This window comes from Methyloversatilis sp. XJ19-49 (assembly GCF_024580145.1).
Taxonomy (GTDB): domain Bacteria; phylum Pseudomonadota; class Gammaproteobacteria; order Burkholderiales; family Rhodocyclaceae; genus Methyloversatilis.
Window position 1 is genome coordinate 54,996 of record NZ_JANINI010000014.1, and the last position, 55,527, is coordinate 110,522.

At 65.3% G+C, this 55,527-nt stretch carries 58 protein-coding genes (2 of these 58 running past the window's edge); 32 read left to right on the plus strand and 26 right to left on the minus strand.

All coding sequences use genetic code 11. The annotated features are described in order from the left end of the window. Positions 1 to 61, minus strand: partial view of a ribosome biogenesis factor YjgA gene (yjgA, locus tag NMQ16_RS15950; protein WP_257081878.1) — the start only. Its footprint begins 521 nt before the window's first position; 61 of the gene's 582 nt are visible here — the first part of the coding sequence; it begins with the start codon at positions 59 to 61; its stop codon lies off the left edge, out of view. Between the two features lie 124 nt (positions 62 to 185). Between yjgA and pmbA the strand changes: the two genes are divergently transcribed. The 4 genes from pmbA to NMQ16_RS15970 are packed head-to-tail and all read left to right on the plus strand — an operon-like array spanning position 186 to position 5,322. Then, entirely contained in the window at positions 186 to 1,526 is a 1,341-nt protein-coding gene (pmbA, locus tag NMQ16_RS15955; RefSeq protein ID WP_257081879.1) for a metalloprotease PmbA, read from the plus strand. After that, positions 1,523 to 2,605, plus strand: a complete 1,083-nt coding sequence (locus tag NMQ16_RS15960; RefSeq protein ID WP_257081880.1) for a TRAP transporter substrate-binding protein — start codon at positions 1,523 to 1,525, stop codon at positions 2,603 to 2,605. The genes pmbA and NMQ16_RS15960 overlap by 4 nt, the downstream gene beginning before the upstream one ends. A 58-nt stretch (positions 2,606 to 2,663) precedes the next feature. Beyond that, positions 2,664 to 4,241, plus strand: a complete 1,578-nt coding sequence (locus NMQ16_RS15965; protein ID WP_257081881.1) for an MBOAT family protein — start codon at positions 2,664 to 2,666, stop codon at positions 4,239 to 4,241. Positions 4,242 to 4,248: 7 nt separating this feature from the next. Further along, positions 4,249 to 5,322, plus strand: coding sequence for a hypothetical protein (locus NMQ16_RS15970; RefSeq protein ID WP_257081882.1), 1,074 nt, complete (start codon positions 4,249 to 4,251; stop codon positions 5,320 to 5,322). A gap of 193 nt (positions 5,323 to 5,515) precedes the next feature. Here the strand turns inward: NMQ16_RS15970 and NMQ16_RS15975 are convergent, their stop codons facing one another. Next, positions 5,516 to 6,136 carry a hypothetical protein gene (locus NMQ16_RS15975; RefSeq protein ID WP_257081883.1) on the minus strand — a complete coding sequence of 207 codons (621 nt, stop codon included), beginning with the start codon at positions 6,134 to 6,136 and terminating at the stop codon, positions 5,516 to 5,518. Positions 6,137 to 6,387: 251 nt separating this feature from the next. Next, the gene (gene metK / locus NMQ16_RS15980) at positions 6,388 to 7,551 is read right to left on the minus strand and encodes a methionine adenosyltransferase (protein ID WP_257081885.1); all 1,164 of its coding nucleotides are present in this window, start codon (positions 7,549 to 7,551) and stop codon (positions 6,388 to 6,390) included. Positions 7,552 to 7,721: 170 nt separating this feature from the next. On the opposite strand from metK, the gene NMQ16_RS15985 reads away from it, so the two are divergent. From NMQ16_RS15985 to NMQ16_RS16045, 13 genes are all read left to right on the plus strand, one after another. Next, entirely contained in the window at positions 7,722 to 8,603 is an 882-nt protein-coding gene (locus NMQ16_RS15985) for a lysophospholipid acyltransferase family protein (RefSeq protein WP_257081886.1), read from the plus strand. A gap of 9 nt (positions 8,604 to 8,612) precedes the next feature. Then, on the plus strand, positions 8,613 to 9,041 hold the full coding sequence (locus tag NMQ16_RS15990; RefSeq protein WP_257081887.1) for a CoA-binding protein: 429 nt from the start codon (positions 8,613 to 8,615) through the stop codon (positions 9,039 to 9,041). A gap of 10 nt (positions 9,042 to 9,051) precedes the next feature. After that, positions 9,052 to 9,885: a diaminopimelate epimerase gene (dapF, locus tag NMQ16_RS15995; RefSeq protein WP_257081888.1), complete on the plus strand. Its 834-nt coding sequence runs from the start codon at positions 9,052 to 9,054 to the stop codon at positions 9,883 to 9,885. A 7-nt stretch (positions 9,886 to 9,892) separates the two neighbouring features. After that, positions 9,893 to 10,543 (plus strand): DUF484 family protein, encoded by a 651-nt coding sequence (locus NMQ16_RS16000; protein ID WP_257081889.1) that lies wholly within the window; start codon positions 9,893 to 9,895, stop codon positions 10,541 to 10,543. Between the two features lie 362 nt (positions 10,544 to 10,905). Next, a complete protein-coding gene (locus NMQ16_RS16005) occupies positions 10,906 to 12,132 on the plus strand; it encodes a class I SAM-dependent rRNA methyltransferase (RefSeq protein ID WP_257081891.1) in 1,227 nt (408 codons plus the stop codon). Between the two features lie 69 nt (positions 12,133 to 12,201). After that, positions 12,202 to 12,639, plus strand: a complete 438-nt coding sequence (gene dksA / locus NMQ16_RS16010) for an RNA polymerase-binding protein DksA (RefSeq protein ID WP_069038554.1) — start codon at positions 12,202 to 12,204, stop codon at positions 12,637 to 12,639. A 15-nt stretch (positions 12,640 to 12,654) separates the two neighbouring features. Further along, a complete protein-coding gene (locus tag NMQ16_RS16015; RefSeq protein WP_257081893.1) occupies positions 12,655 to 12,984 on the plus strand; it encodes a hypothetical protein in 330 nt (109 codons plus the stop codon). Positions 12,985 to 13,075: 91 nt separating this feature from the next. After that, positions 13,076 to 15,091 carry a TonB-dependent receptor gene (locus tag NMQ16_RS16020; RefSeq protein WP_257081895.1) on the plus strand — a complete coding sequence of 672 codons (2,016 nt, stop codon included), beginning with the start codon at positions 13,076 to 13,078 and terminating at the stop codon, positions 15,089 to 15,091. A 149-nt stretch (positions 15,092 to 15,240) separates the two neighbouring features. Continuing rightward, positions 15,241 to 16,473 carry an anti-sigma-factor gene (locus NMQ16_RS16025; protein ID WP_257081896.1) on the plus strand — a complete coding sequence of 411 codons (1,233 nt, stop codon included), beginning with the start codon at positions 15,241 to 15,243 and terminating at the stop codon, positions 16,471 to 16,473. A gap of 66 nt (positions 16,474 to 16,539) precedes the next feature. After that, complete coding sequence (gene hslV, locus NMQ16_RS16030) at positions 16,540 to 17,079, plus strand: ATP-dependent protease subunit HslV (protein ID WP_257081897.1); 540 nt, start codon at positions 16,540 to 16,542, stop codon at positions 17,077 to 17,079. Between the two features lie 26 nt (positions 17,080 to 17,105). Continuing rightward, on the plus strand, positions 17,106 to 18,428 hold the full coding sequence (gene hslU, locus NMQ16_RS16035) for an ATP-dependent protease ATPase subunit HslU (protein WP_257081898.1): 1,323 nt from the start codon (positions 17,106 to 17,108) through the stop codon (positions 18,426 to 18,428). Between the two features lie 80 nt (positions 18,429 to 18,508). Beyond that, entirely contained in the window at positions 18,509 to 18,988 is a 480-nt protein-coding gene (locus tag NMQ16_RS16040) for a disulfide bond formation protein B (protein ID WP_257081899.1), read from the plus strand. A 109-nt stretch (positions 18,989 to 19,097) separates the two neighbouring features. Next, positions 19,098 to 20,420 (plus strand): NAD(P)/FAD-dependent oxidoreductase, encoded by a 1,323-nt coding sequence (locus tag NMQ16_RS16045; protein WP_257081900.1) that lies wholly within the window; start codon positions 19,098 to 19,100, stop codon positions 20,418 to 20,420. 53 nt (positions 20,421 to 20,473) lie between these two features. On the opposite strand, the gene NMQ16_RS16050 is transcribed toward NMQ16_RS16045, so the two are convergent. The 5 genes from NMQ16_RS16050 to gpmA form a co-directional block, all read right to left on the minus strand. Then, positions 20,474 to 21,226 carry a molybdopterin-synthase adenylyltransferase MoeB gene (locus NMQ16_RS16050; RefSeq protein ID WP_257081901.1) on the minus strand — a complete coding sequence of 251 codons (753 nt, stop codon included), beginning with the start codon at positions 21,224 to 21,226 and terminating at the stop codon, positions 20,474 to 20,476. 27 nt (positions 21,227 to 21,253) lie between these two features. After that, positions 21,254 to 21,715, minus strand: coding sequence for a hypothetical protein (locus tag NMQ16_RS16055; protein WP_257081902.1), 462 nt, complete (start codon positions 21,713 to 21,715; stop codon positions 21,254 to 21,256). A gap of 86 nt (positions 21,716 to 21,801) precedes the next feature. Beyond that, positions 21,802 to 23,190, minus strand: a complete 1,389-nt coding sequence (locus NMQ16_RS16060) for a S41 family peptidase (RefSeq protein ID WP_257081903.1) — start codon at positions 23,188 to 23,190, stop codon at positions 21,802 to 21,804. A gap of 33 nt (positions 23,191 to 23,223) precedes the next feature. Further along, complete coding sequence (locus NMQ16_RS16065; RefSeq protein WP_257081904.1) at positions 23,224 to 24,450, minus strand: peptidoglycan DD-metalloendopeptidase family protein; 1,227 nt, start codon at positions 24,448 to 24,450, stop codon at positions 23,224 to 23,226. After that, a complete protein-coding gene (gene gpmA, locus NMQ16_RS16070; RefSeq protein WP_257081905.1) occupies positions 24,447 to 25,265 on the minus strand; it encodes a 2,3-diphosphoglycerate-dependent phosphoglycerate mutase in 819 nt (272 codons plus the stop codon). Before gpmA ends, NMQ16_RS16065 begins: the two co-directional genes overlap by 4 nt. 266 nt (positions 25,266 to 25,531) lie before the next feature. Between gpmA and NMQ16_RS16075 the strand changes: the two genes are divergently transcribed. From NMQ16_RS16075 to NMQ16_RS16095, 5 genes are read left to right on the plus strand one after another with little or no spacing between them, the layout of a single operon-like run. Next, on the plus strand, positions 25,532 to 25,942 hold the full coding sequence (locus NMQ16_RS16075; RefSeq protein WP_257081906.1) for a rhodanese-like domain-containing protein: 411 nt from the start codon (positions 25,532 to 25,534) through the stop codon (positions 25,940 to 25,942). Positions 25,943 to 25,946: 4 nt separating this feature from the next. Next, entirely contained in the window at positions 25,947 to 26,204 is a 258-nt protein-coding gene (gene grxC, locus NMQ16_RS16080) for a glutaredoxin 3 (RefSeq protein ID WP_069038542.1), read from the plus strand. Positions 26,205 to 26,245: 41 nt separating this feature from the next. Further along, the gene (gene secB, locus NMQ16_RS16085) at positions 26,246 to 26,725 is read left to right on the plus strand and encodes a protein-export chaperone SecB (RefSeq protein ID WP_257081907.1); all 480 of its coding nucleotides are present in this window, start codon (positions 26,246 to 26,248) and stop codon (positions 26,723 to 26,725) included. Beyond that, complete coding sequence (locus NMQ16_RS16090; RefSeq protein ID WP_257081908.1) at positions 26,725 to 27,171, plus strand: SH3 domain-containing protein; 447 nt, start codon at positions 26,725 to 26,727, stop codon at positions 27,169 to 27,171. The genes secB and NMQ16_RS16090 overlap by 1 nt, the downstream gene beginning before the upstream one ends. A gap of 16 nt (positions 27,172 to 27,187) precedes the next feature. Continuing rightward, on the plus strand, positions 27,188 to 28,180 hold the full coding sequence (locus NMQ16_RS16095) for an NAD(P)H-dependent glycerol-3-phosphate dehydrogenase (protein WP_257081909.1): 993 nt from the start codon (positions 27,188 to 27,190) through the stop codon (positions 28,178 to 28,180). Between the two features lie 6 nt (positions 28,181 to 28,186). On the opposite strand, the gene NMQ16_RS16100 is transcribed toward NMQ16_RS16095, so the two are convergent. Beyond that, positions 28,187 to 28,669 (minus strand): tRNA (cytidine(34)-2'-O)-methyltransferase, encoded by a 483-nt coding sequence (locus tag NMQ16_RS16100; protein ID WP_257081910.1) that lies wholly within the window; start codon positions 28,667 to 28,669, stop codon positions 28,187 to 28,189. A 55-nt stretch (positions 28,670 to 28,724) separates the two neighbouring features. Next, positions 28,725 to 29,432: a ComF family protein gene (locus tag NMQ16_RS16105; RefSeq protein WP_257081911.1), complete on the minus strand. Its 708-nt coding sequence runs from the start codon at positions 29,430 to 29,432 to the stop codon at positions 28,725 to 28,727. Positions 29,433 to 29,503: 71 nt separating this feature from the next. On the opposite strand from NMQ16_RS16105, the gene bioB reads away from it, so the two are divergent. From bioB to NMQ16_RS16140, 7 genes are all read left to right on the plus strand, one after another. Further along, positions 29,504 to 30,484: a biotin synthase BioB gene (gene bioB, locus NMQ16_RS16110; RefSeq protein WP_257081912.1), complete on the plus strand. Its 981-nt coding sequence runs from the start codon at positions 29,504 to 29,506 to the stop codon at positions 30,482 to 30,484. A 17-nt stretch (positions 30,485 to 30,501) separates the two neighbouring features. After that, a complete protein-coding gene (locus NMQ16_RS16115) occupies positions 30,502 to 31,404 on the plus strand; it encodes a methyltransferase domain-containing protein (RefSeq protein ID WP_257081959.1) in 903 nt (300 codons plus the stop codon). Further along, the gene (locus tag NMQ16_RS16120) at positions 31,401 to 31,574 is read left to right on the plus strand and encodes a hypothetical protein (RefSeq protein WP_257081913.1); all 174 of its coding nucleotides are present in this window, start codon (positions 31,401 to 31,403) and stop codon (positions 31,572 to 31,574) included. The genes NMQ16_RS16115 and NMQ16_RS16120 overlap by 4 nt, the downstream gene beginning before the upstream one ends. Before the next feature lie 2 nt (positions 31,575 to 31,576). After that, a complete protein-coding gene (locus NMQ16_RS16125; protein WP_257081914.1) occupies positions 31,577 to 32,776 on the plus strand; it encodes a nitrate/nitrite transporter in 1,200 nt (399 codons plus the stop codon). A 126-nt stretch (positions 32,777 to 32,902) separates the two neighbouring features. After that, positions 32,903 to 34,849 carry a bifunctional UDP-sugar hydrolase/5'-nucleotidase gene (locus NMQ16_RS16130; protein WP_257081915.1) on the plus strand — a complete coding sequence of 649 codons (1,947 nt, stop codon included), beginning with the start codon at positions 32,903 to 32,905 and terminating at the stop codon, positions 34,847 to 34,849. Positions 34,850 to 35,085: 236 nt separating this feature from the next. Further along, the gene (locus tag NMQ16_RS16135; RefSeq protein WP_257081916.1) at positions 35,086 to 38,115 is read left to right on the plus strand and encodes an ExeM/NucH family extracellular endonuclease; all 3,030 of its coding nucleotides are present in this window, start codon (positions 35,086 to 35,088) and stop codon (positions 38,113 to 38,115) included. Positions 38,116 to 38,140: 25 nt separating this feature from the next. After that, positions 38,141 to 38,869, plus strand: coding sequence for a PEP-CTERM sorting domain-containing protein (locus NMQ16_RS16140; protein ID WP_257081917.1), 729 nt, complete (start codon positions 38,141 to 38,143; stop codon positions 38,867 to 38,869). 9 nt (positions 38,870 to 38,878) lie between these two features. On the opposite strand, the gene NMQ16_RS16145 is transcribed toward NMQ16_RS16140, so the two are convergent. Together NMQ16_RS16145 and msrP are read right to left on the minus strand one after the other, a co-directional pair. Then, a complete protein-coding gene (locus NMQ16_RS16145; protein WP_257081918.1) occupies positions 38,879 to 39,439 on the minus strand; it encodes a sulfite oxidase heme-binding subunit YedZ in 561 nt (186 codons plus the stop codon). A 112-nt stretch (positions 39,440 to 39,551) separates the two neighbouring features. Beyond that, complete coding sequence (msrP, locus tag NMQ16_RS16150) at positions 39,552 to 40,505, minus strand: protein-methionine-sulfoxide reductase catalytic subunit MsrP (RefSeq protein WP_257081919.1); 954 nt, start codon at positions 40,503 to 40,505, stop codon at positions 39,552 to 39,554. 140 nt (positions 40,506 to 40,645) lie between these two features. On the opposite strand from msrP, the gene NMQ16_RS16155 reads away from it, so the two are divergent. Then, positions 40,646 to 41,458 carry a ferritin-like domain-containing protein gene (locus NMQ16_RS16155; protein ID WP_257081920.1) on the plus strand — a complete coding sequence of 271 codons (813 nt, stop codon included), beginning with the start codon at positions 40,646 to 40,648 and terminating at the stop codon, positions 41,456 to 41,458. On the opposite strand, the gene NMQ16_RS16160 is transcribed toward NMQ16_RS16155, so the two are convergent. Beyond that, entirely contained in the window at positions 41,437 to 42,087 is a 651-nt protein-coding gene (locus NMQ16_RS16160) for a cytochrome c4 (RefSeq protein ID WP_257081921.1), read from the minus strand. The two genes, NMQ16_RS16155 and NMQ16_RS16160, sit on opposite strands and share 22 nt — an antisense overlap. A 145-nt stretch (positions 42,088 to 42,232) precedes the next feature. On the opposite strand from NMQ16_RS16160, the gene yihA reads away from it, so the two are divergent. After that, complete coding sequence (gene yihA / locus NMQ16_RS16165) at positions 42,233 to 42,862, plus strand: ribosome biogenesis GTP-binding protein YihA/YsxC (protein WP_257081923.1); 630 nt, start codon at positions 42,233 to 42,235, stop codon at positions 42,860 to 42,862. 287 nt (positions 42,863 to 43,149) lie between these two features. Further along, a complete protein-coding gene (hemB, locus tag NMQ16_RS16170; RefSeq protein ID WP_257081925.1) occupies positions 43,150 to 44,160 on the plus strand; it encodes a porphobilinogen synthase in 1,011 nt (336 codons plus the stop codon). Here the strand turns inward: hemB and NMQ16_RS16175 are convergent. The 13 genes from NMQ16_RS16175 to NMQ16_RS16235 all read right to left on the minus strand — a co-directional run. Then, positions 44,147 to 44,815, minus strand: coding sequence for a pyrimidine 5'-nucleotidase (locus tag NMQ16_RS16175; RefSeq protein WP_257081927.1), 669 nt, complete (start codon positions 44,813 to 44,815; stop codon positions 44,147 to 44,149). The genes hemB and NMQ16_RS16175 overlap by 14 nt on opposite strands. Beyond that, entirely contained in the window at positions 44,812 to 45,714 is a 903-nt protein-coding gene (gene argB / locus NMQ16_RS16180) for an acetylglutamate kinase (RefSeq protein WP_069038525.1), read from the minus strand. The genes NMQ16_RS16175 and argB overlap by 4 nt, the downstream gene beginning before the upstream one ends. 110 nt (positions 45,715 to 45,824) lie before the next feature. Continuing rightward, positions 45,825 to 46,247 (minus strand): Hsp20/alpha crystallin family protein, encoded by a 423-nt coding sequence (locus NMQ16_RS16185; RefSeq protein ID WP_257081928.1) that lies wholly within the window; start codon positions 46,245 to 46,247, stop codon positions 45,825 to 45,827. Between the two features lie 71 nt (positions 46,248 to 46,318). Continuing rightward, on the minus strand, positions 46,319 to 46,768 hold the full coding sequence (nudB, locus tag NMQ16_RS16190) for a dihydroneopterin triphosphate diphosphatase (protein WP_257081929.1): 450 nt from the start codon (positions 46,766 to 46,768) through the stop codon (positions 46,319 to 46,321). Next, the gene (locus NMQ16_RS16195) at positions 46,765 to 47,220 is read right to left on the minus strand and encodes a barstar family protein (RefSeq protein WP_257081930.1); all 456 of its coding nucleotides are present in this window, start codon (positions 47,218 to 47,220) and stop codon (positions 46,765 to 46,767) included. Before NMQ16_RS16195 ends, nudB begins: the two co-directional genes overlap by 4 nt. Before the next feature lie 2 nt (positions 47,221 to 47,222). Continuing rightward, the gene (locus NMQ16_RS16200) at positions 47,223 to 47,612 is read right to left on the minus strand and encodes a ribonuclease domain-containing protein (RefSeq protein WP_257081931.1); all 390 of its coding nucleotides are present in this window, start codon (positions 47,610 to 47,612) and stop codon (positions 47,223 to 47,225) included. Positions 47,613 to 47,620: 8 nt separating this feature from the next. Further along, on the minus strand, positions 47,621 to 49,414 hold the full coding sequence (gene aspS / locus NMQ16_RS16205) for an aspartate--tRNA ligase (protein WP_257081933.1): 1,794 nt from the start codon (positions 49,412 to 49,414) through the stop codon (positions 47,621 to 47,623). A gap of 44 nt (positions 49,415 to 49,458) precedes the next feature. Further along, entirely contained in the window at positions 49,459 to 50,088 is a 630-nt protein-coding gene (locus NMQ16_RS16210) for a DUF502 domain-containing protein (protein WP_257081934.1), read from the minus strand. After that, complete coding sequence (locus tag NMQ16_RS16215) at positions 50,088 to 50,408, minus strand: FmdB family zinc ribbon protein (protein WP_257081935.1); 321 nt, start codon at positions 50,406 to 50,408, stop codon at positions 50,088 to 50,090. Before NMQ16_RS16215 ends, NMQ16_RS16210 begins: the two co-directional genes overlap by 1 nt. A gap of 121 nt (positions 50,409 to 50,529) precedes the next feature. Then, positions 50,530 to 51,384: an A24 family peptidase gene (locus NMQ16_RS16220; protein WP_257081936.1), complete on the minus strand. Its 855-nt coding sequence runs from the start codon at positions 51,382 to 51,384 to the stop codon at positions 50,530 to 50,532. An 18-nt stretch (positions 51,385 to 51,402) separates the two neighbouring features. Beyond that, positions 51,403 to 52,635 carry a type II secretion system F family protein gene (locus NMQ16_RS16225; protein ID WP_257081937.1) on the minus strand — a complete coding sequence of 411 codons (1,233 nt, stop codon included), beginning with the start codon at positions 52,633 to 52,635 and terminating at the stop codon, positions 51,403 to 51,405. 59 nt (positions 52,636 to 52,694) lie between these two features. Further along, the gene (gene pilB, locus NMQ16_RS16230) at positions 52,695 to 54,410 is read right to left on the minus strand and encodes a type IV-A pilus assembly ATPase PilB (RefSeq protein WP_257081938.1); all 1,716 of its coding nucleotides are present in this window, start codon (positions 54,408 to 54,410) and stop codon (positions 52,695 to 52,697) included. Positions 54,411 to 54,511: 101 nt separating this feature from the next. Continuing rightward, positions 54,512 to 55,527: the 3' portion of an HlyC/CorC family transporter gene (locus NMQ16_RS16235; RefSeq protein ID WP_257081939.1), read on the minus strand. The gene runs 262 nt beyond the window's last position; only the last 1,016 of its 1,278 coding nucleotides appear in the window; its start codon lies off the right edge, out of view; the stop codon is at positions 54,512 to 54,514.

Sequence of the window (55,527 nt, forward strand, 5' to 3'; positions counted from 1 at the left end):
GGCCGTCGTACTGCGGCGCGTCGTCGGGGTCTTCGTGGGTCGATATGGATTTCGGGCGCATGGGGCGGGGCGAAGCGTGGCAAGCGGCTATTATTGCAGCTTTGCCGCAGCCCGCTCGTGCAACGCCATGGCGTGGTGCGCCGGCTGCGGATTCCCCACCGGATTTCACTGCGAGATAGGCCCCCATGTCCCGACAGGGTTTCAGCTATACCGATGACAGCCTGCGCGACATTGCGCAGGATCTGCTGGACCACGCGCGCGCCGGCGGCGCCACCGCGGCCGAGGTCGACGTGTCCGAGGGCTTCGGCCAGTCGGTCACGGTGCGCCGTGGCGAGGTCGAAACGATCGAATACAACCGCGACAAGGGCATCGGCGTCACCGTCTATGTCGGCCAGCGCAAGGGTTACGCCAGTTCGAGCGACTTTTCGCGCGACGCACTGCGCGCCTCGGTCGACGCGGCGCTGTCGATCGCCCGCTTCACCGCCGAAGACGACTGTGCCGGCCTGCCGGACAAATCCCTGCTGGCGACAGAATTCCGCGATCTCGACCTGTACCACCCGTGGGAGCTGCCGGTCGAACAGGCGATCGAAATCGCCAGACGCTGCGAGGACGCCGCCTTCGCCACCTCGCCGGACATCCGCAATTCGGAGGGCGGATCAGTGTCGGCCCAGCAGTCGCAGTTCATTTCGGCCAACAGCCTCGGCTTCATGGCGGGCTATTCGAGTTCGCGCCAGTACATCACCTGTTCGGTCATCGCGGGCGAGGGCGACGCCATGCAGCGCGAAGACTGGTACGCCAGCCAGCGCTCGGCAGCTGATCTGCCGTCACCCGAAGCCATCGGCCGCTATGCGGCGGAGCGCGCGCTGGCGCGGCTGGGCGCACGGCGCGTCAAGACCACGCGGGTGCCGGTGCTGTTCGAAGCGCCGCTGGCCATCGGCCTGATCGGCCATTTCGTGCAGGCGGCCAGCGGTGGTTCGCTGTACCGCAAGTCGTCCTTCCTGCTCGACAGCCTGGGCAAGCAGATCTTCTCGCCGCTGATCAGCATCGCCGAACGGCCGCACCTGCCGCGCGCCATGGGTTCCGGCATGTTCGACGACGACGGCGTGGCGACACGGGACCGCGAAATCGTGCAGGACGGCGTGCTGAACGGCTACTTCCTGAGCACCTATTCGGCGCGCAAGCTGGGCATGCAGACCACCGGCAATGCCGGTGGCTCGCACAATCTGATCGTGCGGCCGGGCACGCGCAGCCTGGTCGACATGATCGGCTCGATCAAGCGCGGCCTGCTGGTGACCGAATTGCTGGGTCACGGCGTCAATTACGTGACCGGCGACTATTCGCGCGGCGCCGCCGGCTACTGGATCGAAAATGGCCAGATCGCCTATCCGGTGCAGGAAATCACCATCGCCGGCAATCTGCGCGACATGTACATGGGCATCAAGGAAGTGGGTGCCGACACGCTGGTGCGCGGTTCGAAACAGTGCGGCTCGATCCTGATCGACCGCATGAGGGTAGCCGGCGCGTGAGCGCTCGCGGGCGGCGCACCTTCCTGCAGGCGGCGCCCGCCGCGCTGTTGGCCGCGCCCGCCGCGGTGAGTGCGCAGCCGGCGATCCGCTGGCGGCTGGCGTCGAGCTTTCCGAAAGGGCTCGATGCGCTGTTTCCCGCTGCCGAAAAGGTGGCGCAGCAGGTCAGTGCCGCGACCGGCGGCCGCTTCCAGATCCAGGTGTTCGCCGCCAATGAACTGGTGCCGCCGTTCGGCGTGCTCGACGCGGTGCGCGGAGGCACGGTCGAATGCGGTCACTCCGCTTCCTACTACTACATCGGCAAGGACCCGACCTTCGCCTTCGACTGTGCGATGCCGTTCGGCCTGAACAGCCGGCAGCAGACAGCGTGGCTGCTCGATGGAGGAGGCATGGCCCTGATGCGCGAGCTGTTCGCCGGTTACAACATCGTCAATTTCCCGTGCGGCAACACCGGTGCGCAGATGGGCGGCTGGTTCCGGCGCGAAATCCGCACCGTCGCCGATCTGAAGGGATTGAAGATGCGCGTGGGCGGGCTGGCCGGTCAGGTCGTGAGCCGGCTGGGCGTGGTGCCGCAGCAGATTCCGGGCTCCGATGTCTATCCGGCGCTGGAAAAGGGCGCCATCGACGCCGCCGAATGGGTCGGGCCGTATGACGACCTGAAGCTGGGCTTCTACAAGGTCGCGCCTTATTACTACTACCCAGGCTGGGCCGAAGCAGGGCCGCAGTTGAGCATCTATGTGAATCGGCAGGCATACGAAGCCTTGCCGGAAGAGTACCGGCACATTCTCGAAGCCGCCTGCGCGGCCGCGCATGTCGGCATGCAGGCGCGCTACGACGCGCGCAACCCGGCGGCGATGAAGAAGCTGATCGCCGGCGGGGCGCAGCTGCGCATGTTCTCGCGCGACATCCTGCTCGCCTGTCAGAAGGAGTCGTTCGCGCTGTACCGCGAACTTGCTGCGGCAAACCCCGAGTTCCGCAAGGTGTTCGAACCGTGGAACCGCTTTCGCTCCGAACAGCACCTCTGGACGCGGATATCGGAGAACAGCCTCGATGCATTCGTCGGCCGGCATCCGGTCGAATAGCCCGCAGCGCGCCGCGCCGCCGGACACTCCAACGAGCTGAGCGACCGCGCGCACCGCAATGCTGTTCAACTCCTACGAATTCATCCTGGCCTTCCTGCCGGTCGTGCTGATCGTGTTCTACCTGCTCGGGTCGCGCGGCTGGATGGAGGCGGCCATCGTGTGGCTGGTGGCGGCATCGCTGTTCTTCTACGGCTGGTGGAATCCGCTCTATCTGGGTCTGCTGTGCGCATCGCTGGCGGCGAACTTCTGGCTCGGCCGAAAGCTGGTGCCCGATGCGCCGCAGCCGGGCGGGCGCAAGGCCTGGCTCGTCGCCGGCCTGCTGCTGAACCTCGGATTGCTCGCCTATTACAAGTACGCGAACTTCTTCGTCGATTCGCTCGGCAAGGTGACCGGGTTCGACGGGTCGATCGGCGCCATCGTGCTGCCGCTGGCCATTTCCTTCTACACATTCCAGCAGATCGCCTATCTGGTCGATGCCTATCGCGGTGACACGCGCGAATACAGCTTCAGTCACTACTGCCTTTTCGTGACCTTCTTTCCGCAACTCATCGCCGGTCCCATCGTGCATCACCGGGAAGTGCTGCCGCAGTTCGCCCGGCCCGGGGCGTTCCGGCTCGATCACCTGAAACTGGCCATGGGCCTGACGCTGTTCGCGATCGGACTGTTCAAGAAGGTGGTGCTGGGCGACGGTATGGCGGTTTATGCCTCGCCCGCGTTCGCAGCCGCGGCGAGCGGCACGACCCTGAGCTTCTTCGAAGCCTGGCTGGGCACGCTGGCCTACACGCTGCAGCTCTATTTCGACTTTTCCGGCTATTCCGACATGGCGTGCGGCCTGGCGCTCATGTTCGGCATCCGGCTGCCGGCGAATTTCCACAGCCCGTACAAGGCGGTCAACATCATCGATTTCTGGCGGCGCTGGCACATCACGCTGTCGCGCTTCCTGCGCGACTACCTCTATGTTCCGCTGGGCGGCAACCGGCACGGGCCATGGCGCCGCCATGTCAATCTGATGATCACCATGCTGCTCGGCGGCCTGTGGCACGGCGCCGGCTGGACCTTCGTGCTGTGGGGTGGGCTGCACGGCGCCTATCTGGTCATCAACCACCTGTGGCATGCGCTGCTGCGCCGCTGCGGGCTCGCTCCGGGTGCCGGCGGCTGGCCGGCACGATGCGCCGCCGGCCTGCTCACCTTTGTCGCGGTGATCGTGGCCTGGGTGCCGTTCCGTGCGGCGAACATCGATACCGCGTGCTCCGTGCTGTCATCGATGGCGGGATTGAACGGCATCGGACTGCCGTCCGGACTCGCCGCGACGATCCGGGCCGGTGCACCGTGGGCGGCGGATCTGCTCAGGCTGAACTTCGACGGCAGCTTTCCGAACAATCTGGTGTTCTGGGCCGAAGGCTTGCCTTGGATGGGTCTGCTGCTGGTCATCGTGTTCGCCGCGCCCAACAGCAACCAGTTGCTGCGTCGCCATCATCCCGTGCTTTTGCCCGAACACCTGTCGCTGGAACGCGGCGCTCTGCGTTTTCCGGTCTGGGCGCCGGGGCCGGCGAGCGTGCTGGTCACGTCGATCGCGCTGGTGTGGAGCCTGACCTGGATGACCCGGGTCAGCGAATTCCTGTACTTCCAGTTCTGACCGGGCGATGAGCGCGCGCACCTACAACATCGTGCTGCTCGGGCTGCTCGCCTGCTTTCTCGCCGTGGTCATCCATCTGGTCGTGACGCAGGAACCGGTGAGCGGCGACCTGACGCGGGTCGGCGGGCTGGCCGAGCACGATTTCGGCTGGCGGGGACAGAAGGCCCGCTTCGATCCGGAACTGGTGCGCTACCGCAAGCCGGGCCAGCCGGTCGCGAGCGCCCAGGTGCTGGTCATTGGTGACTCGTTTTCGCATCAGTCCGGGCATGGCTTCGGCTGGCAGAACCACTTCATCGCACGCACCGGCCTGGATCTGCTCGTCTATCACCTGCGCGGACAGCCGGCCGACAAGTTGCTGTCCGATCCGGCAATCCGCCGCCATCCACCGAAACTGGTGATCTACCAGAGCGCCGAATTGAGCCTGCCGGATCACCTGCCGCGCTATCCGGGAGACTGCACGCTGCCGGAACAGAGGCGCTGGGCACCGCTTCCCGTTCATCCGGTGCCGTATCGCTCGAAAGTGTACGAGCGGCGTACGACCTGGGGCGGCGAAATGAAGCCGCGCATCGACCAGGCGATGCACGTGATCAAGCTGAACGGTTTCTGGAACACGAGCCCGGCGCGCATCCGCCTGCTGCCGCTGACAAGGGGTGATCTGTTCAGCAGCCGCGACCCGACGCTGCTGGTCTACGGCTACGACGTGCCGGCCGACGACTGGCGTTCGCTTGAGATCGAGAAGATGGCATGCGGGTTGCGCAATCTGAAGACCTTCGTCGAGCGGGAACTGGGCGCGCCCTTCGTCGTGCTGTACGCGCCGGGCAAGCTGTCCGCCTATTCCGGGTACGTCGCCGGCGCCCGGCCGAGCTTTGCCGGCTTCATTCCCGCGCTGATCGAACGAAGCGGCATTGCGGCACCGGAGGTGCGCGATCGCCTGATGCAGGCGAGCGCGGCCGGCAGCCGCGACGTGTACCTTCCCAACGACTCGCACTGGGGCGAAACCGGGCACCGTATCGCCGCCGACGCGCTGTACGATTTCCTGCGCTCCACCGGACTGATCCGGGCGGACGCCGCGGCACCCTGATCCGGTTCCGTCCGCGGATGGCAGGCCGGAAATCTGCGCGCGCGGCTGCCTGGCCGCGCGATGCTTTCAGAGCGCCTGCTGCACGCCGGCGCCCGGTTGCTCAAGTTGACGCGACATCACGCTTGCCCGCCGGAACGAGTCGTTCGCGCTGCTCCGCTGACTTGCCGCGTGCTGCCCGGGCATGCAGAAGGTGTCAGCCCTGACGAAGAGCGCGTCGCGCAAGCAGGGCCACCGCTGCAAGGCCTGCACCGAACAGGGCAGGCAGACCGGGTTCGGGTACCGGTGCCGACGGCGCGCCGGCGAAACCGATCTCGCGGATTTCAACGCGGCCCGACACACCGAGAATCACCATGTCGACACGGCTCACCTGCTTGAAGGCCGATGCAAAGGTGTATTCATTGGCGGCGAACTTCGATATGGCCGAAAGCGTGCCAGAACTGCCGACGGAGGCCTCCGCGGCATCGAAGAAGTCGAGGCGGAAGCTGCGCACACCCTCGTTGAAGATGTTGATGTCGTTCCAGAGGTAGAAGGCGTCGATGTCGAAGGCACCGGCAAGATCCAGCGAGAGGGTGCCGAGCGAGCCGGTGCGCCCTGCGAATCCATTGAAGGGGGGGCCGTCGGCGATGATGCCGTCCGCAAGTTCGGCTACCAGCCAGACCGGCTTGCCGCAGGTGCCGACCTCGCAACCCGGAATCGAGGTCGATGGCGTGATGTCCGCGAAATCGATGGCGGCGATGCCCGCGTGCGCGAAACCCGCAGTCATCAGTGCGATGCAGCTCAGTGCAGTGCGCACGTGGGAGAGGATTTTTTTCATTGTTTTACGTCCGTGTAGGGGATGTGCAGCCAGCCGTCGTCAGACGCAAATACGGTGCCAGAAAGGGTTGTGCGAAATCCCCCTTTTTATTCAAGGTCTTGGAAGCGTCGGCGCGCGTTGCCCGGCCGGTGTGTAAATTCTGTCGACAGGTTTTCCGGTGCGCCCGCCGTGCATTCCGTCGCCCGGAAAAAAACACGGGGGCCGCAGTTCTGCGGCGCCTCGTGTTCGGGATACGCCCGGTTCAGCCTTGCTTACAGCCCGGCGTCAGCCCGCAGCGCAGCCGCCTTGTCTATGGCTTCCCACGTGAATTCCGGCTCGTCGCGGCCGAAGTGGCCGTAGGCGGCGGTCTTCTGGTAGATCGGACGCAGCAGGTCGAGCATCTGCACGATGCCTTTCGGGCGCAGGTCGAAGTGGCGCTTCACAAGTTCGGTCAGCTTTTCGTTCGAAATCTTGCCGGTGCCGAAGGTGTCGACCATGATCGAAGTTGGCTGGGCGACGCCGATGGCGTAGCTCACCTGCACCAGCGCCTTGGAGGCGAGGCCAGCGGCGACGATGTTCTTCGCCACGTAGCGCGCGGCGTAGGCGGCCGAGCGGTCGACCTTGGAGGGGTCCTTGCCGGAGAATGCGCCGCCGCCGTGCGGTGCAGCACCGCCGTAGGTGTCGACGATGATCTTGCGGCCGGTCAGACCGCAGTCGCCTTGCGGGCCGCCGACGACGAAGCGGCCGGTCGGATTCACCAGATACTTGATTTCACCCTTGACCAGTTCCGGCGGCAGGACCGGCTTGATCACGTCTTCGATCACCGCTTCGCGGATCGCTTCGAGCGACATGTCGGGAGCGTGCTGCGTGGACAGCACCACCGTGTCGATGCGCTCGGGCTTGCCGTCGACGTAGCGGATGGTGACCTGGCTCTTTGCGTCCGGACGCAGCCAGGGCAGACGACCGTCCTTGCGCAGATGGGCCTGGCGCTCGACCAGGCGGTGCGACAGATGGATCGCCATCGGCATCAGCACCGGCGTTTCGTCGCAGGCGTAGCCGAACATCAGCCCCTGGTCGCCGGCGCCCTGGTTCAGGTAGTCGTCGCTGGCGCGATCAACGCCCTGCGCGATGTCCGGGCTCTGCTTGTCGTAGGCCACCAGCACGGCGCAGCCCTTGTAGTCGATGCCGTATTCGGTGTTGTCGTAGCCGATGCGCTTGAGCGTGTCGCGCGTGACGTGGATGTAATCGACGTTGGCCGTCGTGGTGATTTCGCCCGCGAGCACGACTAGCCCGGTATTGCACAGCGTTTCCGCGGCCACACGGGCGGTCGGGTCCTGCGCGAGGATGGCGTCGAGGATGGCGTCGGACACCTGGTCGGACACCTTGTCCGGGTGGCCTTCTGAAACCGATTCCGACGTGAATAGATAATCTGACATGCGCCTGCTCCTTGTAATCATCCCTGTGCTGGTTCGTCGAACCAGCCCCGGGAAGCGAGCAGGCGACGCTTTAGCAGTATTTTTAATCCGCCCTGCAAGTTGTCTCGTTTAACTCGGCGGAAGCATTAGTCTACCGCGTCCTGTCGTTCCCGTGCGCCACGCATTTCTCGATGTCTGCAGTTGTTCACACTCCGGCAAGCCGGCTGGCCGGCGCTGTCTTCGGCGTGTTGTCACGCTGTCCGCTGCGCGTCCTGCAGATGGTGGGCGCATTCGCCGGACGTCGCATGCATGCCTGGTCGGGCAAGTTCCGCCGCGAATTCGATGGCAATCTGAAACGCGCCGTGCCGGATGCCGATGCGTCTCTGATCGACGCCGCGGCCGCCAGCGCCGGGCGGGTCGTGTTCGAACTGCCCTGGGTGTGGATGCGGCCACGAACCGAGGTGCTGTCCCGGGTGACCGGCGTGACCGGCTGGGAACATGTCGAGGCGCTGCACGCCAAGGGGCGCGGCGTGGTGCTGCTGACGCCGCACATGGGCGCTTTCGAGGTGGCGGCGCAACTGATCGGCTCGCGCCTGCCGATCACCGTGCTTTATCGCGAGCCACGCCAGGCCTGGCTGGGCCCGCTGATGGCACGTGGGCGAGACGGCGGCGGCGTGTCGCTGGCCGCGGCCGACGGCGGCGGCGTGCGCCGGCTGCTGCGTACGCTGCGTGACGGCGGACTGGTCGGCATCCTGCCCGATCAGGTGCCGGCAAATGGCGAAGGTGTGTGGGCGGATTTCTTCGGCCGTCCGGCCTACACGATGACGCTGGCGGCGCGCCTGACCGAGCATGCCGAAGGCCCACTGATGGTGTTCGCCGAGCGGTTGCCTGACGGGCAGGGCTTCCACCTGCACTTCCTGCCGCCCGAGGTGCCGGTCACCGGCGACACGCGGGCGCGCGTCGAGGCGATCAACCGCAGCGTCGAGGCGCTGGTGCGCTGCTATCCCGACCAGTACATCTGGGGTTACAAGCGCTACAAGTGCCCGCCCGGCGTGCAGCGGCCCGCGCTGTAGAATGCGCGCATGTTCGAAAATCCTTCGCCGCAGGCCATCGGCGCGCTGTTGCGGCGCGCACGCACCGTGGCAGTCGTCGGCCTGTCCCCGAATGAGAACCGCCCGAGTCATCGCGTCGCGCGCGCCATGCAGGGCTTCGGCTGGCGCATCGTGCCGGTGCGCCCGGCCGTGACCGAAGTGCTGGGCGAAACGGCCTACGCGTCGCTCGATGACATTCCCGAAGCACTGCGGCGCGACATTGATCTGGTCGATGTCTTTCTGGCACCGGAACGCGTCGGCCCGGTGGTCGATCGCGCCATCGCGCTGGGTCTGCCGGCCATCTGGTTGCAGGACGGCGTGATCGACGAAGTCGCCGCGCAGCGTGCGAAGGACGCCGGGCTCACCGTGGTGATGAATCGCTGCGTGTGGCGCGACTGGGTGCCGCTGGCGACTGAATGATCGGATCTGCATGAAGCTGCGTTTTTCCAAGATGCACGGCCTCGGCAACGATTTCGTCGTGATCGACGCCATCCGCCAGCAGGTCGACCTGACGCCCGCGCGCGTGCGCTTTCTGGCCGATCGCCACTTCGGTGTCGGCTGCGACCAGCTGCTGCTGGTCGAGCGCGCACAGCAGCCGGGCGTCGATTTCCGCTACCGCATCTTCAATGCCGACGGCGGCGAGGTCGAACAGTGCGGCAATGGCGCGCGCTGCTTCGTGCGCTTCGTGCTGGATCAGGGTCTGACCGACAAGCGGCAGATCCTTGTCGAAACGATGTCCGGTGTCATCACGCTGACCGCAGAAGACGACGGCGACATCACCGTGAACATGGGGGTGCCGGTGTTCGAACCGGCGCGCATCCCGTTCGATTCTGCCTCCGATGCTTTCGTGCAGCCGCTCGACGTGGCGGGTACGGCGGTGCCGATCACTGCCGTGTCGATGGGCAACCCGCATGCCGTGCAGGTGGTGGCCGACGTCGACGCCGCGCCGGTCGCGCAGCAGGGGCCGCTGATCGAATCGCACGCGCGCTTTCCGGCGCGGGTGAACGCCGGCTTCATGCAGATCGTCGATGCTCATTCCATCCGGCTGCGCGTCTACGAGCGCGGTGCCGGCGAAACGCTGGCTTGCGGCACCGGTGCCTGCGCCGCCGTGGTGGCCGGCGTGGTCAGGAATCTGCTCGACAGCCCGGTGCGCGTGACGACGCGCGGCGGCGAACTGAACATACGCTGGGCTGGCGAAGGTGAGCCGGTCTATATGACCGGTCCGGCCGTGACCGTTTTTGAAGCAGACATTCATCTGGAGTGACCGAGGCATGAGAGCCGACGACATCGCGCGTTACCTGCAGGACCACCCGCAGTTCTTCGAGGATTACCACGACCTGCTGGCGCAGCTGTATGTCCCGCACCCGCACGGCGGCCGCACCATTTCGATCACCGAGCGGCAGATCCTGACGCTGCGCGAAAAGGCCAAGGCGCTGGAACTGAAGCTGGCCGAACTGCTGCGTTTCGGCGAAGACAACGACCTGATCTCGACCCGCGTGCATGCACTGTCGGTCGCGCTGCTGACCGCCGGCAGCTTCGACGCGCTGATGAACGTGTTGCGCGAACAGCTGGCGGATGCCTTCGCCGTGCCGCAGCTCGCGCTGCGCCTGTGGAACAGCGTGCTGACGCGCGACAGCGACGTGTTCGCGCCGGTCGAGGAGCGCATCCGCGTGTTCGCCAATGAAGCCAAACACCCCTATTGCGGCCCGGTGAACGATCTCGGCGTGGTGGCGTGGTTCGGCGATGCGGCGCCGTCGGTGCAGTCGATTGCGCTGATCCCGCTGCGCCGCGAATCACGCATCGTCGGTCTGCTGGCGCTGGGTTCGGATGATGCCGACCGTTTCGTGCCCGATATGGGCACGCTCTATCTTGAACGGATCGGCGAGCTGCTCGGCGCGTCGCTGATCCGCGAGTTGGGCTGAGAGGTGGGGCCCCCACGCTCACTTCGTTCGCTCAGGGTCGGCTCTGCACAGCCGACCCGTTCGGTCGGCGCAGCGCATGCGCAGCTAACCCCATTGTTACGGAGGCCGGCTTTGCACAGCCGGCCCGTTCGGCAGGCGCAGCGCCATGCGCTGCGAAACCCCTGTCTCACCCCCGCCGAGGGGGCTGCGCTGGGCCACGTTCGGCTTTGCACAGCCGAACGGTTGCGCGGGCGGCGAGCAATGCTCGCCGAAACCCCCGCTACACCCCTTGGGGCGGCCCTTCGGGCGGCGCGTCGGCCCCCACGCTCACTTTGTTCGCACAGGGTCGGCTTTGCACAGCCGACCCGTTCGGGCGGCGCGGTGTGACCGCCGCGCTGATCCTCGCGCCGGGTCGCGAACGCTCGGTGCTGCGGCGTCACCCGTGGATATTCGCCGGGGCGGTCGATCGCATCGACGGCCGTGCCCGGCCGGGTGACACCGTCGTGGTGCAGGCCAGCAATGGCCGCGCGCTGGGGCGTGCAGCGCTGTCACCGGCGTCGCAGATACGCGCCCGCATGTGGAGCTTCATAGACGAAAGCATCGATGACGCCTTCTTCCGCCGCACCGTGGCACGCGCGGTCGAACAGCGGCGCGATCTGCCCGAACTGGCGCCCGAATTCGAGGCGTCAGGCGGTGTGCGGCTGCTGCATGGCGAATCCGACGGCCTGCCGGGCGTCGTGGCCGACCGCTACGCAGACGTGATCGTGCTGCAGATCACCAGCGCCGGTGGCGAGAAGTGGCGCGATGCCATAGCCGACGCGCTGACCCGGGCCACCGGCGTCAGCCGCATCTACGAACGGTCCGACCCGGATGTGCGTGCCCTTGAAGGGCTGGCCGCGCGCACGGGCTGGCTGACCGGTGAGGCGGGGATCGTGGGCGGGCCGCCGCGACCGGTCATTGCCGAGCGCGCCGCGAGCGGCCGCATCAACCTGGAAGTGGACGTGGCCGGCGGTCACAAGACCGGTTTCTACCTCGATCAGCGCGACAGTCGCCGGTTGTGCGGCGAACTGGCGCAGGGCCGGCGGGTGCTGAACTGCTTCTGCTACACCGGCGGCTTTTCGCTGCACGCGCTTGCGGGCGGGGCGACGGAGGTGCTGTCGATCGATTCGTCCGGCCCGGCGCTCGAAATGGCGCGCGCCAATCTGGCGCACAATCCGGTCCTGGACGCCAGCCGCGCGGCCTGGCTCGAAGCGGATGTGTTCCAGCATCTGCGCACACTGCGCGACGAAGGCCGAAAATTCGATCTGGTGGTGCTCGATCCGCCGAAGTTCGCGCCGTCGGCGTCGCACGCCAAGTCGGCGGCGCGCGCCTACAAGGACATCAACCTGCTCGGTCTGCGCCTGCTGGCGCCGGGCGGTCTGCTGATGACCTACTCCTGTTCGGCCGGCATCGACCCGGCGATGTTCCAGGGCATCGTCGCCGATGCAGCGGCCGATGCCGGCATCGGCGCACGTGTTTTGCGCCGGCTTTCGGCCGGGGTCGATCACCCGATCGGACTGGCTTTTCCGGAAGGCGAGTACCTGAAAGGACTGCTCATCCGCGTGGCGTGACAACGCGACTCTTGTTTTACTGCAAACATTGGTATCCTCCCGCTCTTTCCAACTTGGGAGTCCCCGCGGATGGCCACCAAGAACGCCGGCAAGGCAGACAAGCCGCTGACCGAAGCCGACATGCTGAAAATGCCGGAAAAGGACTACATGAACGAGGCGCAGCTCGCGTTTTTTCGCGGCCTGCTCGCCCGCATGCGCGATGACATCCTGCGCAAGGCCGATGAAACGGTCGAGCACATGCGGGAAGTCGATAACGTGTCCGACCCGGCAGACCGCGCGACGGTCGAAGAGGAACACACGCTGGAACTGCGCGCCCGCGACCGTGAGCGCAAGCTGCTGAAGAAGATCGAACAGGCAATCGACCGCATCGACGCAGGCGAATATGGCTATTGCGATGAAACAGGCGAGCCGATCGGCATCGGCCGCCTGCTTGCACGTCCGACCGCAACGCTGACGATCGAAGCGCAGGAACGGCGCGAGCGGCTGCAGAAGCTCTACGGCGACTGAAGCAGCGCTTTCGTCATGAATCCCCTGTTCGTGTTTCGCCGCGTCCTGCTGCTGTTGTGCCTGCTTGGCGCACAGCATGTGGCGCTGGCGCATGTATACGAGCATCATCCGGCGCCCGGTGTGCAACCGGTCGCCGGTGCGGAGCACGGTTCGGGTCTGCATGCGGTTTCGTGCGCCGACTGCCTGTCCGGTCACGCGCTGAATGCTGCGCTGCCGGTTACCCTGCCCGGGCTGCGCCACGCCAGCCTCGATCACTTATTGAGCAGCGCTGACTCGCTGCTCGCAACGGCTTGCCACCTGCCCGAGCAGCGCGCGCACGGCCCGCCTTCACACACCCTGATCTGACGCAGCGCGCCGCCTTCAGGCGCGATCCACCCAGTGACAGACCGGCCGCGCAGTGCGCGCGGCCATGCCCTTTCGGGCCAGGGGAACATTCATGCATCACTCGCATTCATTGCGAAGCGCCGTGCTGGTCGCTTCGATTGCAGCCATGGCCGTGCCGGTCGCGGCGCAAACCATCAAGGATCTGCCCACCGTCGTCGTGACCGGCAATCCGCTCGGCAGCGATCTGTCCGATCTGGTCAGCCCGGTATCGATCATGGACGGCAACGATCTGACGTTGCGCGGTGCCAGCACGCTGGGCGAAACGGTGGGCACGCTACCCGGCGTCAGCAGCACCTGGTTCGGACCGAATTCGAGCCGGCCGGTCATCCGCGGTCTGGACGGCGACCGGGTGCGCATTCTGAGCAATGGCGGCGCGACGGTCGATGCGTCGTCGCTGTCTTTCGATCATGCGGTCACGACCGATCCACTGGTGATCGAACGGGTCGAAGTGGTACGTGGCCCGGCGGCGCTGATGTATGGCGGCAATGCGGTCGGCGGCGTAGTCAATACGCTGGACAACCGCATTCCCCAGGGGGCGATGTCCGGTGCCAGCGGCCGCCTCGACGGCGTGATCGGCGGTGCCGATTCGACGCGTGCCGTCGCCGGTCGGGCCGAATACGGCGCAAATGGCTTCAATCTGCATGTGGACGGTTTCAGCCGCCGCACCAGCGACCTGCGCATTCCACGCAGCAGCGGCGCATCGCGGCTGCGCAATTCGGCAGCCGAAAGCGAGGGCGGTGGCATCGGCTTTTCGCTGGCCGGCGACAAGGGTTATGTCGGTGCGTCCTACGGCTTGTACGACACCCTGTACGGCACGGTCGCCGAGCCGTCGATCACCATCGACATGCGCAGCGAGCGCTGGGACCTGGCCGGCGAGGCGCGCGATCTGGGCGGTTTCATCACCGGCATGAAATTCCGCGCCGGTCACACCGATTACAAGCATGTCGAACTGGACGATGGCGCGCCCGAGACCCGATTCTTCAACAAGGGGACCGATTTCCGGGTCGAGGCCAGCCATGCGCCGATAGGTGCCTTCCGCGGCGTATTCGGCGTGCAGCTCGACAGCAGCGACTTTTCGGCGCTCGGCGCAGAGGCCTTCGTGCCGTCCACCAGCACCGATACGCGCGCACTGTTCGTGTTCGAGGAAACAAAGATCGGCGACCTAAAGCTCACCTTCGGCGGGCGCATCGAGCGGGCCAAGGTCAGCACCGACGGCGGTGGCCCGGATGACGCGAACAACCCGGGTACGCCGCGCTTCGACCCGTCGCAGGAGCGCCGCTTCACGGCGCGCAGCGCAGCCTTCGGCGCCATCTACCCGCTGAACGACGTGTTTTCGGTGGCCAGCCAGCTGGCGCACACCGAGCGTGCCCCGACCTTTTACGAGCTGTTCGCCAATGGCCCGCATGCCGCCACCGGCAATTACGAACTGGGCAACACCGCGCTCGATACCGAGAAATCGAACTCGATCGACCTGCAGCTTCGGGTCAAGAGCGGTGAGCACAGCGGCAGCGTAGGCGTATTCCACAGCCGCTTCAACAACTACATCGCGCTGTCGGGCAGCGGGCGCAACCGCGAAGAAGACGGCCTGATCGACCCAGCAGGTGAATTGCCTGAATTCACTTACAACGCGGTGCCGGCCAGATTCACCGGTGTCGAGGCGCAGGCGCACCTGCTGCTGTGCCGCTGCGCCGGCGAACTGCACCTCGATCTGCAGGCTGACATGGTGCGCGCCAGCAACCGCGACACCGGCGAGCCGCTGCCGCGCATTGCGCCGATGCGAGCGCTGGCCGCGTTGAACTGGCACCGCGACCGACTGCAACTGCGGCTCGAGGCGCAGGGCGTGCGCCGGCAGGACCGGATAGACAGCGACGGCACGCCGACCGCCGGCTACACGCTGGTCAACGCATTTGCCAGCTATGGCTTCTCCGCGGGTGGCCTGGGTTGGGAAGCCTGGCTGCGCGGCAACAATCTGTTCGATACCGAAGCACGCAATCACGTGTCCTTCCTGAAGACGATTGCACCGCTGCCCGGGCGCAGCGTGATGGCGGGTCTGCGGATGAATTTCTGAGCGCAACGAAGCGGTGGGCGGGCGCCTGTCACGTCTGCTTACCGGATCGGCGCGCAGCGCGGAGGGTTTGCGGGGTAAAGTAAAGATCTGTATCGACTTTGGGCAAGCAGTGCCGTTAACCCTTCGGGTTGACCCGATATCTTTCTCCCGTGGCCTTTTCATTCTTCAAGAAATCACCTGCTCCGCAGGTCGAGACGCGCAAACCCGTGCAGCCCGCCCGTGGCGGCTCGGTGTCGCGTCCGCCTCAGAGCGCGCCGCCCCGGAGCGCGCCAGCGAGCGGGCCGCTCAGCGTTTCGCCGAGTGTGTCGCCGTCGGGCGGCCTGATTTCACTCGACTTCATCTCACGCGACCCGCTCGAAGGCGCGCGCCGCATGGGCAAGGGCGAGCTCGAGGTGCAGGACGTTTCCAGCGGACTGCACCCGGTGGTCGAAGAGGCGGCGATGCTGTTCGCCAATGGCGAGGATGAGGCCGCACTGAATGCACTGGAGCGCGCCACCTTCGACGATCTTGGCAGTTCCGCCGAGCAGGTGTGGTCGATGCTGTTCGATCTGTGCCACGCGCTCGGTCGCTGCGACGCGTTCGAGGCGCATGCACTGGCCTACGCCGAACGTTTCGAGCGCTCGGCGCCGACCTGGCCGGCGAGTCCGTCCAGGGGCGCGGCCAACGGCCCGCCGACGCTGACCTTGTCCGGCAAGCTGTCCGAGGCCAGCCGCGCGATGATCGACCAGTTCGACCGCCTTGCGTGCAAGACACCGTTGCTAAGGCTGGACACCGCCCGGGTGCAGGATGTGGACGAGGATGGCGCAAGAATGCTGACCGAGGCGTTGGTGAAAGTCCGGCGCAGCGGGCATCGAGTGGCGATGATCAATGTCACTCACCTGCGGGATCTGCTGGCGCCGCGCGTCATTCCGGGCACGGCAGCGCTGCCGGAACAATGGCTGCTCTATCTGGAAGCGCTGCAGCAGCTGGGCGATGAAGCCGCCTTCGAGGAATTTGCCATCCAGTACGCGGTGACTTTCGAACAGTCGCCGCCATCATGGGATGCGCGCTGGGTGTCGGCCACGCTGCTGCCGTCGGCGCCTGAACCGGTCAAGTCTGTCGGCAAGCCGGCGGTTGCATTGCAGGGCGAAATCACCGGCGCCAGGCAGGACGCGTTTGCCGTACTGACGGCCGGCGATCATCCGCCGGGTGTGCTGAAGGTCGAATGCTGCGATCTCAAGCGCATGGACTTCATCAGTGCCGGCCTCCTGTTCAACGTCATCACGGCCGTGCAGGCCACCGGCCGCCAACCGCGATTCGTAGAGGTGCGCCCGATGATTGCAGCGCTGTTCGTGCTGATCGGCGTGGCTGCAGTGGCGGAAATCCAGCAGCGGCATTTCTGAATCGATCCACCCGGTCGCGCCCGCAGGGGTAAAGTACGCGACCTCTCTGCTTCATCAGGATCAGGCATGGAACAGTTTCACGGCACGACCATCCTTTCGGTGCGCCGTTCGGGGCAGGTTGCGCTCGGCGGCGACGGCCAGGTCACGCTCGGCAACATCGTCGTCAAGTCCACGGCACGCAAGGTACGTCGTCTTTATCAGGGTCGCATCCTGGCCGGTTTCGCCGGCGGTACGGCCGACGCCTTCACGCTGTTCGAGCGTTTCGAAACCAAGCTGGAGAAGCATCAGGGGCATTTGCTGCGCAGTGCGGTCGAACTGGCCAAGGACTGGCGCACCGATCGCATGCTGCGCCGGCTTGAAGCCATGCTCGCCGTGGCCGATCGCGAATCGTCGCTGATCATCACCGGCAACGGCGATGTGCTTGAACCGGAAGGCGGCATCGTTGCCATAGGATCGGGCGGCGCCTACGCCCAGGCTGCCGCCCGCGCACTGATCGAAAACACCGAACTGTCTGCCAGCGACGTGATTTCGAAGTCGCTCGGTATTGCCGGCGATCTGTGCATCTACACCAATCAGAGCCACACCATCGAAGTGATCGAATGGTGACGAATACTGCCGCTTCCAGTCACACCATGACGCCATCCGAAATCGTGTCCGAACTGGACAAACACATCGTCGGGCAGACGCGCGCCAAGCGCGCGGTTGCCGTGGCGCTGCGCAACCGCTGGCGCCGCGCCCAGGTGGCCGAACCGCTGCGTACCGAAATCACGCCGAAGAACATCCTGATGATCGGGCCGACCGGTGTCGGCAAGACCGAGATCGCGCGCCGACTGGCGCGACTGGCCAACGCGCCCTTCATCAAGGTCGAGGCGACCAAGTTCACCGAAGTGGGTTATGTCGGACGTGATGTCGACAGCATCATCCGCGACCTGATGGAAATCGCGATCAAGGACCTGCGCGAGCGCGCGATGAAGGCGTCGCGCACGCGCGCCGAGGACGCCGCGGAAGACCGCATTCTCGACGTGTTGCTGCCGCCTGCCCGCCCGACCGGTTTCGGCACCGACGCGCCGCCGGCGGAAGAGTCCGGCACGCGCCAGAAATTCCGCAAGAAGCTGCGCGAGGGGGAACTGGACGACAAGGAAATCGACATCGAGGTCGCGCAGTCGGCGCAGTCGATGGAGATACTGACGCCGCCCGGCATGGAGGAACTGTCCGGTCAGCTGCAGTCGATGTTCCAGAACATCGGCAACCCGCGCCGCAGCCGGCGCCGCATGACCATCGCGGAAGCGATGCGCGTGCTGACCGACGAAGAGGCTGCCCTGCTGGTGAACGAGGACGAGGTGAAGCAGCAGGCGCGGGTCGCGGTCGAACAGCACGGCATCGTGTTCCTCGACGAAATCGACAAGATCGCCACGCGCTCGGAGCACGGTGGTGCGGACGTGTCGCGCCAGGGCGTGCAGCGCGACCTGCTGCCGCTGGTCGAAGGCACGACCATCAGCACCAAGTACGGCATGGTGAAGACCGATCACATCCTGTTCATCGCCAGCGGCGCCTTCCACCTGTCGCGCCCGAGCGACCTGATCCCGGAAATGCAGGGCCGCTTCCCGATCCGGGTCGAACTCGAATCCTTGTCGGTGGAAGATTTCGAACGCATCCTGACGGCCACCGACGCCTGCCTCACGCGCCAGTACAGTGCGCTGCTGGGCACCGACGGCGTGGCGCTGGATTTCACCGCCGACGGTATCCGCCGGCTGGCCGAAGTCGCCTGGTCGGTGAATGAGCGCACCGAGAACATCGGCGCGCGCCGCCTGCATACAGTGATGGAAAAGCTGCTGGAAGACGTGTCTTTCGACGCCGGCCGGCACGACAGCGCACTGACCGTCGATGCCGCCTATGTCGACGTCCGCCTGGGCGAACTGTCGCAGAGCGAAGACCTTGCCCGCTATGTGCTTTGAGCGCACACCGCTGCGTACCGCTCTTTCCGTCTTTCCGAGCTTCTGCCTGAAGGTCCCCTGTCCGTCTACCTGAGCGTCCGATGACCCCGATCGCCCGTACCCGCCTGCTGTTCGTCCTGTCCTACCTCTGTTTCGGCCTCGTTGCCTATGCGCTCTACCTGCAGCACGTCGAACGCCTGGCGCCGTGCCCGTTGTGCATCCTGCAGCGCTACGCCTTTGCCGGTACCGGCCTGTTCCTGTTGCTGAGCGCGTTGTTCGGCGGCGCGCTGTCGCGCAGCGGGCTGTGGCTGGCGGCGCTGGTCGCCGGCGCGGGCGCTGCGATTGCCGGTCGGCATGTCTATGTGCTGTACCACCCGTCGGTCAGCTGCGGTCTCGATCCGGTCGAGGATTTCGTCAACAGCCTGCCGCCCGCGCAATGGCTGCCGCAACTGTTCTTCGCCGACGGCGCCTGCGGCGCAAAGCTGCCGCCGATCTTCGGGCTCGACATTCCGGAGTGGTCGCTCGCGTGGTTGGTCGCCCTGGTGTTGACCGCCGTGCTGCTTTCGTGGCGCAGGCACTGAGCGGCCGCACCGGCTGTTCCATTTGTGCAGCATCCGGACGGGTGTCGAGCACAATCGACGGTTGCTGATGCACAATCCGTGTGCATCAATCTTTCTGCTTCCGGACACTATGAATCATCAGAAAAAACCCGTCATCGTGGTGGTGGGCGGCGGTGCAGGCGGACTTGAGCTCGTCACCAGCCTCGGAGACCGCTACGGCGAAAAAGGCCTGGCCGACGTGGTGCTGGTCGATGCGTCGCCGATCCACATCTGGAAGCCGCATCTGCACGAAGTCGCGGCCGGACGCATGGACATGCACATGCACCGGCTCGAATACGTCGCCCAGGCGCGCTGGCACAGCTTCGAGTTCCAGCTTGGCCGCATGACGGCAATCGACCGTGAGCGCAAGACCATCCACATCGAGGCGGTACCGGACTTCGATGGTGACCCCATGCTGCCGGAGCGCGAACTGCATTACGACTATCTGGTGATCGCCATCGGCAGCACGGTGAATACCTTCGGCATCCCGGGCGCCGATGCATTCACGATGGCGCTCGATTCGACCCACGACGCCGAACGCTTCCGGCAGAAGCTGGTGGCCGCCTGCATGCGCGCCGACGCGCGCGCCGAGCGCGGCGAGCCGCACCAGGTGTCGATCGCCATCATCGGAGCCGGTGCCACCGGCGTCGAACTGTCGGCCGAACTGCGGCACACCAGCAAGGTGTTGCGGGCTTTCGGGGTGCACAGCATGGATCCGCGGCAGGACGTCCGGATTACGTTGATCGAGGCGGCCGAACGCGTGCTGCCGGCGCTGCCGCTGCGAATTTCAGCCTCGGTCGAAGGCCTGCTCAGGAAAATGGGCATCGACGTACTGAAGTCCGAACGGGTCAGCGAAGTGAGCAAGGACGGTCTGGCCACGGCCAGCGGCCAGTTCATCCGCGCCGACCTGATGGTGTGGGCGGCCGGCATCAAGGCGCCGAACATGCTTGCCGGTTTAGGCGGACTGGAATCGAATCGCATCAACCAGCTCGTGGTGGATGATCATCTGACCAGCACGCGTGACCCGGACGTGTTTGCCTTCGGTGACTGTGCCGCCTGCGTCTGGCTGGACGGCGAAGGCACGATTCCGCCGCGTGCCCAGGCGGCACACCAGCAGGCCAGCTATCTGGTGAAGATTCTGGACATGCGCCTGTTCGGGAAGGGCGATCCCGGCCCGTTCAAGTACAAGGACTTCGGTTCGCTGGTGTCACTGGGCAAGACCGGCGCAACCGGCAACCTGATGGGTGGCATCATCGGCGGCAGCATGTTCATCGAAGGTCTGGTGGCACGCGTGATGTACCGCTCGCTGTACCAGATGCACCAGATCGCGCTGCACGGCTGGATCAAGAGCTCGATCGACGCGTTGGCGCGCATCATCAAGCGCAGTACTGAGCCGCACGTAAAGCTGCATTGAGGCAGGATCGAGATTCAAGATTCAAGGTGCAAGGTGCAAGGTGCAAGGTGGGGTCAGGGCCGCTGCCCGCAGACTTCACACGCGGGATCGCGTGGCAGCGTGATGCTGCGCCACTCCATGCCGAGGGCGTCGAGCAGCAGCAGCCGGCCGGCCAGCGACCGGCCGGTGTGTGCCAGCAACTTCAGCGCTTCGGCGGCCTGCATAGTGCCGATGATGCCAGTCAGCGGCGCAAACACGCCCATCACCGCGCAGCGTACCTCGTCGGCGTCGCCGCCTTCCGGAAACAGACAGTGGTAGCAGGGTGCATCGGCGTCGCGGCTGTCGAACACCGACACCTGACCGTCGAAACGGATCGCCGCACCGGATACCAGCGGCGTGCGCGCGGCCACGCAGGCGCGGTTGATGGCATGGCGGGTGGCGAAATTGTCGCTGCAGTCGAGCACCACATCGGCCGCCTCGACCTGTTCGCGCAAGGCGTCTCCAGCCAGCCGTGTCTTGAGCGCGATCACCTCGATGCCCGGATTGATGTCGTGCAGCGATTCTCTCGCCGACTCGACCTTGGCCTGCCCGACCGAATGCTGCCGGTGCAGTACCTGTCGCTGCAGATTGGTGAGGTCTACCTCGTCATCGTCGACGATCACCAGCGTGCCGACACCGGCGGCCGCCATGTAGAGCGCTGCAGGGCAGCCCAGGCCACCGGCGCCGACTATCAGGGCACGCGAGGCGAGCAGCCTGTCCTGTCCTTCGATGCCGATAGGGTCCAGCAGGATGTGCCGGCTGTAACGCAGCAGTTGTTCGTCGTTCATCGCAGATAAGGTTGCCGCCGTGCGGTGTCAGCGGTAGTCGCGCAGTTCGGTCGGCGTGTCGTCATGGTCGCCGTGCGGATGATGCTGCCAGGCCTTGACATAGATTTCGTTCGATTTCTTGATCAGCCGTTCCGGTTGTCGCAGGTTGCGCAGCTGGGTGTCTTCGCAGAAGTGCAGCAGCGAGCGCACGATGCGCATCACCAGCCCGGTGTCGGTGTGAAAGCCGTTCTCGTCGAGCAGCCGCTCGATGCTGCGGAAACTGTGCTCGGTCAGGCTGTATTCGATGGCCAGTGCCCGACCGCGGCGACCGGTGACGGTGATGTTGCCCTGTGCGGTCAGAAAGCGGCTGGCTTCATCGATACGCTCGTAGCTGCGCAGGCTGAAGCGCAGCTCACGGTGCTTCATCAGGCCGGCCTGCGGCCCGTAACCCGGCTTGCGCGGGGCGCGGTGTTCGCGACCGAAACGGCGCTGGCTTGCATGCGCGGCCATCATTCAGCTCCTCAATCCGGTAGGTTCTAAGGTCCGCACGCGGACCTTAGAACACGCTGGCCGGACCGCGTGGTTGCGGTCGCAGCTCAGTTCTTCTGCATGATCTGCAGGCCCTTCAGCAGATTCAACGCCTGCGTGAACTGGTAATCGGTCTTGGTCGCAAATTCAAACGGAGCGGCCTGCTTGTCGTCCTCTTCGTCCTTCGCAGGCGCTGCCTTGCTCTTGGCGCCTGCATCAGCCGGCATGGCGGGAATTTCCACGTCCTTGTCGTTGTTCAGGTGACGGTCAAGATCAGCTTCGCGCAGGCGCAGCCCGCTGCTGCCGTTCGCGCTTTCCTCGACGACGATGTCCGGCACGATGCCCTTGGCCTGGATCGAGCGGCCATTCGGCGTGTAATAGCGCGCCGTGGTCAGCTTGATCGCCGTATTGTTGGTCAGCGGCATGATGGTCTGCACCGAGCCCTTGCCGAAGGTCTGGGTGCCCATGATGACTGCGCGCTTGTGGTCCTGCAGCGCGCCGGCGACGATTTCCGAAGCCGAAGCCGAACCCGAATTCACCAGCACCACCAGCGGAACCGATTTGGCACCCGCCGGCAGGTTCTGCAGGAAGTCGTCGCGACTGCCGCGCAGGTAGTCTTCCGGCGATGCGATAAAACGGCGCTTTGCATCGTCGGTTCGACCGTCGGTCGACACCACCAGCGCCTTCGGCTGCAGGAAAGCAGCAGACACGCCGACTGCGCCGTGCAGCAGGCCACCCGGATCATTGCGCAGGTCGAGCACCAGGCCTTTCAGCTCACCGTCCTTGTAGAGCTTGCCGATGTGCTTGGCCAGGTCTTCCGCACTCTGCTCCTGGAACTGCGTCAGCCGCAGGTAGCCGTAGCCCGGCTCGACCAGCTTGGACTTCACGCTCTGCACCTTGATCACTTCGCGCATCAGCGTCACTTCGATCGGCTTGGTTTCGCCCTTGCGCGCGATGGTCAGGCGGATGCTGGTGTTCGGCTTGCCGCGCATGCGCTTGACCGCATCGCTGAGGTTCAGCCCCTTGGTCGAGGTGTCATCCAGCTTGATGATCAGGTCGCCGGACTTGATGCCGGCGCGAAATGCGGGGGTGTCCTCGATCGGCGACACCACCTTGACGAAACCGTCTTCCATGCCGACTTCGATGCCGAGGCCGCCGAATTCGCCCTGGGTACCTGCCTGCAGGTCCTTGAAGGCATCCTGATCTAGGTAGGCGGAGTGCGGGTCGAGGCCGGACAGCATGCCGCTGATGGCCTGCGTGATCAGCTTCTTGTCATCGACCGGCTCGACATAGCTGGCCTTGACCGCATTGAGGACGTCGGCGAACTGGCGGAGCTCTTCAACCGGCAGGCTGCTGCCGGGCGTCTTGTTCGCGTTGGCGGAGAAATTGAGACTGAGCAGCACGCCTGCACAAAGCCCGATCATGATCAGGCCGGTTTGCTGCAGCTTCTTTTGCATCGAAAACACTCCGCGTATGTATCGGCCGGAAATCTAGCGGGAAACCCATTTCAAGGGATCCAGCGCCTGTCCCTGATGCCGCAATTCAAAGTATAAACCCGATTCCAGAGCCCCACCGCTGCTGCCGATCGAGGCGATGTTCTCGCCGCTGTGCACCGTCGCACCGACCGCTTTGAGCAGTGCTTCGTTGTTGCCGTAGACGCTCAGATAGTGGTCACCGTGGTCGACGATGATCAGGTTGCCGAAGCCGCGCAGCCAGTCTGCGAACACCACGGTACCCGCCGCCACGGCTTTCACGTCGCCGGCACCGGCACGGATGAAAATGCCGCGCAGCGGTGTGCCGCCATCGGCGCTTTGGGCACCGAAGCGGCGCGCAAGTTCGCCGCTTGCCGGCCAGGGCAGTTTGCCGCGCAACTTCACGAAGGGCTGGCCGCCGTGATCGACCGGCAGCGACTTCACGACCGGACCCGTGTCCGCCTTGTTGCGGGCGGGTTCCGGGTCGTCGGTTGGGGGCAGGCCGCCGGGCGCCGGGCGCGGCACGGTGCGCGCACTTTTCTTCGACAGGGCTTCGATCAGCCGGCCGAGTCTCGCCGCGTCGCGCTTGAGCGTCGCCAGTTCGCGACGTTCGGTACGCAACTGGGTGGCCAGTCGTTCGAGTACCTTGCGGCGCACATTGTTTTCGGCGGTCAGTCGTTCGCGTTCGCGTTCTCGCTCCGCCTCAAGCGTGCGCACCTGTTCGAGCTGGCTGTCCTGCTGCGTCAGCAACTCGCGCTGCTGCGCCAGCGCGGCCCGGTGGGTGTCCATCAGCGCGAACTGGCTGCGCGACAGGCTGCGCAGGTAGTGCAGGTCGCGCGCGCTCTGGTTCGGGTCGGTGCCCGACAGCAGGTGGCGCAGCGCATCGGCTTCACCGGCACGCTGGTGTCCTCGCAGCAGTTGTGCAAGTTGTGTCTGCTGGCGCTGCAGCGTTGTCTCTCCGGTGGCGATGTCGGCGCGCGTGCGGGCGAGCGCCGTCTCGACCTCCTTGCGCTGCCGGCTGATCTCGCGCAGCGCGCGGGTGGCGTCCGAGATGGCCTTTTCGGAACTGCGAAGTTCGTCGCGCGCCTCGCGGTGCGCGCTTTCGGACTGGTTCAACTCGTCACGCAGCGCTTCCATGCGCTGCTGCAGTGCCTTGAGCTGTTCCGGACTGGCCTGGACCGCTCGTTCAGCCTGCGCGATCAGCGGCAGGGCGCACAGCAGGGCAAGGAGGACGCGGACGGTCACTCCATCCACGGCGGGCGTTGCTCGGTCTGCGCCTCGTCGGTGTCCGGAATCGGCGGCCGCTGGCGCTGCGGAACGGCGCGGCTCTGGTTGGCGACGGCGTCGATGGCGGCCTTGATGGCCTCCTGGTCGCCGAGGTAGTAATGACGGATCGGCTTCAGGTCGTCGTCCAGCTCATAGACCAGCGGCTGTGCAGTCGGGATGTTCAGGCCAAGGATGTCCTGCTCGGACACGTTGTCGAGGTACTTGATCAGCGCACGCAGGCTGTTGCCGTGGGCGACGATGAGCACATTCTTGCCGGCCTTGATCTGCGGCACGATCTCCGCGCTCCAGAACGGCAACACGCGGGCCACGGTGTCCTTAAGACATTCGGTGCGCGGGAAGCATTCGTTCGGCACTTCGGCGTAGCGCGGGTTCTTGCGGTCGAGGCGCGGGTCGTCCTCCTCCAGCGCCGGTGGCGGCGTGTCGTAGGAGCGGCGCCACGCCAGCACCTGTTCCTCGCCGAAGCGCTGTGCCGTCTGCGCCTTGTCCAGACCCTGCAGGGCGCCGTAGTGGCGCTCGTTCAGGCGCCAGGTCGGGCGGATCGGGATCCACATCAGGTTCATCTGTTCGAGCGCAACATAGAGCGTCTTGTTGGCGCGCTTGAGCACAGACGTGAATGCAACATCGAAGCGGTAGGATTCGCGCGCAAGCAGGCGGCCGGCTTCGCGCGCCTCGATTTCGCCCTTCTCGGTCAGACCGACGTCGGTCCAGCCGGTGAAACGGTTTTCCTTGTTCCAGACGGATTCGCCATGGCGCAACAGAACGAGCTTGTACATGAGGTGGGATCTGTAGGGTGGGATCGGGTCGGGCGCGGCATCCTGCGGCGGAGCATTGCGCTACTGATTCGTGGTCGGTAGGTGAGCCGCGCGCGCTTGGGCTAAAATCGACATTTTCCCAGAAAAAGCATTTCGCGGTCCGGTAAAAAATCGACATACCTGCGCGTTTCGACGCGCATCAAATGGTCGGATGCTTCCGCACGACGGCCCGCTCACCCGGGCACGCGACTTCATTCCGACTCTTACACTGGCTGCCTTCAGACTCCATGGACTTCGTAACGACCAATTACATCTGGGCCATCACCGCTTTCATGAGTGGTGCCGGGCTCATCATCCTGACCATTCGCCAGAAGGTGTCCGGACCGCGCCTGTCACCGGCCCAGGCCACCCAGCTGATCAACCGCGAAGATGCGCAGGTGATCGACGTGCGTGATCAGGCGGAATGGTCAAAGGGCCACATCAATGGCGCGCGGCACATACCGGCGGGCGAAATAGCGAAGCGGCTGGGCGAGCTGGAAAAGTTCAGACAGCGGCCGCTGATCGTCGTCTGCGCCAGCGGCCAGCGCTCGGCGAGCGCCTGCTCGGCGCTGCGCAAGGCGGGTTTCGAGAAGGTTTTTGCGCTGGATGGCGGGATCGGAGCCTGGGAACAGGCCAGCCTGCCGCTGACAAAGAAGTGATGCCATGGCACGCGTGCTGATGTATACAAGCGGCTTTTGTCCGTACTGCTCGCAGGCCGAACGCCTGCTGACGAGCAAGGGTGTGACCGACATCGAGAAGGTGCGCATCGACATCGATCCGGACCGTCGCTCCGAAATGATGGAGCGCACCGGCCGGCGCACCGTGCCACAGATTTACATTGGCGATTACCACGTGGGCGGGTGCGATGATCTGCATGCACTCGACCGCGAAGGCAAGTTAGACCCCCTGCTGCAGGCGTAAGCCGGTTTTTGCAGCCTTAACCCCCAACCGAGAAGCGAAAAATGGCCGAAGAAGCAGTGCAACCCCAACAGCCCACGGGCCCGGTGTTCTCCATCGAGAAGATTTACGTCAAGGACCTGTCGCTCGAAGTCCCGAACGCGCCGGAAATTTTCCTCACCCGCGAAAATCCGACCGTGCAGATCCAGCTGCAGACTGAAGGCAAAGCCGTGCAGGAAGGCGTTTTCAACGTGACGCTGACCGTCACCGTTACCGCCAAGCTCGAAGAGAAGACGATGTTCCTGGTTGAAGTCCGTCAGGCCGGCATCTTCCAGATCCGCAACGTGCCGACCGAAGACATCCAGCCCATCCTCGGCATCGCCTGCCCGACGATCCTGTTCCCGTACGCTCGCGAAAGCGTGTCGGACGCTGTCAATCGCGCCGGCTTCCCGCCTGTCGTGCTGGCACCGGTCAATTTCGAATCGATCTACCAGCAGCGCACGCAGCAGCCGCCCGAAGGCCAGAACGGCGCCACGGTGCAGTGATGAAGCAGGCCGCATGGACGGCACTGGTGGCCCTCGTCTGTCCGCTCGCCGCACAGGCGGCGGGCGTCGACTACCGGTCGCTGTCGGACGTTGCGGTCATGTACGACGCGCCGTCCCGGCAGGCGCGCCAGCAGTTTGTGATTGCGCGCCACACGCCGGTCGAGGTGGTGCGCAGCCAGACCGGATGGGTCAAGGTGCGCGAGCCGGGTGGCATGCTTGCGTGGGTCGAGGCATCTTCGCTCGCGCCCGTGCGCAGGGTGATTGTCACCGCGGAGCGGGCGCGCGTTCTGGTCCGTGCGGAAGACGACGCACCGCTGGTGTTCGAAGCGGAACGCCGCGTGCTGCTCGAACCGCTCACCGAGACCGCGCCGGCAGGGTGGGTGAAGGTGAAGCATCGTGACGGCCAGAGTGGCTTCGTGCGCATCTCCCAGGTCTGGGGGCTGTGAGCCGGGTGTTGCCGAAATGAAGCTGTGCATCATGGGGGCCGGCGCCTGGGGTACGGCGCTTGCCGTCGCCTATTCGCAGGATCACGACGTGACGCTGTGGACGCGCGACGCCGCCCACGCGCTGTCGCTGCGCAACACACATTGCAACGAACGCTACCTGCCCGGCATTGCGCTGCCGCCGGGCGTTGCGGTGTCATCCGACGCCGCGCATGCGCTGGATGGAAGCGATCTGGCGCTGATCGCGACGCCGATCGCCGGCCTGCGCGCTGCGCTCGAAGCGGTTGCACGCAGCGGGGTTTCCGCCGTGCTGTGGGCCTGCAAGGGCTTCGAAAGTGGCAGCGGTCTGCTGCCGCATCAGGTGGCGGTGGACATCCTGCCCGCGCAGGTTTCGCGCGGTGCATTCAGCGGGCCCAGCTTCGCGATCGAGGTGGCGCGCGGCCTGCCGACCGCCATCACCGTGGCGAGCGATGACATCGAATTCGTCAGTGCGCTGGTCGCGTCACTGCACAGTCCGCGGCTGCGGCTGTACGCCAATGACGATCTGATCGGCGTCGAAGTCGGAGGCGCCGTCAAGAACGTCATGGCGATCGCCACCGGCGTGTGCGACGGGCTCGGCTTCGGCCTGAACGCCCGGGCCGCGCTGATCACCCGCGGTCTGGCCGAAATCGCCCGTCTGGGCGTGGCCCTTGGCGGCCGCAGCCAGACCTTCATGGGCCTGGCCGGCATGGGCGACCTCATCCTGACCTGCACCGGCGACCTGTCGCGCAACCGGCGTGTCGGCCTGCTGCTGGCCGAAGGGCGCTCGCTGGATGAGGTTCTGAACACGCTGGGCCACGTGGCCGAAGGGGTGCCGACCGCACGCGAGGCTGCTGCGCTGGCCGTGCGCCTGCAGGTCGACATGCCGATCACGCAGGCGGTCACGGCGGTGCTCGACGGGCGGCTGGCCGCAGCCGAAGCGGTCGAGCGCCTGCTGTCGCGTGACCCGAAGGCGGAAACGCCGCCGCTGTAGGTCGCTTCAGGGCGTCGTCGCGCCAGTGAAGTCGCATTGACGCCACGCTTCATAGGCGACGATGGCCACCGAATTGCTCAGATTCAGGCTGCGGCTGTCCGGCTGCATCGGAATGCGCAGGCGCTGTGCCACCGGCACCGTGTCGAGCAGCGCACCCGGCAGACCGGCGGTTTCCTGGCCGAACAGGAAAATGTCGCCGGCGCGGTACCGCGGTGCCGTGTGCGCCGTGCGCCCGCGCGTGCTCAGGGCATACAGCCGCGGATCGTCGGGCTGCAGCGCCAGTGTGGCCGACAGCGCCGACCAGTCCTCATGCATCGTCACATTCACCAGGTCGCGGTAGTCCATGCCGGCGCGCGCGAGGTGCTTGTCGGTGATTTCGAAGCCGAGGGGCTTCACCAGATGCAGCCGGAAGCCGCCATTGGCGCACAGCCGCATCACGTTGCCGGTGTTGGGCGGAATTTCGGGCTGGTAGAGGACGATGTGGAACATGGTGGGCGTGCGCCGGGTCGGGGAGCGCGATTGTGCCGCGGCGAGACAGGTGAAGCTACTTCCCGCGCAGCCGTGGCGTACGCGCCAGCACCAGATTGGTCACCGTCAGCGCGCCGGCCGACTTCAGCGTGCGCGCGACCTCGTGCAGGCTGGCGCCGGTCGTCAGCACGTCATCGACCACGGCGACATGCCGGCCCGCGACCTCGGTACGCACGGCAAAGGCACCGCGCACATTGCGCCGTCGTTGCGACCACGCGAGGCCGCGCTGCGGCGGCGTGTCGTGCAGGCGCTCCAGACCGAAGGCATCGAAGTTCAGCCGGCCCAGCCTGCCGAGCACGCGGCCGATCTCGACCGACTGGTTGAAGCCGCGCTCGCGCAGCCGGTCGGGATGCAGCGGCATGGCAAGCAGCAGGTCGCAGGGCGGCAGGCCGAGCGCGTGCAGTTCGTGCGCGAACCAGCCAGCCAGCGGCAGGCGGGCGCGGAACTTCAGCGCGTGGATCAACTGGTCAGCAGGTTCCGCATAGACCCAGATGGCCAGCGTCGCATCGAAGGCCGGCGGATGCTTCAGGCAGCGGCCGCACACGTCGGCGGTCGGAACCGGCAGCGCGCAGACCGGGCAATGAGCCGCGGGCAGGCGCGGCAACTCGTCATGGCATCCGGTGCACAACAGCCCATCGCCCGATGGCAGGCCGCACAGCCGGCAGTCCTGCGGCAGCAATCGTCTGCGAACGGCCCGCGCGGCAGCGATCACGCGGTGCAACATGGGCAGGCCGTTTTCGCGGAAAATGCCGGCTTCGCCGTTTCGGCGCCGACGCGCCCGCCAGACTTCACATCATGCACACCCAGGTCATCCATCTTCCGCCGTCCTCCCGCTCGCAAGTGCCCCAGCGCTGGACCACCGAACAGGTCGAAGCACTGTTCGCGCTGCCGTTTTCAGATCTGATGTTCCGAGCGCAGCAGGTTCACCGCGAGCATTTTGATCCCAATGCCATACAGAGATCCACCCTGCTGTCGATCAAGACCGGCGGCTGCCCGGAAGACTGCGGCTATTGCCCGCAGTCGGTGCGCCACGACACCGGCGTCACCAGCCAGGACCTGCTGCCGGTTGAAGACGTGCTGGCCGCTGCCCGCGCCGCGCGCGATGCGGGTGCGACGCGCTTCTGCATGGGCGCCGCCTGGCGCGGCCCGAAGGATCGCGACGTCGAAGCAGTTGCCGAAATGATTTCGGCGGTGAAGGGCCTGGGTCTGGAAACCTGCGCCACGCTGGGCATGCTGCGCGAAGGTCAGGCCGAAACGCTGAAGAAGGCGGGGCTGGATTACTACAACCACAACATCGATACCGCCCCGGAGTTCTACGGCGACGTCATCGGCACACGCACGCAGGAAGACCGCTTCGATACGCTGGAAGCGGTGCGCGAAGCCGGCATGAACGTGTGCTGTGGCGGCATCGTCGGCATGGGCGAGTCGCGTCGCGGCCGCGCCGGCCTGATTGCCACGCTGGCCAGCATGGACACGCCGCCGGAATCGGTACCGATCAACAATCTGGTCAAGGTCGAAGGTACGCCGCTGGCCGATACGCCGGATCTCGATCCGTTCGAATTCGTGCGCACCATCGCCTGCGCCCGCATCACGATGCCGAACAGTCACGTCCGGCTGTCGGCCGGGCGCGAGGCGATGAACGACCAGATGCAGGCATTGTGCTTTCTTGCCGGTGCCAATTCCATCTTCTACGGCGACAAGTTGCTGACCACCGGCAATCCGCAGGCCGACAACGATCGCCGGTTGCTGGAGCGGCTGGGCATCCGGTCGGTCTGAGCGCGGAGCGTCCGGCCATCGCTGCTGCGGTTCCGCCCGATCTCGCACTCGACGCGCGCGCGGTCGCGCGCGGCTTCGAGCGTGTTGCGGCGCGTTTCGACGACGCAGCGGTACTGCATCGCGAAGTGGCGCGGCGGATGGCCGAGCGGCTTGACATGGTCATGCTGAAGCCGGCACGCCTGCTCGATCTGGGTTGCGGCAGCGGCGCCGATCTGCAGCCGCTGCGCGCCCGCTACCCCGACATGCAGATGATCGGCCTCGACCGGTCGGCCGCCATGCTCGCGCAGGCAGCGGCCCGCACGCCGCGCTGGCGGCGCTGGCTGCCCGGTGTGCTGGGCGGCCGCCAGACCGCGCTGGTGCGTGCCGATATCGCGCGACTGCCCATTGCGCCGCGCAGCATCGACATGGTGTGGTCGAACATGGCGCTGCACTGGCAGGCGGACCTGCCGGCGACACTGCGCGAAGTGCAGCGTTGCGTGCGCGTCGGCGGACTGTTCATGTTCTCGATGCTCGGCCCGGACACGCTGCGCGAATTGCGTGGCGCGCTGGCCGAAGCCGGGTTGCCGTTGCGTGCGCATCGCTTCATCGACATGCACGATGTCGGCGACATGCTGGTCGAGGCGGGCTTCGCCGAGCCGGTGATGGACATGGAACACATCACGTTGACCTTCGACACGCCAGCCGCGCTGTACCGAGATCTTGCCGATACCGGTGGTCACTGCGCACTGGCCGCACGGCCGCGCGGCCTGCTGACGCCGCGTGCCCGCGCGCGGCTCGATGATGCGCTGCTGCGACTGCGCGAGGACGGCCGCCTGCCGGCGACGATGGAAATCATCTACGGCCACGCCTGGCGCGGCGAGCCGCGCCAGACCGAAGACGGCCGCGCCATCATCCAGTTCGAACGCGGCCGCCGGCGATGAAGCGCAAGGACGCCGTGCGGGTCAGCGCCAAGGGACGCAGCCTGAAGCCGCGCAACCCCCTGGCCACGGCGGCGCTGATGAAGAAGGGCGGCGAGCACGCCCGGCAGGACAAGAAGGCCAGCCGTGCCCGGCTCAAATCCGCTCTGCTGAAATCGACGGACGGCGACTGACCATGTCGCCGCCGGCCCGGCTCACGCTGCTGATGTGCGCCGCTGAGGCGCTGGGCATGACGGGATTCGCCGCCTATCCGTCCTTCCTGCCGCTGCTGGCCGGGAAGTGGCAGCTCAGCGGTTCCGAAGCCGGTCTGATCGGTGGCGCTTTCTTCTTCGGCTACATGGTGGCCGTGCCCTTTCTGTCCGGCGTCACCGACCGCATCGATGCGCGCTTCGTTTATGTGGCGTCCTGCGTGCTGATGGCAGGCGGGACGCTGGGCTTCGCGCTCTTCGCCCGGGGCGTGTGGACCGGCGCCTTCTTTCAGGCGCTGTGCGGCGCCGGACTTGCCGGCTGCTACATGCCCGGCCTGCGCGTGCTGACCGATCGCGTGTCGACGGCCCGAAGCAATCGACCGATCGCGTTCTACACCGCGAGCTTCGGCATCGGTACCAGCCTGTCCCTGCTGCTGGCCGGCGCCCTCGGCAACCTGATGGACTGGCGGATCGCGATCGCGCTGATGGCGGTCGGCCCACTCCTGGCGGCCGTCATCGTGTTTGCGGGCACCGCGCCGCATGCACCGCCCGGTGCTGCCGACGCGCACTGGCTGCCGCGTTTCGGACCGGTGCTGGCGCACCCGCGGGTGCGCCAGCTGGTGACCGGCTACGCGGTGCATTGCTGGGAGCTGTTCGGCCTTCGGTCGTGGATGGTGGCTTTCATCGCCTTCGCCTACGGACTGTCGTCGGCGCAGGCCGCGCTGTCGCCGACCGAAGCCGCGGCGCTGATCAATATGCTCGGACTGCCGGCCAGCATTCTCGGCAACGAAATGGCCAGCCGTGTCGGGCGACGGCGCTGGATCGTCGCCATGATGATCGCCTCGGGTCTGCTGTGCTGGCTGGCCGGCGCGTCGGCGGCGTTGCCCTGGTGGCTCATGCTGTGCGTGCTGGCGCTGTACAACACGGCCGTGATGGCGGATTCGGCTTCGCTGACCGCCGGTCTGGTGCATGCCGCGCCCGCGGCACAGCAGGGTGCCGCGATGGCGCTGTATTCGCTCGGCGGCTTCGGCGCCGGCTTCGTCGCGCCCCTGTTGTTCGGCGGTGTGCTGGACCTGAGCGGGGGCATCTCTTCCCCTGTGGCATGGACCTTCGCCTGCGGCACGCTGGGCTTCGGTTGCCTGCTGTGGGCACTGTCGGCGCTGCGTCGCCCGGCCGGCGCCGCATAGTCCGATCAGATCATGGGGCAAGGTATTCGCGGCCACAGTCCGGTCATCTTCGCGCCCTAACCTTCCGGTCACACCGTCGGGCGCCGCTGCGCGCCTGACGTCCGAAAACGGTTCCGGAGATGTCCCATGAAAGCCACCCTCGTCGTGCGCAGGCACACGCTTGCCATCCTTATTTCCTCGCTGTTCGCCGGTCCGGCGCTGGCCGAAGGTCTCACGCTGCTGCATGTCGGTGACCAGGAGTCCTGGTTGCTGTCGGCTCAGGGCAACCTGCGTGACAACGCCTCGCAGGGCGTGTCGTTCTACGGCGGCGTCGATCGACTCGCCAGCGTCATGTTCGCTGCCGAGTCGGCCGCCGAACTGGCCGGCAACACGGTGTTCAAGCTCAATGCCGGTGATGCCTTCCTGCCCGGGCCGCGCCTGAACGCCAGCTTCGTCAATCTGGGCTCGGCCTACATCGACGGCGGACAGGATTTCTACGATGCCATCGCGATGCGTCACATCGGTTTCGATGCCGCCGTGTTCGGCAATCATGAATTCGACCTTGGCCCGGACGTTGCAGCGCGCTTCGCCGAGGTTTCAGGCACGACGTATCTGTCGTCCAACCTCAACTTCAGCGCCACACCCGCGTTCGCGTCGCTGGCGGCGACCGGCACGGTCGCGCCGTACACATTGCTGAGCACGAATGGCGGCAACAAGGTGGCGGTGGTCGGTGTCACCACGCCGCTGCTGTCGAGCATCAGTTCGCCCGGCGCGGTGAACCTGACGGCCGGCTGGAGCGCCGGCAATACCGAGTCGCAGAACCTGCAGGCGCTGGTGCCCTTCGTGCAGCAGCAGATCGACGCCGCTCGCGCCCAGGGTGCCGGCAGCGTCATCGTGATCAGCCACCTGCAGAACGCCGCCAACGAGCGCGACGTTCTGATCCCCGGACTGCGCGGTGTCGACGTCGTGCTGTCGGGCGGTGGCCACGAACTGATGGCGGACGCCGACGACGCACTCATTCCGAATGACGTACGCGCCATCACCGGCCTGCCGCAGACCGTCACGGATGCCGACGGCAAAGGGGTGGCCATGGTGACCTCGAACTTCGGCAACCGTTACGTCGGAGAGCTGAACCTGACGCTGGACGACACGACCGGTGTCGTGACTGCGATCAACGGGGCCAATCTGTACCGCGTTTCGGGCGCACTGGCCGACGCCGACGCAGTCCTGGGCGACAGCTTCCTGAAGACCGCGGTGGTTGATCCGGTCAAGGGATACATCGACGTGCTGAATGCGACCGTGATCGGTCAGTCGGACGTCTTCCTGAACGGCAACCGCGGCGGCGCCGGAACACCCGGCAGCTTCCAGGCGGGTGTGCGAAATGCGGAAACCAATCTGGGCAATCTGGTCGCCGACGCCGTGCGTCACGCTGGCGGTACCGACATCGCGATCCAGAACGGCGGCGGCATCCGCACCTCGATCAATGCCGGCAATGTCAGCGTGGGCGACACCTTCAACGTGCTGCCCTTCACCAATCTGGTCGATGTTGCGCCGAGCGTGAATGCTGAACAGCTGAAGACCATCATGGAACATTCGGTCGCCAATGCATCAGCCAGCGGCAACGCCGACGGCCGCTTCGCCCAGGTGTCCGGCATGCGGGTCGTGTATGACACGACGCGTGCCTCGGGCGACCGCATCGTCAGCATCGTGCTCGACGACGGGACCGTTCTGGTACAGGACGGTGAGGTGGTGGATGGCGCGCGCAGCTTCTCGCTGACCACGATCGATTTCACCGCCAATGGTGGTGACGGCTACCCGTTCGTGGCCGCCGGCATCGAATTCGAGAATGCCGTCAGCTCGATCACCTACCAGCAGGCGCTGCAGGAATACATCACCGACGCGACCTCGGAAGGCGGTCTGGGCGGTGTCATCAGCGCCAACCGCTACGGCGTCGCCGACCCGCTCGACCCTGCAGGTCGCCTGGTCGACCTGGCAATCTCGCCGGTGCCGGAAGCCGATACCTGGGCCATGCTGCTGGCCGGTCTGGGCCTGCTCGGGGTGTTCGCCCGCCGCCGCAACGTCGTCGCTGTCTGATTCTCCTGCGGCCGCGCGTCGCTTCGTGGCCCGTCCGGTATCGCCGGCGGGCCACTTCGATTACCCTCCTGTCTTTCCGGAAACCCCAATGTCATCATTCGACCGCTACGTTTCGCCCCGACTCGCCCTGACGCTGGCCATCGCCAGTCTGTTCGTCTCGGCGGCGCACGCCGACAACACGCCGCAAGCCCTGCCGTTTGCGCAGGACTGGGCAAACATCGGCCTGATCACGGCAAATGNTCGTCTCGGCGGCGCACGCCGACAACACGCCGCAAGCCCTGCCGTTTGCGCAGGACTGGGCAAACATCGGCCTGATCACGGCAAATGATGACTGGAGTGGTGTGCCCGGCATCACCGGTTATCGCGGCGACGCCCTGGTGAGCGCGACCGGCGTCGATCCGCAGACGATCACAGCGGATGGCATTGCATCGCCGGTCGACGTGAACGCCAATCAGACCAATCCAAATACCTTCAGTACCGGTGGTGTCACCGAATTCCACCTTACCGATCCGGTCGTCGCACTGACCGGCTCGGGTACCGCCGACGCGCCGTTCATCCTGCTGTCGCTGAACACCACCGGCCACAGCGGCATCGTCGTGCGCTACGATCTGCGCGATCTCGACGGCTCGGCCGACAACGCGCAGCAGCAGGTGGCGCTGCAGTACCGCGTGGGCGCCAGCGGCAACTTCATCAATGTGCCGGAAGCCTATGTCGCTGACGCGACCGAAGGCCCGTCGCTGGCCGGCAAGGTAATGCCGGTGCAGGTGACGCTGCCGGCCGACGCCGACAACCAGCCGCTGCTGCAGCTGCGGGTGATCACGACCAATGCGCCGGGCAACGACGAGTGGGTCGGCATCGACAACATATCGGTACAGGGCGGCGGCAGCGGTGCGGTGAATCAACCCATCGTGACCACCTGCCCGGCGCTTGTGCTGCAGGCCGGCGAAGCAGGCAGCGTGACGGTGGCGGCCAGCGACGCCGACAGCGTGGTCGAGGCATTCTCGCTGACCGGCACCCCGCCGGTTGGTGTGACGGTCGACGGCTTCGCACCGGCGACGACCGACGGTGGTAGCGCGTCGGCGCAGGTCAGCGTCGCGGCAGGTACAGCGACCGGTCAGTACAGCATCGGTCTGCGCTTCACGAACAACGAGGCACAGGAAGGAACGTGCAGTGTCGATATCACGGTCGCTGCGCCAGCGGCCATCGTGCCGATCCCGGCTATCCAGGGCAGCGGTGAAGCCAGTCCGCTGAACGGTCAGGTCGTCACCACCGAGGGCGTCGTCAGTGCCGTGTTCCCCGGTTTGTCGGGCTACTACCTGCAGGATGATGCAGGCGACGGCGACGCGAGCACTTCTGATGGCATTTTCGTGTTCGCCCCGGGCAACACGGCCGTCGTCGGCCAGCGGATCCGCCTGACGGCCAGCGTCACCGAATTCAATACCGTGACCGAACTGGTGTCGCCGAGCGCGGTGCAGGTGCTGGGCAGCGGCGTGACGATCACGCCGACCGACATCGTGCTGCCGGAAGCGTTCGAGGGCGAACTGGAGCGCTACGAAGGCATGCTGGTTCGCATCACCTCGCCGCTCACCGTGTCGCAGAACTACTTCCAGGGTCGCTACGGACAGGTGACGCTGTCGGCCGAAGGACGCATGGAAATCCCGACCAACCGTCACCCGGCGGGCAGCGCCGAAGCACTTGCGCTGCGCGACGAGAACGCCCGTCGCCGCATTGTCCTTGACGATGGCTCGAGCGCCCAGAACCCGAACCCGATTCCGTTCATCGGCGCCGACAACACGCTGCGTGCCGGCGACACGGTGAACGGTCTCACCGGCGTGATCGACCATGGCCTGATCACCGCGTCGAGCACCGGGCCACGCGACTACAAGCTGCATCCTGTGGTGACACCGGAATTCACCCGCGACAATCCGCGCACCGCCACGCCGACCGCGGTCGGCGGCAATGTGCGGGTGGCCAGCTTCAATGTGCTGAACTACTTCAGCACGATAGACCAGGCGGGTGCATCGTGCTTCCCGACCGGCACGCGCAGCGACTGCCGCGGCGCCGACAGCGCGCTGGAATTCAGCCGTCAGCGCGACAAGATCGTCGCCGCACTGCTGGCGATGGATGCCGACGTGGTCGGCCTGATCGAGATCGAGAATAACGGCCAGGGCGCGGTGAACAATCTGGTGGCCGCGCTCAATGCGTCCTCCGGCGGCGCGGTCTATGCTGCCGTCGGCCTGCCGGTCGGCGGCACGGGCACCGACGCCATCCGCCAGGCCATGATCTACAAGCCGGCGAAGGTCACGCCGGTCGGCAGTGCGATCAGCGACACGGCGACGGTCCATAACCGCCCGCCGCTGGCGCAGACCTTCGCCGCCGCCAATGGCGAGCGCTTCACGGTCATCGTGAATCACTTCAAGTCGAAGTCCTGCGGCGATGCCGCCGGTGTCGAGGCCGATCAGGGCGACGGTCAGGGCTGCTGGAATCCGCTGCGCGTGCAGCAGGCGGCGGCGCTGCAGACCTTCATTCAGCAACTGCCCGGCCAGGGTGGTGCGGCCGACGTGCTGGTCATCGGCGACCTGAACGCCTATGCGAAGGAAGCGCCCATCCTCGCATTGACCTCAGGCGGGCTGAGCGATCTGGCTGCAGGCATCGATCTCAACTACACCTACACCTTCGATGGCGAAAGCGGTGCGCTCGACCATGCGCTGGCCAGCGCTGCGCTGGCCGGCAAGGTGAGCGGCATCACGCAGTGGCACATCAATACCGATGAGCCCTTCGTGATCGACTACAACACCGAGTTCAAGCCGCAGGACCTGTACGCGCCGACCGCTTTCCGCTCGTCCGACCACGACCCGGTCCTCATCGGGCTGAACCTGCTGCGCACGATCAACGGCGGCGCCGGTCGCGACACGCTGACCGGTTCCCCGGGCGATGACGTCATCACCGGCGGCGAAGGCGCGGACCTGCTGACCGGCGGCAACGGCGCGGATACCTTCGTCTATCGAAGCGTGCGCGATGCGCTCGACACCATCACCGACTTCGACCCGCAGCAGGATCGGCTCGATGTGCGACAACTGCTGGCCGGCGTCACGACCGGCAGCGACCCGCTGCTCAGCGGCCACATCAGCGTCCGCCAGACCGGACCGAACACGATGGTGCTGTTCGACGCCGACGGGTCTGCCGGTCGCGGCGCCGCGCGTCCGCTGGTGACCCTGCGCAATGTGCTGCCGGCCCAACTGGGCAGCGCAACCTTCCTCTACTGAACACCGACTTTCCGGAGCCATGACCATGATCACCAGACCCCTAGCCGCCGCAGCGCTCATTGCCTCGCTGTTCGCCACCGCTGCGCACGCCGACGTGCGTTTCAGCGAAGACTTCAACAGCGGCTACGCCGCCAACTGGCAGACCGCGGGCGACGTGTCCGCGCAGGACAACTCGGGCGACACCTACATCGCCCTGACGACGGCATCGCTGACGTTCGAGGATGACTTCCCGCTGCCGGCCGGCTCGTTCAATCTGAGCGGTGTGGCCGCGGTCGAAACCGGTCTCGCGCTTGAGATGGCGATCGGTGCCGAGCCCGGCGCCTTCGACCGCGGCGACGACTTCACCTACGAAGGTTCGGCCATCTGGCGCAGCGTGAACGTGAATGTCGGCGACATCCTGCGCTTCGACTGGCTACTGGCGACCAACGAAGTTGGCGCCGAAGCGCGGCCGGACTTTGCTTTCCTGTCGGTCGACGGCGACATCACGCGCATCGCCTCGGTCGCCGATGCCACGTCGGCGCCGATCCTCGATTTTCTGGCCGACACCGGAATCCGCAGCTTCGAGTATGTATTCACGCGCGGCGGTGCGGTGCAGTTGGCGTTCGGAGTCGTTGATGTGGGCGACTACGGCGTCACGACCGCACTGGCGATCGACAACGTGAGCATCACCGCGGTGCCGGAACCGGAAAGCTGGGCGCTGATGCTTGCGGGTCTGATCGGTGTGGCGGGCGCGGCCCGTCGCGCGCGTCGCTGAGCGACGTCCTCACGTCGTCTGCGCCGCCAAGTGCGCGCGCAGGCGGCGGGCGTGCCACAGGCGCACGCCGAACAGCGTGGCGAGGATGCAGGCATAAAGGATGGGTTCGGTCAGGTCCTTTTTCACCAGCCACCAGTAGTGCGCCACCCCGAGGACGCCGACGACGTACACGAGTTTGTGCAGCCGCTGCCAGGCGCGGCCGCCGAGCCGGCGCACCATGCCGTTGGTTGAGGTCACGGCGAGCGGCAGCAGCAGCAGGAACGCACCGAACCCGATCGTGATGAAGGGCCGTTTGATGATGTCCTTCACGATGCCTTCGAAGTCGAAGAACTGGTCCAGCCACAGATAGGTGAGCAGGTGCAGGCTGGCGTAGAAGAACGCGTACAGCCCGAGCATGCGGCGCAGGCGTACCAGCCAGTGCCAGCCGGTGATCTGGCGCAGCGGCGTCACGGCCAGCGTTACCAGCAGCAGGCGCAGCGTCCAGTCACCGGTGGCGCGCGTGATGTATTCGATCGGATTGGCGCCCAGCCGGTCCGTGCCGGCGCCGAATGCCAGCCACAGGAGCGGCATCAGGCAGGCGACCCAAACGAGGCGCCACAGCCATCTGAACGTGACGGGCCCCGGCGTCCGGGCGCGCGCATTGCGGCCCGGGGGCGGTACGGTCGATGCACGTGCCTGCACCTCAGTAGTACTTCCTCAGGTCCATGCCCGTGTAGAGCGACGCAACCTGATCGCCGTATCCATTGAACATCAGCGTCTTGCGCTTCGAGAACTCGCCGATGCGCCGCTCGCGTCCCTGGCTCCAGCGCGGGTGGTCGACGTCCGGATTCACATTCGAATAGAAGCCGTACTCGCGACCGGCGGCGCGCGACCAGGCGCTCAGCGGCTCCTTGTCGGTGAAGCGGATCTTCACGATCGACTTCGCGCTCTTGAAACCGTACTTCCAGGGCACCACCAGTCGCATCGGTGCGCCGTTCTGGTTCGGCAGCACTTCGCCGTACAGGCCCACGGCGATGAGGGTGAGAGTATGCATGGCTTCATCGAGCCGCAGGCCTTCGACGTACGGCCACTCGAGCACCGCGCTGCGCACGCCGGGCATGGTCTTCGGATCGGCCAGCGTGGTGAATTCGACGTACTTCGCGCTGCCCAGCGGCTCGACCTGCCTGAGCAGCACTGACAGCGGAATGCCGACCCAGGGCACGACCATCGACCATGCTTCGACGCAGCGCAGCCGGTAGATGCGTTCCTCCAGCGGCGCCAGCTTCAGCACCTCCTCGATGCCCAGCGTCCTGGGCTTCTGCACCAGGCCCTCGATGCTCACAGTCCACGGCCGGGTGGACATGCGGTGGGCATTCTTCGACGGATCGCCCTTGTCGGTGCCGAATTCATAGAAATTGCAGTAGCTGGTGATGTCCTCATAGTCGTTCGGCTTTTCGTCGGTCGAGAAGGGGCTTCTCGCCAGTGGCCCGAGCTTTTCGCCGCGCTTGCCCTGCGCGTCGGCGATCCTCGGCAGGCCGCCGAGCAGCGCCGCACCGGCACCCAGTCCGGCTGCGCGGATGAAGTCGCGGCGGGTATCGAACAGCGCGCGCGGCGTGATGTCGGAAGGCACGATGTCGGCCGGGCGTTTGATCAGCATGGTGAAGCTCCTCGTTGTACGCTGCAGGGTGTCCGGACTGGGGGGTATCGGCATTGAATCGCGTGCGGCCTGCGATCGAACGTCAACAGACCCCAGTGCTGACCGGCCGCATCGGCGCGACCTTACCTGTATGACTGCAGATGAACCGAAAGATTTTTCCCGAACTGCTCAACCTGCTGATGTGCGAGGCGCCGCAGGCCAAGTGCGCTGCGGTGGCCTCGCTGTGGTCAGACTGGCAGGCGGGTGTGGTGTTCGATCGCGCGGCATCGCTGCCGCATGCCATCGACGAACCCGGCCGGCCGGCGCGACCCGAACTGGTCGCGCCCTCTGCGCTGCGTTCGCGCCGTGTGGGCACGCGCGAAGGTCACGCGGCGATGATCCATGCGATCTGTCACATCGAATTCACCGCCATCAATCTTGCACTCGACGCGGCCTGGCGCTTCCGTGACCTGCCGGAGGCCTACCTGGCCGACTGGCTGCGCGTGGCGGCTGACGAAGCGCACCACTTCGGTCTGCTACGGACCCACCTGCAGACGCTGGGCTTCGACTATGGTGACTTTCCGGCGCACGCCGGCCTGTGGGACATGGCGCGGCGTACCGCCGATGACGTGCTGGCCCGCATGGCGCTGGTGCCGCGCGTGCTCGAAGCGCGCGGGCTGGACGCCACGCCGCCCATCATGGACAAGCTGCGCAACATCGGCGATGCGCCGGCGCTGGCCATCCTCGACCTCATCCTGAATGACGAAATCACGCATGTCGCAATCGGTGACCGCTGGTTCCGTCATGTGTGCGCACAACGCGGACTGGCGCCCGAGGCCACCTTCCTCACACTGTTCAATGCCTTCGATGCACCGCGGCTGCAGCCGCCGGTCAACGCAAAAGCCCGCCTGGCGGCGGGCTTTTCCGAAGGCGAAATCGACAGCCTGACCGCTCAGCGCAGACCTGCCGCATAGTCGGAAACCGCCTTGATTTCGGCGTCGGTCATCTTGATGGCAATCATGCGCATCATCTTGGCAGGATCATTCGCGCGTTCAGCGACACGGAAGTACTTCAACTGCGTTTCAGTGTAATCGGCGTGCTGGCCGGCAATGCGCGGGTACTGTGCAGGCATGCCGGCACCAGCCGGGCCGTGACAGCCGGCACAGGCGGGCAGACCCTTTTCGAGGTCGCCGCCACGCCACAGGCGCTGGCCGAGTTCGATGCTTTCGCGGTTGCCCTTGGCCTTTTCCGGCGTCTGGGTCTGGCTCGCATAGTAGGCGGACACGTTGCGCATATCGGCTTCCGACAGGCCGGAGGCCAGTGCGCCCATGATGGCGTTGGCGCGCTCGGGCGGCTGACCGTCCTTGCTGCGGAAATTCATCAATTGCTTGTACAGGTATTCGGGATGCTGGCCGGCCAGCTTGGGATTGACCGCGATGACGCTGTTGCCGTCGGCGCCGTGACAGGCCGCGCACACTTGCGTCGCGATGGTCTTGCCGGCCGCGATGTCCGCTTTCGGGGCGGTTTTTTCGTCAGACGCCAGCGCGCTGGCGGAGACCAGGGTCAGAGACAGGGCAAAACCGAAAGACTTGAGCATACGCATGACTATCCTTGAACGATGAATCCGGTCGTTGGCCCGGTCGATGGCCGGGTCGGTGCCGGATGGATCTGTGGCCGGTTGAATAGGGTGATACGGTAAACTCCTCATTTTACCGTGTTTTCCTGGGCGCGCGTGGCGCGTAATCGATTTGTCCTCTCTGTTCCGCGGTGCTGCATTTCATCTGTCCGTCGCCAAGCCATCAGGCCTGCCTGCGCCTGCCGGCCCGGAAATCGCGTTTGCCGGCCGTTCCAATGCGGGTAAATCGAGTGCCATCAATACTCTGGTCGGCCACACGCGTCTGGCTTTCGTCAGCAAGACGCCCGGGCGTACCCAGCTGATCAACTACTTCACGCTGGTGCGCGGCGGCTTTCTGGTCGACCTGCCCGGCTACGGCTATGCTCAGGTGCCGATCGAAGTCCGCAAGGCTTGGGCAGGACTGATCGAGCGCTACCTGAAGGAACGCGAAAGCCTCGCCGGCCTCGTGCTCATCATGGATGCGCGTCACCCGCTCACGCCTCTGGACTGGAACATGATCGAATGGTTCTCGGTGAGCGGCAAGCCGATGCATGTTCTGCTGACCAAGGCCGACAAGCTGACCCGCAGCGCTCAGGCGGCGACGCTGGCCGACGTGCGCAGACAGCTGTCCGGCATGGGGGAGCAGGTCAGCGTACAACTGTTTTCCAGCCTGAAGAAGACCGGTGTCGAGGAAGCCGAGGCGGCCGTTTCGCCATGGCTGGCCGCGCATCTGCCTGACCAGGCATCGTCGACACCGGTCTGACATCTGTTGCAGCGAAAGGGCCCACGGCGCACAGAACGCCGGGGCCGGAAAGAAAAAAGCCCACGGCCAAAGGGGATGGAAGCCGTGGGCTCGAAACGCCTCTTGAAGAAGCACCCGCTCAGGGAGGTGAAGCGGGTGACGGCTTGCACCGTCGCATGCTCTGACCGGGGCGCGTCGGCGCGAGTTCCGGGATTGTTGCGTTGCCGCAGCGCGCGGCGGCGTGCGCCGGCACGCGGAGCCTGCTGCGCTCGTACTATCATCGCGCCTTTGCGAACCGGGCCAACGCGATGTCCTTTCCTCCCGCCAGCCATTTCCCGTCCACCCGCCTGCGCCGCATGCGCCGCGATGATTTCTCGCGCCGGCTCATGCGCGAGCACACACTCACCGCCAACGATCTGATCTATCCGGTATTCGTGCTCGACGGCCCGACTCGCTGCGAAGCCGTGGCATCGATGCCCGGCGTGAGCCGGGTCAGCGTCGATGTGCTGATGGGGGTGGCCGAGCAGGCGGTTTCGCTCGGCGTACCCGCGCTGGCGCTGTTTCCGGTGATCGACGCCCCGCTGAAGACCGACGATGCGGCCGAAGCGTGGAATCCGGACGGGCTGGTGCCGCGCACGGTACAGGCGCTGAAGGCGCGCTTCCCAGAACTCGGCGTGATCACCGATGTTGCGCTCGATCCCTACACCAGCCACGGTCAGGACGGCCTGATCGACGCGACCGGCTATGTGATGAACGACGAAACGCTGGAGGCGCTGGCCAAACAGGCGCTGTGCCATGCGCGTGCCGGTGCCGACGTCGTCGCGCCATCGGACATGATGGACGGGCGCATCGGCCGCATCCGCTTCGAACTCGACGCGCACCGCTTGATCCACACGCGCATCCTCGCCTACTCGGCCAAGTACGCCTCGGCCTTCTACGGCCCGTTCCGCGACGCGGTCGGTTCGGCCGGCAATCTCGGCAAGGGCAACAAATACACGTACCAGATGGACCCGGCGAACAGCGACGAGGCGATCCGCGAAGTGTCGCTCGACATCGCCGAAGGTGCGGACATGGTCATGGTGAAGCCCGGCATGCCGTATCTGGACATCGTGCGCCGGGTGAAGTCGGAGCTGGGTGTGCCGACCTATGCCTACCAGGTCAGTGGCGAGTACGCGATGCTGAAGGCCGCGGTCGCCAACGGCTGGCTGGACGAGCGCGCTACTGCGATGGAAGCGCTGCTCGCATTCAAGCGCGCCGGCGCCGACGGCATCCTGACCTATTACGCACTGGACGCCGCGCGCTGGCTCAGGGACGCCTGACGCTGAGCAGTCGCATGGCCTGCGGCAGCTTCAGCACCGAGGTCAGCCGCAGGTCGACGTAGTTGTGGTGGCCCGCGCTGCGGCTGATCCACACGGTGCGCATGCCGAGCTGTTTCGCGGTGCGCAGATTGGCAGCGGTGTCTTCCACCATGATGCAGTCAGCGGGCACCACGTGCTGGTCGCGCAACAGATGCAGGAAGCCGGCGAGCCGCGGCTTCGGCACGTAGCGCGAATGTTCGATGGCATGCACCGCGTCGAACAGGTGGCGCATGCCCATCACCGCCAGCACCGCTTCGGCGTAGTGCGCCGGACCGTTCGTGAACACGATCCTGCGGCCCGGCAGGCGGGTCAGCATGTGGCGCAGCGCGCGGTCGAACACGATACCCGGACGCAGCGCCTCGACGTCGTGCGTCCCGCGCAGGAAATGCGATGGCCGCGTGCCATGGTGGCGCATCAGGCCGAGCAGCGTGGCGCCGTAGCGATGCCAGTAGTGCGTGCGCAGGCGATCGGCTTCGCCGTGTTCGAGTCCCAGTTCCGTCATCAGCCAGGCGGTCATCGCCCGGTTCAGGTGCGGAAAGATGTGCGGATTGGCGTCGTGCAGTGTGTTGTCCAGATCGAAGATCCAGACCGGACGCCGCTGCGCCTGCCGACTCACTTGCTCTTGATCAGCGTGCCGACGCCGTCATTGGTCAGCACTTCGAGCAACAGCGCATTGGGCACACGACCGTCGATGATGTGCACGCTCTTGACGCCGCTGCGCGCCGCATCGAGCGCCGAGCCGATCTTCGGCAGCATGCCGCCGGACAGCGTGCCGTCGGCGATCATGGCATCGACGTCGCGCGGCGTGATGCCGGTCAGCAGATTTCCTTCCTTGTCCAGCACGCCCGGCGTATTGGTCAGCAGCACCAGTTTTTCCGCCTTCAGGATTTCCGCCAGCTTGCCAGCCACCACGTCGGCGTTGATGTTGTAGCTTTCGCCGTCCGGGCCGACGCCGATCGGCGCAATCACCGGGATGAAGTCGCCGCTGTCGAGGAAATTGATGATGGTGGGGTCGATCGACACGATGTCGCCGACCAGTCCGATGTCGAGCATTTCGTCCGGCTTGTCCTTGTTCGGCATCATCAGCTTGGTGGCGCGGATGAAGGACGCATCCTGCCCGGTCAGTCCGACCGCCTTGCCGCCGGCCTGGTTGATCAGGTTCACGATGTCCTTGTTCACGTGGCCACCGAGCACCATTTCGACGATATCCATCGTTTCATCGTCGGTCACGCGCATGCCCTGCACGAAGGTGCCCTGCTTGCCGACCCGCTTCAGCAGGTCGTCGATCTGGGGTCCGCCGCCATGCACCACCACCGGATTCATGCCGACCAGCTTGAGCAGCGTCACGTCGCGCGCGAAACCCAGCTTCAGCGCAGGGTCCGTCATCGCGTTGCCGCCGTACTTGATGACGATGGTGCGGTCCTGGAAGCGCCGGATATAGGGCAGCGCCTCCGAGAGCACGGCGGCCTTGGCGTGGGGTGACAGTCCGGAAGTGAGGTCTGAAGAGTGGGGCATTTCGGGTGTCCGGCAGCTGGAGATGATGGTGGCGGATTCTAGCCGTGCACTGCACAAACAAAAAGCGGACACCCCGGGGTGTCCGCTTCCGATGCAAACGCCGGTCCGAGCTACTGGATGGTCAGCTTGCGCGATGCAGCCACCACCTTTTTCGGCAAGGTCAGTTCCAGTACGCCGTCGCTGAAGCGGGCCTGGGCATTCGCCTCGTCGATGTCCTGGCCGAGCTGGAAGCTGCGCGACACCTTTCCGTAGTGACGTTCCGAACGCAGCACGCGCTCGCCATCCTTGTTCTCGACCGTGCGCTTCTTCTCTGCACTGATCGACACCACCGGCCCTTCGATGCTGACGTGGATATCGTCCTTGGTCACGCCGGGCAGATCGGCATGAACCGTGTAGGCGTCCTTGTCTTCCTTCACGTCGACCTTCAGCGCCGGTACGTCCGGATTGCCGGCGAGATCGACCGGCTGCAGCACGAGGCCGCGGAAGTCCTTGAACAGGTTTTCGAACGGGTCCCAACGGGTAACTTGATTCATGGCTTTCCCTTTCATGTCTGGTGCGGGGGAGCGCCCGCGTGCTTCCAAACTAGGGTCGGGAAAAAGTGATTTCAAGACTGCCGCAGCAACGCCTTGCGCTGGGTCAACATCCGTATCGCATCGCGATTGGTCCATGAAAACACTGCGTCAAGCGCCTCGCGCCAGGGCAGCCAGCGCCAGTCGCGGTGCTCGTCGGGTGCCAGCGTGATCGGCGTGTTGCGCGGTACGCACAGGCTGAACAGGTGTTCGGTGTTGTGCGTGACACCCGGCGGGTAGCGCTGGCGCCACATCGGGAAGATTTCGAAGCGGCTGCTGTGATGCCAGCGCTCGAAGTGCTCGGCCGGGGCGACGATTCCGGTTTCTTCGGCCACTTCACGCTGTGCCGCCTCGGCCAGCGATTCGCCGGCTTCGACGCTGCCCGTGACCGACTGCCAGAAACCCGGGTGCTTCGCCCGTTCGATCAGCAGGATGTCACCACAATCACTGTGGATCAGCACCAGGACCGACTGCGGTCGCTTCATGCGCTGGCCATGAAGGGGCGTGCCAGCGTATTCGGCTGGTCGATCAGCACCCAGAACGGCGTGCCGCGCGCGCGCCATTCGGCGGCGGCCTCGTCGAGCACGGCGACGATGGCATTGAAGTCGTCCTTGCAATGTTCGACCGGCTTCGCGCAGCCACTCAGATGCACCAGATATCCGCCGGCCGGTATCCACGACAGGTCGCCGAGGCAGTCGCCGAGCGCGTCAAGGTTGTGGCCGAAGGTGGCCGGAAAGCCGAAGGTGTCGGCGAAGGCCTGGAACAGCGCAGCGCGGTCGCGCGCGTCCTTGAGATCGAGACCGATCAGCAGCAATCCGGCCTGATCGGCCACGCGCGCTGCGCGGGCAGCCGCGGTGGGCTGCGCGAAAAAAACGCCGCTGCGCGAGGCGTCGCGCAATCGGGCCTCCATCGATGTCGGTGGCGGCAGGGAAGACATGGTTACTCCTTGATTCGGCGGAAACTTCGGTAGTGATCGCCCGTGTAGTAATACTCGCCCGAGCTGCGCACATCGCGTTCGGTGCCCTCGCCGGCGACGATGCGCCGCGCGCCGCGGTGATTCAGACCGGGCGTGCGCACGGTGTATTCGCGGTAATAGCCGCGCTGGCGCGCCGGCAGCAGCCGTTCGCGGTTCTGGAACACCACGCCGTCACGCGAGTACGGAAACGGACCGCCCTGCTTGATCAGCATCAGCGTGCGCGCAGCCTCGGGCGGCAGTCGGTCGAGCTCGACCTCGGGCAGACCGCCGGGCGGCGCAAAGCCGCTGAGCAACAGCCAGAGCAGTGCAAGCACCGCACTGCGGCCGGTCCGGCGAAACAGTCCCGAAGTCATCAGCGGGCTTACTGCGCAGTGTCCGCCTTCGCGGTGTTGCGCAGGCGGATGTGCAGGTCGCGCAGCTGACGCTCGTCCACCGGGCTCGGCGCCTGCGTCAGCAGGCACTGCGCGCGCTGGGTCTTCGGGAAGGCGATGACATCGCGGATCGATTCGGCGCCGGTCATCATCGTGACGATGCGGTCCAGACCGAAAGCCAGGCCGCCATGCGGCGGCGCGCCGTACTTCAGGGCGTCGAGCAGGAAGCCGAATTTCAACTGTTGTTCTTCCGGACCGATGTTCAGCGCCTCGAAAACGGTTTCCTGCACGTCTGCGCGATGAATACGCACGGAGCCGCCGCCGATTTCCCAGCCATTGAGCGCGAGGTCATAGGCCTTGGCCAGACACTTGCCCGGATCGGTCTTCAACAGGCCGATGTGCTCATCCTTCGGGCTGGTGAAGGGGTGGTGGCAGGCGTTCCAGCGCTTTTCGTCCTCGTCGTATTCGAACATCGGGAAGTCGATGACCCACAGCGGGCGCCAGGCTTCGCCGGTGATGAACTTCTTCTCGTGGCCGATCTTCAGGCGCAGCGCGCCCAGCGCGTCCGACACCACCTTGCTCCTGTCGGCGCCGAAGAAGATCACGTCGCCGCTCTGCGCACCGGTGCGCGCCATGATGGCGGCCAGAGATTCAGGGCTCAGATTCTTGACGATGGGCGACTGCAGGCCTTCCTCGTTCAGCTTCGTGACGTCGTTGACCTTGATGTAGGCCAGACCGCGTGCGCCGTAGATCTTGACGAATTCGGTGTAGCTGTCGATTTCGCCGCGCGACAGCGAGGCGCCGCCGGGCACGCGCAGCGCGGTGACGCGACATGCCGGGTCGTTGGCCGGGCCGGAAAACACCTTGAAGGCGACATCCTTGACCGCATCGGCGACGTCGACCAGTTCGAGCGTCACGCGCAGATCCGGCTTGTCGGAACCGAAGCGGTCCATCGCTTCGGCGTAGGTCATGCGCGGGAACGGCGACGGCAGCTCGACCGCGAGCGCCTCCCTGAACACGTAGCGGATCATCTCCTCCATCAGCGCGGTGATTTCGTGCTCGTCGAGGAAGCTGGTTTCGATATCGACCTGGGTGAATTCCGGCTGCCGGTCGGCGCGCAGGTCTTCGTCGCGGAAGCACTTGGTCAGTTGATAATAGCGGTCGTAGCCGGCCACCATCAGCAGCTGCTTGAACAACTGCGGCGACTGCGGCAGGGCGAAGAAATGACCATCGTGCACGCGGCTGGGCACCAGATAGTCGCGCGCGCCTTCCGGCGTGCTCTTGGTGAGCATCGGCGTTTCGATGTCGATGAAGCCCTTTTCGTCGAGGAAGCGGCGGAAAGCCATTGCGGTCTTGTAGCGCAGCATCATGTTCTTCTGCATCGCCGGCCGGCGCAGGTCGATCACGCGGTGCGTCAGGCGCACGGTTTCCGACAGATTCTCGTCGTCGAGCGGGAAGGGCGGCGTGACCGACGGGTTCAGCACCTCGACTTCATGCGCCAGCACTTCGATCTGGCCGGACACCAGATTGGCGTTGGTCGTGCCTTCCGGGCGGCGGCGCACGCGGCCGGTCACCTTCAGACAGAACTCGTTGCGAACCGATTCGGCCACGGCAAAGGTTTGCGCGCGATCAGGGTCGCACACGATCTGCACCAGACCTTCGCGGTCGCGCAGGTCGATGAAGATGACGCCGCCGTGATCACGCCGGCGGTGTGCCCAGCCGAACAGTGTGACGGTCTGATCAAGATAGCCCGCATCGAGCAGGCCGCAGTATTGCGTACGCATGGTGTGTTTCCGGAAGAGAGAAGGGGCGCGGCCGCGCCCCGGTTTCAGTTGTCGAGTGCGGGCACTGCCGCTTTCTTTACCCTGGGTTTGCGTGGTGGCGGCACAACGCCCATCGAAACGATGTATTTCAGCGCTTCGTCCACCGTCATGTCGAGTTCTATCGCCTCGCTGCGCGGCACCATCAGGAAGAAGCCTGAGGTCGGATTGGGTGTGGTCGGCACATAGACGCTGATGTGGTCGGTCAGATGATTGGCAACATCGCCGCCGGGCTGGCCGGTCATGAAGGCAATGGTCCAGCTGCCCTGGCGCGGGTACTGGATCAGCATCGCCTTGCGGAATGCCTCGCCCGAGCTGGAAAACAGCGTGTCCGACACCTGCTTCACGCCGTTGTAGATCGACTTGACCACCGGAATGCGCGACAGCAGGCCTTCCCAGTAGCGCAGCAGGCGCTGGCCGATGATGTTGTGACCGACAACGCCACTGAGCAGGATGATCAGCACGGTCAGGATGACGCCCAGACCGGGAATGTCGAACCCGAAAAGCTGCTCCGGCCGCCACTGGTACGGCACCAGCAACATGGTTGAATCGAGCGTGCCGAGAATCCACGCGAGCACCCAGAGGGTGATCGCAAGTGGAATCCACATCAGCAGACCGGTGATGAAATAACGTTTCATCAATGGCAGGCGCAAGGTCCGCCGCAAGCCTTCGGCGCGGCCGGACTGCTGTCGGTCGATGCCGGTTCGGCAGAGGATCCGGATGACGCCTCCTTCGGGACATCGGCGCCGGCTGCAGGACTGGCCGGCTTTGCGCCGCCGCCCTTGAAATCGGTCGCATACCAGCCACTGCCCTTGAGCTGGAAGCCGGCTGCGGAAAGCTGTTTGATGAAGGTCGATGCGCCGCAGGCCGGGCAGACCGTCAGCTTCGCATCGCTGATTTTCTGCATTACATCTTTTTCATGACCGCAGGACGAGCAGCGGTAACCGTAAATCGGCATGTCAGGCTCCGGAAAACGCAGAAGTATAGATTAAGGCATTGTTGCACATGCACATTTCAGTCCATATGCGGCCCTGTCGAGATGAGGGTCGGTGCGCCGGAATCAAGTCCGGGCGCGCGCGTCAGAAGGCACTGAGGTAGGTCTGGTTGATCGACGGACCGAAAAACAGCGCCAGCACACCGGCTGCCGCCAGATAGGGACCGAACGGAATGGGCACGTTGCGGCCGTGCGAGCGAAAGACAATCATCGCGATGCCGACGCTCGCACCGACCAGCGACGACAGCAGGATGACCACCGGCAGCATCTGCCAGCCGAGGAAGGCGCCGATGGCAGCGAGCAGCTTGAAGTCGCCGTAACCCATGCCTTCCTTGCCGGTAACCAGTTTGAAGGCCCAGTAAACCGACCACAGCACCAGGTAGCCGACGATCGCACCCGATACCGCGGACGGCAGATCGGTGAATCCGCCCGCCAGGTTTAGCGCCAGTCCGGCCCAGACCAGCGGGAGGGTAATGCTGTCGGGCAGGAGCTGCGTGTCGAGATCGATGAAAGTCAGGGCGATCAGCGCCCACACGAACACCAAAGCACCTGCCAGCAGCAGCGTGGGACCGAAACTCAGGGCGCAGGCGGCGCTGAGCAGGCCGGTCAACAGTTCGACCAGCGGATAGCGGATGCTGATCGGGGAGCGGCAGGCGCTGCAGCGACCGCGCAGCATCGCCCACGACAGCAGCGGGATGTTCTGCAGCGCAGTGATGGCGTGGCCACAAGACGGGCAGCGGGAACGCGGAACGGCGAGGGTCAGTGGATCAGCCGGCGCAGGCGTCTGGCCTGCGAGTTCCGCACACTGGGTCGCCCACTCGCGCTCCATCATCAGCGGCAGGCGATGGATCACCACGTTGAGGAAGCTGCCGACGGCCAGACCGATCAGGCCGCACAGCAGCGCCAGCGGCCCGGACTGGGCCAGCAGGTCGAAGTTCATGATGTGACCTGCCTGCGCTCAGACCGACTGCGCGACCTTGAAGATCGGCAGATACATGGCCACCACCAGGCCGCCGATCAACGTACCCAGTACCACCATGATGATCGGCTCCAGCAGGCTGGACAGCGCCTCCACCGAGTCATCCACTTCCTGCTCGAAGAAGTCGGCCACCTTGGACAGCATGGCGTCGAGCTGACCGGATTCCTCGCCGATCGACGCCATCTGGACCACCATCACCGGGAACACATTCGTGTTCTGCATCGCCACGGTGAGGCTGGTGCCGGTACTTACCTCCGACTGGATCTGCTTGGTTGCCATGCGGTAGATGTGATTGCCGGCGGCGCCGCCGACCGAATCGAGCGCTTCGACCAGCGGTACGCCGGCCGCGAACATCGTCGACAGCGTGCGCGCCCAGCGCGCGATGGTGGCCTTGCGCACGATATCGCCCATCACCGGCAACCTGAGCAGCAGCCGGTCGACGGCAATCTGCAGCGGCAGCGATCGCTTGAGCATGTACGCGAAGCTGATGAAAGCGCCGGCGGCGACGAGCGCAATGAGCCAGGAATAGGCGACGAAGGCGTCCGAAATCGCAATGACGACGAGCGTTGGTGCCGGCAGGTCGGCACCAAAGCTCGAAAACACCTTCTTGAACTCCGGAATGACGAAAATCATGATCACTGCGGTGATGATGATTGCGATGCCCAGCACCGACGCCGGATAGAACATGGCCGACTTGATCTTGCCCTTGATGGCCAGGATCTTCTCGCGATAGGTCGCCAGCCGGTCGAGCAGGCTGTCGAGAATACCGGCCTGTTCGCCGGCAGACACCAGGTTGCAGAACAAGGGATCGAAGTGCTGCGGGTATTTGCGGAAGGCCTGGTTGAGGCTCGAGCCGGACTCCACTTCGAGCTTGATGTCGCCCAGCAGGCGCGACACGGCGCCATTCGCAGCACCCTTGCCGACGATGTCGAAGGCCTGCAGCAGTGGTACGCCGGCTTTCATCATCGTGGCGAGTTGGCGCGTAAACAGCGTGATGTCCTTTTCGGTCACCTTGCCGCCACGCCCGAAGCTGCGCTTCTTGACCTTGGTGACCAGAATGCCCTGACGGCGGAGTGTGGCCTGGACCATGGCTTCGCCGCCGGCGCGCATTTCACCGCGCACCTGCTTGCCGCTCTTGTCCTTGCCTTCCCAGTTGAATACCTGGTCCTTGGAACCGCTGTCCTTGCGTGCGGGGCGGGTTGCGGTGGCCAAATCAAGCTCCTAGCGCGGAATGTCCGCTCATGCTGGCGCGGCGGAGGTGCCGCGACCGTTCATTCATTGGTGCAGGCAAGCACTTCCGCCAGCGAGGTCACACCCTGCTTGACCTTCAGCAGACCCGATTGCCGCAAATCCCTCACGCCGTCACGCCGGGCCTGCTGCGCAATGTCGATCGAGTTGCCATTGGTCATGATGATATGCGCAATCTCATCCGAGATCGGCATCACCTGGTAGATGCCTACCCGGCCCTTGTAGCCACTGTCCTTGCAGCGCTCGCAGCCAACCGGGCCGTAGGGTTGCCAGCTGCCGTCGAGTTCTTCCTCGGTGAAGCCGGCTTCGAGCAGGGCTTCGACCGGAATGTCCATCGGTTGCTTGCAGGAGCATAGGCGTCGTGCGAGGCGCTGTGCAGTGATCAATATGACGCTCGATGCAATATTGAATGCTGCAATGCCCATGTTGCGCATGCGGTCGAGCGTGGTCGGCGCGTCGTTCGTGTGCAGCGTCGACAGCACGAGGTGACCGGTCTGGGCGGCCTTGATCGAAATTTCGGCTGTTTCGAGGTCGCGGATTTCGCCGACCATGATCACGTCCGGATCCTGCCGCAGGAAGGATTTGAGCGCCGCAGCGAAAGTCAGGCCGGCCTTGTCATTCACATTGACCTGATTGACGCCCGGCAGGTTGATTTCGGCCGGATCTTCCGCGGTCGAAATGTTCACGCCGGCCTGATTCAGTATGTTCAGGCAGGTGTAGAGCGACACGGTCTTGCCCGAACCGGTCGGCCCGGTGACCAGAATCATGCCGTACGGACGCCCGATCGCATGCATCAGCGCCGCACGCTGCGGAGGCTCGTATCCGAGCGCGTCGATGCCCAGCATGGCTGAACTGGGGTCGAGAATCCGCATGACGATCTTCTCGCCATGCAGCGTCGGCAGTGTGCTGACCCGGAAGTCGATGGCGCGCGTCTTGGACAGCACAAATTTCATCCGTCCGTCCTGCGGGACCCGCTTTTCCGAAATGTCGAGCCTGGAAATGACCTTGATGCGTGACGCGATCTTCTCGCGCAGCACCAGCGGCGGCTGGGTGATTTCGCGCAGTACGCCGTCGGTGCGGTAGCGGATGCGGTAGTACTTTTCGTACGGCTCGAAGTGGACGTCGGACGCGCCCTCATTGATCGCGTCAAGCAGGATCTTCTGGATGAAACGCACCACCGGCGCGTCGTCGATTTCGATGGCGCCAGTGTCATTGCTTGCGGCGTCCTCGTCCGGCGCCATTTCACCTTCGAAGTCGAAGTCGGCCGAAGAGAGTGATTCCAGCGTCTTTTCGACCGATTCAGACAACTTGTCGACCAGGGCAAACAGCTTGTCCGTTTCCACGACAACCGGATCGACGGCAAGGCCGGTCTGGAAGCGGACTTCATCGATGGCGCGCAGATTGGAGGGGTCGGCGATCGCCACAGCCAGCCGGTTGGCGCGCTTCTTGAGCGCCAGCACGCGATGCGTGCGCATCAGCTTCTTGTCGATCGCGTCGGTAGCGAACTGGTCGGGGTCGTACTGAGTCAGGTCCAGCAGCGGATAGCCGAAGGTTTCCGATGCAAACACGGCCGCATCACGTGCCGACATCTTGCCGCTCGCCACGAGCTGGGCGACGAAACCGGCCCCCGACTGGTCGCCTTCACGTGTCAGCGTGCTGGCTTCCGTCTCGGTCAGGCGGCCGTGCTGAGCCAGCGCGCGCGCCAGACCTGACAGGGAGCTTTTTGCTGTAGCGGCCATGATCGGAGTCGGAGACGTGTTCTTCGAAAGTTGATAAATCGCCTTTGATGATGACGATTCAGGCTTGATCTGTAAACGGTTTCTGGCGTTTCAACGCCGTTTCAACGTTTCGATTCGTCGACCGGTTTGAACAGGCGCACGCTGCGCACCATTCGGTCTTCGGTATGCAGTATTTCCATCGTCACATTATCGATCCGAACCGAAAGGCCGGATTCAGGGATGTCCTGCAAATGATCGAGCAACAGCCCATTCAGTGTTTTCGGCCCCTGAAGCGGGAGGTTGAGCCCAAGCTTGCCATTCAGTTCGCGCAGGCTGCGGCTGCCATCGACGATGACGCTGCCGTCCGCCCAGGCCAGCGAGAGTGCGCTCCCTGGCTGGCCGGTGGTGAACTTGCCCACAATTTCCTCGATGATGTCCTCAAGGGTGACCAGTCCTTCGACCTCGCCATATTCGTTTACCACCAGCGCCAGGCGCTGCCGGTTCTCCTGGAAGAACTGCAGCTGGCTGTATAGCGGCGTCGCCGACGGTACGAAGTAGGGCTTGGTCAGCAGCGCACGGATTTCGTCCTTGTCGAGTTCACCCGCCGACAGTGCGCTGACCACCCGCCTCTGCGGCAGCACTCCGAGCACCCGGTCCAGTTCGCCGACATAGACCGGTACCCGGCCGTGGTGGCTGGTGGCAATCTGGTGCTGGATGTCCGGCAGCGGCTGTTCGAGGTCGATCGCCTCGATCTGGTTGCGCGGGGTCATCACGTCCTCGACCGTCACGTCTTCCAGCTCGAACAGGTTGATCAGGATGCGCCGGTGTGCAGCGGGAATGAAGTGGCCGGATTCGGTCATCAGCGCGCGCAGTTCGTCCGCCGACAGCGCGTGACCTTCTTCCTGGTCGCCCGGGTTCAGGCGGGTGATGCGCAGGATGCCCGAAACGAGCAGATTGACCGACCAGATGACTGGATAGAACACCTTCAACAACGGCTTGAGCACGAACGCGACCACCGGGGCGATCGAATTGGCGTAGCCCGCGCCGACCACCTTGGGCGTGATCTCGGAAAACACCAGGATGAGGAAGGTGATCAGCAACGTGCCGAACGCGAGCGTCAGCTCGCCTTCGCCGAACA

Excerpts from the sequence above, each read along its gene's own strand:
- pmbA (WP_257081879.1), top strand. The coding sequence starts at position 186 with ATGTCCCGACAGGGTTTCAGCTATACCGATGACAGCCTGCGCGACATT.
- NMQ16_RS15965 (WP_257081881.1), top strand. The coding sequence starts at position 2,664 with ATGCTGTTCAACTCCTACGAATTCATCCTGGCCTTCCTGCCGGTCGTG.
- NMQ16_RS15970 (WP_257081882.1), top strand. The coding sequence starts at position 4,249 with ATGAGCGCGCGCACCTACAACATCGTGCTGCTCGGGCTGCTCGCCTGC.
- NMQ16_RS15975 (WP_257081883.1), bottom strand. The coding sequence starts at position 6,136 with ATGAAAAAAATCCTCTCCCACGTGCGCACTGCACTGAGCTGCATCGCA.
- metK (WP_257081885.1), bottom strand. The coding sequence starts at position 7,551 with ATGTCAGATTATCTATTCACGTCGGAATCGGTTTCAGAAGGCCACCCG.
- NMQ16_RS15985 (WP_257081886.1), top strand. The coding sequence starts at position 7,722 with ATGTCTGCAGTTGTTCACACTCCGGCAAGCCGGCTGGCCGGCGCTGTC.
- NMQ16_RS15990 (WP_257081887.1), top strand. The coding sequence starts at position 8,613 with ATGTTCGAAAATCCTTCGCCGCAGGCCATCGGCGCGCTGTTGCGGCGC.
- dapF (WP_257081888.1), top strand. The coding sequence starts at position 9,052 with ATGAAGCTGCGTTTTTCCAAGATGCACGGCCTCGGCAACGATTTCGTC.
- NMQ16_RS16000 (WP_257081889.1), top strand. The coding sequence starts at position 9,893 with ATGAGAGCCGACGACATCGCGCGTTACCTGCAGGACCACCCGCAGTTC.
- dksA (WP_069038554.1), top strand. The coding sequence starts at position 12,202 with ATGGCCACCAAGAACGCCGGCAAGGCAGACAAGCCGCTGACCGAAGCC.
- NMQ16_RS16015 (WP_257081893.1), top strand. The coding sequence starts at position 12,655 with ATGAATCCCCTGTTCGTGTTTCGCCGCGTCCTGCTGCTGTTGTGCCTG.
- NMQ16_RS16020 (WP_257081895.1), top strand. The coding sequence starts at position 13,076 with ATGCATCACTCGCATTCATTGCGAAGCGCCGTGCTGGTCGCTTCGATT.
- hslV (WP_257081897.1), top strand. The coding sequence starts at position 16,540 with ATGGAACAGTTTCACGGCACGACCATCCTTTCGGTGCGCCGTTCGGGG.
- hslU (WP_257081898.1), top strand. The coding sequence starts at position 17,106 with ATGACGCCATCCGAAATCGTGTCCGAACTGGACAAACACATCGTCGGG.
- NMQ16_RS16040 (WP_257081899.1), top strand. The coding sequence starts at position 18,509 with ATGACCCCGATCGCCCGTACCCGCCTGCTGTTCGTCCTGTCCTACCTC.
- NMQ16_RS16045 (WP_257081900.1), top strand. The coding sequence starts at position 19,098 with ATGAATCATCAGAAAAAACCCGTCATCGTGGTGGTGGGCGGCGGTGCA.
- NMQ16_RS16050 (WP_257081901.1), bottom strand. The coding sequence starts at position 21,226 with ATGAACGACGAACAACTGCTGCGTTACAGCCGGCACATCCTGCTGGAC.
- NMQ16_RS16055 (WP_257081902.1), bottom strand. The coding sequence starts at position 21,715 with ATGGCCGCGCATGCAAGCCAGCGCCGTTTCGGTCGCGAACACCGCGCC.
- NMQ16_RS16060 (WP_257081903.1), bottom strand. The coding sequence starts at position 23,190 with ATGCAAAAGAAGCTGCAGCAAACCGGCCTGATCATGATCGGGCTTTGT.
- gpmA (WP_257081905.1), bottom strand. The coding sequence starts at position 25,265 with ATGTACAAGCTCGTTCTGTTGCGCCATGGCGAATCCGTCTGGAACAAG.
- NMQ16_RS16075 (WP_257081906.1), top strand. The coding sequence starts at position 25,532 with ATGGACTTCGTAACGACCAATTACATCTGGGCCATCACCGCTTTCATG.
- grxC (WP_069038542.1), top strand. The coding sequence starts at position 25,947 with ATGGCACGCGTGCTGATGTATACAAGCGGCTTTTGTCCGTACTGCTCG.
- secB (WP_257081907.1), top strand. The coding sequence starts at position 26,246 with ATGGCCGAAGAAGCAGTGCAACCCCAACAGCCCACGGGCCCGGTGTTC.
- NMQ16_RS16090 (WP_257081908.1), top strand. The coding sequence starts at position 26,725 with ATGAAGCAGGCCGCATGGACGGCACTGGTGGCCCTCGTCTGTCCGCTC.
- NMQ16_RS16095 (WP_257081909.1), top strand. The coding sequence starts at position 27,188 with ATGAAGCTGTGCATCATGGGGGCCGGCGCCTGGGGTACGGCGCTTGCC.
- NMQ16_RS16100 (WP_257081910.1), bottom strand. The coding sequence starts at position 28,669 with ATGTTCCACATCGTCCTCTACCAGCCCGAAATTCCGCCCAACACCGGC.
- NMQ16_RS16105 (WP_257081911.1), bottom strand. The coding sequence starts at position 29,432 with ATGTTGCACCGCGTGATCGCTGCCGCGCGGGCCGTTCGCAGACGATTG.
- bioB (WP_257081912.1), top strand. The coding sequence starts at position 29,504 with ATGCACACCCAGGTCATCCATCTTCCGCCGTCCTCCCGCTCGCAAGTG.
- NMQ16_RS16120 (WP_257081913.1), top strand. The coding sequence starts at position 31,401 with ATGAAGCGCAAGGACGCCGTGCGGGTCAGCGCCAAGGGACGCAGCCTG.
- NMQ16_RS16125 (WP_257081914.1), top strand. The coding sequence starts at position 31,577 with ATGTCGCCGCCGGCCCGGCTCACGCTGCTGATGTGCGCCGCTGAGGCG.
- NMQ16_RS16130 (WP_257081915.1), top strand. The coding sequence starts at position 32,903 with ATGAAAGCCACCCTCGTCGTGCGCAGGCACACGCTTGCCATCCTTATT.
- NMQ16_RS16140 (WP_257081917.1), top strand. The coding sequence starts at position 38,141 with ATGATCACCAGACCCCTAGCCGCCGCAGCGCTCATTGCCTCGCTGTTC.
- NMQ16_RS16145 (WP_257081918.1), bottom strand. The coding sequence starts at position 39,439 with ATGCCGCTCCTGTGGCTGGCATTCGGCGCCGGCACGGACCGGCTGGGC.
- msrP (WP_257081919.1), bottom strand. The coding sequence starts at position 40,505 with ATGCTGATCAAACGCCCGGCCGACATCGTGCCTTCCGACATCACGCCG.
- NMQ16_RS16155 (WP_257081920.1), top strand. The coding sequence starts at position 40,646 with ATGAACCGAAAGATTTTTCCCGAACTGCTCAACCTGCTGATGTGCGAG.
- NMQ16_RS16160 (WP_257081921.1), bottom strand. The coding sequence starts at position 42,087 with ATGCGTATGCTCAAGTCTTTCGGTTTTGCCCTGTCTCTGACCCTGGTC.
- hemB (WP_257081925.1), top strand. The coding sequence starts at position 43,150 with ATGTCCTTTCCTCCCGCCAGCCATTTCCCGTCCACCCGCCTGCGCCGC.
- argB (WP_069038525.1), bottom strand. The coding sequence starts at position 45,714 with ATGCCCCACTCTTCAGACCTCACTTCCGGACTGTCACCCCACGCCAAG.
- NMQ16_RS16185 (WP_257081928.1), bottom strand. The coding sequence starts at position 46,247 with ATGAATCAAGTTACCCGTTGGGACCCGTTCGAAAACCTGTTCAAGGAC.
- nudB (WP_257081929.1), bottom strand. The coding sequence starts at position 46,768 with ATGAAGCGACCGCAGTCGGTCCTGGTGCTGATCCACAGTGATTGTGGT.
- NMQ16_RS16195 (WP_257081930.1), bottom strand. The coding sequence starts at position 47,220 with ATGTCTTCCCTGCCGCCACCGACATCGATGGAGGCCCGATTGCGCGAC.
- NMQ16_RS16200 (WP_257081931.1), bottom strand. The coding sequence starts at position 47,612 with ATGACTTCGGGACTGTTTCGCCGGACCGGCCGCAGTGCGGTGCTTGCA.
- aspS (WP_257081933.1), bottom strand. The coding sequence starts at position 49,414 with ATGCGTACGCAATACTGCGGCCTGCTCGATGCGGGCTATCTTGATCAG.
- NMQ16_RS16210 (WP_257081934.1), bottom strand. The coding sequence starts at position 50,088 with ATGAAACGTTATTTCATCACCGGTCTGCTGATGTGGATTCCACTTGCG.
- NMQ16_RS16215 (WP_257081935.1), bottom strand. The coding sequence starts at position 50,408 with ATGCCGATTTACGGTTACCGCTGCTCGTCCTGCGGTCATGAAAAAGAT.
- NMQ16_RS16220 (WP_257081936.1), bottom strand. The coding sequence starts at position 51,384 with ATGAACTTCGACCTGCTGGCCCAGTCCGGGCCGCTGGCGCTGCTGTGC.
- pilB (WP_257081938.1), bottom strand. The coding sequence starts at position 54,410 with ATGGCCGCTACAGCAAAAAGCTCCCTGTCAGGTCTGGCGCGCGCGCTG.